The organism is Pseudogracilibacillus sp. SO10305 (assembly GCF_037072005.1).
GTDB lineage: Bacteria > Bacillota > Bacilli > Bacillales > Amphibacillaceae > Pseudogracilibacillus > Pseudogracilibacillus intestinigallinarum.
Genome location: NZ_JAXHDE010000007.1, coordinates 1 through 57,671, shown reverse-complemented (window position 1 = coordinate 57,671; position 57,671 = coordinate 1). Strand labels below are relative to the sequence as shown.

The following is a 57,671-nucleotide window of genomic DNA, read 5'->3' as shown; positions in this document are numbered from 1 at the left end:
AATTCCGCATCTATATAGTTACAGATTGCTCATTACTCGTGCCATAATGATATAATCCGGCTTATGTATAAGAAAGAGAAGTGTTACAATGAAATGGGACCGTTAGGATTATTCAGTATTGTATTACTATCTATTGTTAGTTGTGAATGATTGTAGCGGAATTTTGCTTACACATAGATTACAATATTCGTTCGGAGGGGAAACAAATGGAGGCAAAGGAATTTTAGAAATGGATTGCTGAATATTATCAATCTAGAGGTTGGACAGACTTAGATATTTTTGTGCGTGTTGGCTTTTTATCAGAGGAGACAGGAGAAGTTGCTAGAGCAATAAGGGCGCTTGAAATTGGTAGAGGTCGTCCAGATGAACAAGCTGGTGCATTTATTGAAAATAAACGTGACTTAATAGATGAACTCGGGGATGTTCTTTGTAATATCGCTGTCATTGTCAATAAATAGGATATCGAATTGGAAGAAGTATTTTTAGAACATAAATATAATTTATCGAATAGATATTGTTAAAACGAGAAAAAAGTAAGGGTGAGGATAAAAATGACTGTTGAAAGTCTTGCTGTATTTTGTGGTTCAAGTACAGGGTTAAAACGTGTTTATATGGAACAAGCAGAGAATTTCGGAAAAGAATTAGCGAATAAAAATAAAACGCTCATTTATGGTGGGGCACAAGTTGGGTGTATGGGTGCATTAGCTGATGCTTCTTTAAACAGTGGAGGCAATGTAGTAGGGATGATCCCTCAAAAACTTAAAGCAGTAGAAATTGCTCATGATCAGTTAACAGCATTACATGTAGTCGATACAATGCATGAGCGTAAATCAAAAATGGCGGAATTAGCGGATGGATTTGTCGCTTTACCTGGAGGGTCAGGAACATTAGAAGAATGGTTTGAAGTATTTACTTGGTCCCAACTTGGTTATCATGAAAAACCATGTGGATTACTAAATGTTAATAATTTTTTTGATCCGCTCATGCGTATGTTAAATCATACGATTGAACAGGGTTTTATGAATAAAAGTTATCGGGACATGATTATTGTATCTTCAGATCCGAAAGAACTAATAGAAAAAATGGATTGTTATACACCGAATTTTGCTTTGAAATGGACTTAAATGATTGACATAGTCTAGTGATATTTGGAAATTTTTCTAACTGACAACTATTTGTACGTGATGCCAAATGATCCAAATAAACCTTGTCGTCATTTTGTATGCGAATTTAAAAAAGTTAATAAGAACGATGTGGATGAAGCATTGATATAATTAAAGTTTACTAAACATCATACAATTGGGGACAATAAACTCTTTCTCACTTTAGTAGGGAGGTTTTTTTCCTCATTGAGGTTAAATAATAATGTGCAGATGCTTTGGAAACATGCATAAATAAATCGAGGAATATACTAAAATACTGTATATTCCTTGATCTTTTATTCCAACAAACTAAATATAGATTAATAGAACTTTTTAGACGAATTGCGGTGTACTAAAAAATATGCATTAATAAAAGATGCAATAGGAATAATAATTGCAATCCCAATTCCAGCAATAAAAATAGTGATGATTTGTGCTGTAAATATTTTAGAATTAATAATTTCTAAAAAAGTATAGGATAAATCTTTAAACCATATAAGAAGTGCCAAATATCCGCCAATAAATGCAAAGAATAATGTGTTTGCATTTGATCCAAGAATATCTTTTCCGATTGTTACGCCAGATTTGAATAAATCTTTTCTATTAATATTAGGATTGTGAATAAATATTTCCTCCATCGGGGATGTAATCGAAATAGCTACATCAATAATTGCTCCGAGTGTACTCATGAGCATCACTGATGTGGCAATCTTCACAAAATCTACACCTATATAAAGGGAAAATATAGGAATAATCTCATCAATTTCCTCTTCACCAAAGCCTTGGATCATTGTTACTTTTGTGACTATATAAATAAGAGCAAAAAGTAATCCAATTGTGATGAGAGTGGATATAAATGCTGTCCATGTTTTGATATTTACTTCATTAATAAAAAAGAGATTTACACATGTAATAATAATACTACTGATAGCTGCAATAATAATTGGATCGATTTGTGGACTCATCATAAAAAAGATAGAAAAAAAGATTACAATAAAATTAATAAATAGAGAAAGGAAAGATTTAACCCCTTTTTGTCCCCCTATGAGAACCATGCATACAAACAAAATTGTTGATAAGAGGAAAAGAGTGCTCATTTTTTTGCCTCCTTTTTCTTTATATAAAAGATAGCAACATATAAACCGATTGGAATCGTTATGACAATGCCAATTCCTCCTGATAATGCTCTTACCATTTCTAAAGAAAGATTAATAGATAGGGCAAATCCAAGTGGAGAATGATTCATTAAGTAAATGATTAAAATTGGAATCGATCCACTGACATACGCAAATAATAAAATGTTAGTCATTGTGCCCATAATATCTTTTCCGATATTAAATCCGGATTGTTTTAACTGTTTGATGGATATATGTTTATTTGTTTCATATAGTTCAAACATTGATGTTGAAATTGATATCGCAACATCCATCACTGCACCTAAAGAGCCGATAAATAAACCAGCTAAAAATACTAACTTATAAGGTCTTGTGAGAAATTGCATTTCTTCATAATATAGTCCTCGTTCAGATGTTAGCCACATGGCAAGAATTGTAATGCTAACTGATAATAACGTACCAAGCAAGGTTGCGATAATTGCTGTGAACGTTTTTTCATTCCAACCGTTAACGAGTAAAAGCGAACTAACTGTAAATAATACTGTCAAAATAATGCTTATCCATATTAAGTTAAGGCCGTGTTGGATGTAAAAATCCAGCGCGTACGATAGCAAAATAATATTGAAAGCCAAGCTAATACTCGTATAAATTCCTTGTTTTCGGCCAATGAAAAATAATACAAGAATGAACAACCAAGCAACAATGACGATATATATATCACGCTTTACCCCAGTAATTACCCCGGTTAATTCATTTTTTAAATGTTGCTTTTTATCGAATGAGACAAAAACGTTGGCACCGATATGATACGGCTCATCATATGCACCTGAATCAGAATATTCATTAGTGAGTTGAATACTTTGTTTTTTATGTAAGCCATTTTGGATGATGGCGTCAATTTTTTGTGTATAAAGCGTATCTTTATGACCATATGAATCGACGACTTTTTCTGTTTTTACAAGTGTAGTATTCGTAATTTTTGCAATTGGTCTATCATATAGAAATGCATTATGATAAACAAAAATAATCGAAGTAATCATAATGAGACAAAAGACAATCCATGTATAAATTTTTTTATGAGCCATTATATGTATCTCCTAGTCGTTTGAGATAATTTGTTCCTATTAGAGTAACATATGCATCCTAACAATAAAATTTTTTTAATCCTTTCTTTACTCCTATTATGATACTATATGAAAGATGAGTTGAACGTCATGGAGAAAAAATAAACAAAATTTAGTTTTCGATTCTTTGTTGAAATCAAAATTGAAAAGGAGTTTTATACAAACTCTATCGTTATTAGAATAAAGACATTTCGATAGATTACTTTTTCAAAAAGTGGGTATATAGTTTTTATTAACATGGAAATGGAGTGTGGGTGAAGACTTTGAAGAGACGAATGATCATTATATATTGACTTTTAGCTTAGATATTGAGCAACTAGCTAAAAATTATCATGAATTAGATCACGGATAAATGAACTTTTCTAGTGAAGGAAATCGTCGTACCTGATGAAGTCTTAGAAAATGCCGAAGAATTATAAATTGTTTGTATCATGTGTCATACTGTTTTAAAATTTTATGAAGGAGACAACACTAATGAAACCTACTATTTTCATAGCTATTATTACAGCCGTCATAATTACGATCATCCGTACAGTGATTCAGTCAGTTAGAAGTAAAGTATATAAACCTACTATTGAGAACAATGTGCAAAAACCTGGTAAATTGGAAAGGTTTATTGCTAATGTTCTATTATTCATTAGTATATTTTCATTGTTTTTTGCAATTATAGGTTTTATTATGGCCGAAATGGAAATGTGGACTGTATTTACTGTAATGTCGGTCATCTTTATTTCCGTTACGATTTTGATAAAAAGAGCACACAATATGTCTTATCAGGAAACAGATACATATTTTATTTTACAAAAGGGAAAACAGTCCCAAAAAGTATATTATGAAAATATTGTTGATTGGGAAGCAGGATATAATGAAATAGAAGTGCTTGATCAAATGAATGTAGATGGAAAGTATGTCAGAGTTAATATTAAAATATTTGCGCCAGAGATTTTATTACGAAAGCTTGCTGATATGACTTTCGAGGGCAAATTTTATCAAGAGGAACAAGTTTATATGAATGATCCAAATAGAAAAGTAGAATTCATTCGTTATCTTACTCAAAATAAGTACGGTTATTTAGTAGAAGATTATATGAAGCAAATAGAAAATAATTATATTTGATAGATGATACAAATGTTTAGCTATTTAAAGATAGCAACAATCATATAACACCTTTCTCAAGTTGTTGGGAAAGGTTTTTATTTTACTAAGATAGAAGTGTAAATTCATATGATATACTAAAAGTAATTCGTGCAAGGGTGTTTTGGCACAGTAGGAGGAATACAGTTGAGAAAAGGTTTATTACTTACATTATTCATGGCAATGTTTTTAATTATGTTAGTTGCTTGTAGCAACACAAATAATAAGGTAGAAGAGGAGGAACAAGAAGAAGTGGAAAAATTAGATCCCGAATCATTTGCAGAGGCGTTTCGAAAAGGAGATTATGAGCAAGTATATGGGCAATTGAGTGAATCATTTCAGAAAGAAGTTTCCGTAAAAGAATTAAAATCTTTGGGAGATGACTTCCATAAAGATATTTCTACATATGTTTTACAATCGAAAATGCCGTATGGAGATGATGCAGTTCAATATGTTTGGACAGATGATTCAGGCACAAAAGGCTTAATCTCTGTATTTGATGAAGAAAAAATTGTACAAGGGTTACAAATTATGCCACTTGAAATCTATCCCGACACAGATGAAGTGTACACGAAAACTAAATTTAATATGCCTTTTGAACATAATTGGTTTGTGTTTTGGGGTGGGATAAATCCATTAGTGAACTACCATTATGAATATGAAAATCAGCGGTATGCTTATGACTTTGTAAAAATGGAGGAACAGAGTACATACGAAGGTGACCCGATGATGAATGAAAATTATTATGCGTTTGGCGAAAAGTATATAGCACCAGCTGACGGTACAGTTGTAAAAGTGGAAAATGATATAAAAGATAATGAACCAGTTGGAAAAATGAATGATAAAGAACCTTTAGGAAATTATGTTATTATCGATCACGGCAATGATGAGTTCAGTTATTTAGCACATTTTAAATATGACTCTATTGAAGTAAAAGAAGGAGACGAAGTGAAGCAAGGTGATTTACTTGGCCTCGTTGGTAATTCTGGAAACTCGAGTGAACCTCATATTCATTTTCATGTAGCTGACTCAAGTGATCCGAATACATCGAAAAGTATTCGAATTTCATTTGAACAGGATGAGGAGATAAATCAAGGAGATTTTGTGGAAAAGTAATCATACGAAATGGGAGGAGAAAGTGAAATGTGGAATGAAAATAGAGTAACAGATTTACTACATATTACATATCCAATCATTCAAGCTGGGATGGCAGGTGGTGTCACGTCACCAACATTAGTTGCAGCCGTATCCAATTATGGAGCGCTTGGAAATATTGGAGCGGGTTATATGACTTCTACACAACTTCGTGAACATATTCGGGAAATAAAAAAGCGAACGGATAATCCTTTTGGCATCAATGTATTCGTGCCAGAAACACCGGAAGTACATACTGCTGAGATAGAAAAAGTGGATACATATTTAGCACCTTTTCGTGAAGTTTTAAATGTACAGAAAGTAGCAGTGAACACTCCATCAACAATTACGTATGAAGAACAGATAAATGTCATTATGGAAGAAAAGGTACCAGTATGTAGTTTTACATTTGGAATTCCCTCTAAAGAAGTTGTCCAAAGGTTAAAGCAAGAAAACATTGTATTAATCGGAACGGCAACGACGGTACAGGAAGCGATGGCGAATGAAGCAATTGGTATGGATATCGTTGTTGCTCAAGGCAGTGAGGCTGGTGGACATCGGGGGACGTTTCTTCATTCATCAAAGGAAGCAATGATTGGAACGACTGCTTTAGTACCACAGGTTGTAGATCGTGTTCAAATTCCAGTTATTGCAGCTGGAGGGATTATGGATGGTCGAGGGATCCTTTCGGCGCTCATTTTGGGGGCGGAAGGAGTACAAATGGGAACGGCGTTTGTTACAAGCGAAGAAAGCGGAGCAAATGAGTTACATAAAGAGGCAATTTTACAAAGTACGGAAGATGCATCCGTCGTAACGAAAGTATTTAGCGGAAAGGAAGCAAGAGGCATCCGTAATGATTTTGTCGATAAGATGGAAGTGTATGAAGATGAGTTGCCAAAATATCCAATTCAAAATATGTTAACCCAACCACTTCGAAAAGAGGCGGCAAAACAACAACGACCAGAATGGATGTCTTTATGGTCTGGACAAGGTTCACGATTAAGTAAACGACAATCTGTACGTGACATGATGGACCATATAGTCGAAGAAATCGATCATCTTATTCAACATAAACTGTATAAATGGTAAATAGAGTTGCAATTTTTAAACGAAACAATGAAGGAAGTGGCAAATTGCGACAGAAATGTATACAATTTCATACATTCGGTCCTCCTGAAAAGGTGTTACAAGTTGAACAACGAGGAATATCAGATTTACATAAACATGACATATTAGTTCGGATGATTGCTTCTCCAATTAACCCATCAGATTTAATTCCGGTAAGGGGGTCCTATGCCCATCGGATTCCTTTACCGAATATTCCCGGATATGAAGGAGTAGGTATTGTCGAACAAGTTGGGTCTGGAGTGCGGAAGGATTATATTGGAAAACGCGTTTTACCATTACGGGGCGAGGGAACATGGCAACAATATGTGAAAACCTCTGTACATCATGCCGTAGAAGTACCATCTTTTATAGATGATTATACTGCAGCACAATTATATATTAATCCGGTAACTGCGTTCGTTATATGTACGGAAACATTAAGGTTACGAAAAGGAGATGTAATAGCTGTCAATGCAGCTGGTTCTGCTATTGGACATATTTTTTCCCAGTTAGCGAATATATTAGGATTTACCTATATTGCTGTTGTGCGAAATAGTCGATATACGAAGAAGTTGCTTGAACTCGGGGCATCCCATGTGATCGACACTTCGGTAGAGCCGTTATATGAAACGGTAATGGAAATTACAAATGGCAAAGGGGTAGATGCTGCAATTGATTCGATTGGGGGTCAATCTGGTACAGAGTTAGCTTTTTCGGTCCGAGAGAATGGGGAGTTTTTAACATTGGGTTTACTGTCAGGGGTACAGGTGGATTGGAAAGATATTTATACAAACACAAAAGTCAAACCTACTTTGTTTCATTTACGTTATTGGAATGATACTGTTTCTGATGAAAAATGGCAATATACATTTCAACTGTTGATACATTATATAAATACGAAACAATTAGTATGGATGAAACCAAATAGTTTTTATCATATAAATGATATTGAGGAAGCGGTTCGTTATGTAGCAGCTAATTCAGCAAATAAAGGGAAAGTAATGTTATTATTTGATTAATATTGTTTAGATAGGGCTCGTAAAAGGAATAACTTAAAGAAGTAAGACACATCCTAATATAAAAAGGAAGGTCGATCGTATATGGCTAAAGTTGGAATATTAATTGGTAGTTTACGTAAAGAATCTTTTTCGAGAAAAATTGCTTTATTTACTGCAACGCTTTTTCCAGACGATGTTGAAACAGAGTTGATTGAGATTGGGCATTTGCCTTTTTACAATCAAGATTTTGATGAGGAAGATAATGTGCCGAGTGATGTGCAATCTTTTCGAGAAAAAGTAAAAACGTTTGATGGATTTTTAATAGTGACACCGGAATATAATCGTTCTGTCCCGGCTGTATTGAAAAATGCTTTCGATATCGGTTCTCGTCCAAAGGTTGACAATGTTTGGAATAATAAGCCAGCAGGAATTATTAGTCAATCACCAGGAGGATTAGGAGCTTTCGGTGCAAACCATCATCTCCGACAAACATTAACTTCTTTAAACATGCCTGTTGTGCAGCAACCTGAAATGTATTTAGCAAATGTTGGAACCTTTTTAGATGATGCTGGAAATGTAACGAATGAGAGTACCGTCCAATATTTACAAGGATTTGTCGATACATTTATTACGTTCATGCGAAAATTTTAAAATAAAAGATGAAAAAATCGTCGATACTCGTTAAAATATAGCGAATATCGACGACTTTTTTCGTTATGTGGGCATTTTAAAAGGTAGAACATAAAATTTTGTCATAATAAATACGACGATTGCAGTGATGAAGATTAGAATAAACATGGCAATATGGAATTTTCGTTGCATGTATAATACACCGATAAATTCACGGATGAGGGCATTTAGCCAAAAGTAAAATTTTGTTTTAGAGCCTGCGCCATCACATCGTACACCTACTTTTTTTGCCCATAATAAAGAACGGAACACATGGAAGTTATTCGTGACGGTAACAATGGTTGGTTTACTAGATTTGTTTTCTTTTTCTAAATCTTGATCAATTAGTTGTTTTGAAAATAATAAGTTTTCGTACGTGTTAACTGCCTTATCTTCAATTATAATATGTGCTTCATCTATCCCCCTCTTTTGTGCATATTTAGCCATTGCTACCCCTTCAGGTAGTAATTCATCTCCACCTTGTCCACCTGTAAAGATTAGTTTTACTGGGTGTTCTTGTGTGTGAAATGTATGAAATAATGCGATCCCTTTATCAATACGACTTGCTAGTAATGGTGGAACACGGTCCCCGATTAGACCACTGCCGAGCACGATAATATAATCGTATGTTTTCCATGGATTTCTAAATTGATTTAGTAAAGCCGCTACAGCAAAACTAATCATTACGATGATCATATACGAAATAATAGTCGAAATGAGAAATGAAACACTATATAAAAATGGTAACTCTTCCCGTATAGAAATAAAATTGATTGCAATGACCCATACGATAATAAAGAGTCCGAATGCTAGGCTTAAAAAGTTATGTAATTTTCGTCCTTCTCGTTTTATTAATCGAATGCCAGACGTAATTAAGGCAATAATAAAGGAAAGTACATATAACGGAATTAATAAAATAATAAGAGATAATAGAATAATAACAATCGTTAATGCGACTTTTTGGTGAAAAAACTCTAAATAAACAAGCGTGAGCGTCGATAAATAACCAGTTAACATAAGAAAAAAGAATCCAATCCATACGGTGCGTCGTTCAACGATAAAAAGTATCAAAAATAAAAGGATTGGTACAGTATAAAAAAGGAATGGCATACCTTCCCTCCTCTACATAATTTTGCATAGTTTTATCATAGCTTAAAAGATATTATTTGTATAATTTGTACGTAAAAGGAAGTAAGTTAATGTCGAAAAAGAAACTTTTATCGTGGAATTTGAAATGGTGATGTTTTGAAAAAATAAGCAGAGGAAAATATCTCCTCTGCTTATATTGTTGTGAAAGGTATCTAACAGTACTATTCAGGACACTTGTTTTAATATTAAAACTAAGGGTTGCGTGGATGTGAGGGACGATTTCAAATTTTATTTACTCATTTGATTGTACTTCGATTATTGGCGGTGCCGTATGAATATGTTTGTTTCGTTTGTCGTTGAAGCGGATAAGTCGTAATGCGTTGAGTACGACAGCTAATACGCTAAGTTCATGAATGAGCATGCCAGATGCTAAAAATACTTTTCCGAGTAACACACCAATTAACAGTAAGATGACCGTTCCGACGGCAAAAAACATATTTTGTTGCATATTTTTTACCGTTGCTTTCGCTAGAGAAATAGCAGACGGAATCGCTTGTAATTGATCATTCATTAAGACGACATCCGCTGTTTCCATTGCGACATCTGTTCCTGCAATACCCATCGCAAGTCCAACGTCTGCTAAAGCAAGTGCTGGCGCGTCATTAATACCATCACCGACCATTGCAACACGATACCCTTTTTCTTTTAATTGCTTCACAAACAACACTTTGTCTTCAGGTAACATTTCAGCGTGCACTGTATCGATGTGTAGTTGTGTAGAAACTTGCTCTGCTGTATGTTGGTTGTCTCCTGTAAGCATGATTGTTTGTTTTATACCGTAATGTTTGAGTCGTTCTATCGCCGCTTTTGCTTCTAATTTCACATTATCTTTAATGGAAATAATTCCTTTAACGGTCTTGTCGATTGCAACAAATATGACAGTATTTCCTGCCTTTTCTAGTTGTACGGCGTCATTTTCCATTGGAGTGTTTATGTTTATTTGTTGATCCCTTAATAATTGCCGATTTCCGATAACAACATGTTGGCCATCTAATAATGCATGTAATCCATGGCCTTTTACGATGTCAAAATGACTTGGTTCTTTTTCTAATGGAATATGACGAATTTTTGCTTCTTGAACAATTGTACGTCCTAAATGATGTTCTGAAATAATTTCTGCTTCTGCGGCAATTTTTAATAAGGTGTTTTCTTCGATGCCATATGTTTGAATATTTGTAATGGAAGGTTTTCCTTCTGTTAAAGTTCCCGTTTTATCAAAAACGACTACATCTACTTTCGCGAGGTTTTCCATTACTTCTCCACCTTTAATTAACGTCCCTTTACGTGCACCGTTTCCAATACCAGCGACGAGTGAAACAGGGGCAGAAATGACTAATGCACCTGGACATGCAATGACGAGAAAAGTTAAGGTTAATTCTATGTTTTTTGTGAAAATTAAGACAAATAAAGACAGTAATATAATGCTAGGTGTGTATATGTTGGCAAACTTTTCTAGGAATTTTTGTGTTTTTGCTTTCGTTTCTTGTGCTTCTTCTACAAGTTCGATAATTTTGGCAAATGTTGTATCGTCTCCAACTTTTTCAGCAATTATTTCAATATATCCTTGGTCAATAATAGTACCACTAAAAACATAGTCTTCCGTCGTTTTATTTTTTGGAACAGATTCACCTGTAATCGTCGCTTCGTTCATGCTCGCTTGACCGGAAATGATTTTTCCATCGACAGCCACTTTTTCACCAGATTGAATGGCGAGGATATCTCCTTCATGAACTTCCTCGATAGGAAGTATTGTTTTTTCGCCATCTTTTATTACGGTAGCTTCTAAAGGACTCATATCTAATAAAGTTTGTAAGGAGGCACGTGTTTTTTCTAATGATCTCGCTTCTAAATAAGAACCGAATAAAAATAGGAATGTCACGGCAGCAGCTTCCACATATTCACCGATAAAAAGTGCTCCAATAACTGCAATTGTTACTAATAATTCGATACTGAACGCTTTCATTCTTACTGCTTGAAAAGCTGTTTTTGCAGTCATAGCTCCCGCAATAAAAGTTGCAAAAAGAAGTGCGCTATTTTTCAAGAGGGTAAAATCGAACATATGACAAATGAGGGCAAGGAGCAATAACAGACCAGATATCCATACGAGTTGAATTTTTTTCATTTATTTCCCTTCTCTCTTTGATTAATCAAAGTTGGGACAGATTAATTATAGCCCCAACCTAGCTTTCTTCATCATGCTATCTTTTTATGTGTGATTGGAAATCCTAATTTTTCAACGATGGTTGCAACTTCCGCTGCTGATATAACAGATTCATCGAATTGTGTTTTCACTTTATTGGCATGAAAGAGTACACGTGGATTTTTGATACCTGCTGTTTTGTTTAATGTTCCTTCAATACGTTTTACACAAGATGGACAGCTTAATGTTTCTAATGTTAGTTCTAGTTTTTTCATATTTATCTTCTCCTTTATTTATGTGCTACTTATAGTATAGGCGGGAACTATTTTCCTTACATTGACGTAGGTCAATATTTCTATCTAAGTTGTTTGGTATAATAGGAATTAGAACAGGGGGAAGTAAAATGGGTTGTAATCATCCTAATGTGTCGCAATTATGTGTAGCGAAAGTACCTTTTTTTAATCATTTAGAAATCGATGAAATGGTGAAAATTGCTGAAATTAGTAAACATCATACGTATGTAAAAGGGGATATTATTTACCAAGCTTGGGATCCTTTGGAATATTTATATATCGTCCATATTGGTCGTGTGAAAATTTATCAGTTATTTGAATCTGGAAAAGAACAAGTATTACGTATATTAGAACCAGGGGAGTTTTTTGGTGAATTAGCATTATTTACTGAAAAGACATTGGAAACTTATGCGGAAGCATTGGAAAAGACGAATGTTTGTATGATTCATCGTGATAAAATGCAACAGTTAATGAAGGAATACCCAACGATTGCATTGAAAATATTAGAACAATTTAGTCAAAGATTAGATGCAGCAGATAAATTAATTGGGGAATTAAGTGTGAAAGATGTAGAGGCACGGATTGCTAGTTATTTATTGGAGTTAATGGACAAACAACAGAGCACCAACATTATTTTACCAGTAACGAAGCGAGATTTAGCCTCTTATTTAGGGACGACACAAGAGACAATAAGTAGAAGAATGACGAAATTTCAGAAGCAAGGCATTATAAAACAAGAAGGTCATAGGAAAGTGAGCATTTATGATGTCGACATATTACAGGAAATAGCTTTAGAGGAAATGTAATTATTGTATAATTGCTTACATCGCTATGAACATAAATGAATGGCCTATCATCGAAACTTGATATTCATATAACCTTGCAGCGTACAGGAGAAAAACGTGCATGAACGGAAAGAATGATATACACCACCATAAGTTAGGATGACATGTAACTTATGGTGTATTTTTTGTTTGCTTCATTTGTTATACTCATAGAAAAGATAGCTCGAAAGTAGCGTTATTTCGTCGTGTTAAAATTTATGCTAGAAGAGGGGGAGTATGAATGAAAAAAAGCTTTAAAATAACATTATGCATCCTTTTGCTTTGTCTAATTATTTTAGTCGGAGACGATGAAACACGTGCTTATGTGAAAGAGAAATTAAAAAAATAATTTTTATTATAAATATTAAAATGATTTATATATATAAATTTATTATCTTAACTTCGAGTTCTCATATTCTACCATGCTGTTCTGTACAATTATTTTGTTTTACCCATCATTATCGTTTCCCAAGCAGGATTTACTCCTTGCTTGCTATAAGTATATATTCATAAGCTTAGAATTAAAAAGTTAAAGGGGTGGAATCAGTTGTACATATTTTTAATGATATTAATTATAGTCTCGATGTTTTTATACCATTTGATCGCATTGCATTTTGACTCGAAACGAACGAAGTATATTTTGAAACCTGGCACGATGGTTTTAATTATTGTATTAGCGATTTATGGGTCAAGTTTGGAGACGACATTTGCCAAGTGGGTCGTTGTTGCTCTATGCTTTTCCCTTGTTGGAGATGTGTTTTTAATGCTTGAAGAACGCTGGTTTATCCATGGGTTGATAAGTTTTTTTATTGCACATGTATTTTACATCATTGCGTTTTGGAATAGTTTTATCTTACATATAATGTCGAAAACGTCGTTGCTTGTCGCTCTATCGTTGATACTTTTTTCCATATGGTTCTTCTTATTTTTGTTGCGATATGTGAAAGAAGCAGGTGGTGTCCAACTTGCGATCGCAGTTGCTTCCTATATCCTCGTTATTTCTATCATGATGTGGAGTGCTAGTTTAGCCGGAAGTAGCATACTGATTGTGGCGTCACTCTTATTTGTTATCTCGGATGCTATACTTGCTTATGATAAGTTTAGAAACCCATTTTCGGCAGCAGAACATATGGTTATGATCACCTATTTTACCGCACAACTATTGTTTGCGATCAGTGTTGGGTATATGTAAAAATGGTCAGATGCATGTCTCTTCCTATGAAATGAGTGTTAATAGCGGATTACGCGAAGCGTTTGTTTCATTTTTTCATCCACTACGTATAATTTATCCTTTTTCTACTTACAATTTAAAACTATCGATTATCCTACAATAATTAATAGAATAGGCTACAATGGGGATGAGAGATATTGAAAAATGATAGGTGATATAGATGGAAAAGGTAAAAAAGTTCAAGAAATTTTATTTGGAAATTACGAGCGTATGTAATTTAGCGTGTAGTTTTTGTCCACCGACGATTCGGGCGAGGCAATTCGTTTCACCGGAAGATTTTGCGATGAGATTGGATCAAATTAAGCCACATACCGATTATATTAATTTACACGTAAAAGGGGAGCCACTTTTACATCCGAAAATTGGGGAATTGCTTGATATTAGTGCCGAAAAGGGATTCAAAGTAAATATTACGACAAATGGTACATTAATTGAAAAACGACGGGAGCAATTGCTGAATAAGCCTGCGATTCGCCAAATGAATTTTTCCTTACATAGTTTTGATGATAATAATTTGCCTGATCGAGAAGGGTATATGCAGAAAATCATTGATTTTGTAAAAGAGCAAACGAAAGCGACGGATATGATTGTATCATTTAGGCTATGGAATCTTTCGCAAGATAACCGGACGAATGCGGAAATTAAACGAAATCGTGCATTGCTCGCGATGATTGAAAAAGCATTTGATCTAGACTATCAAATTGAGGAGCGAGTAGAGCCAGGTGGTGGGATACAAATTGCAGAACGTGTGTATATAAATCAAGATTATGAATTTAAATGGCCATCACTCGATGAGGAAGAGGATGATGGCAAAGGATTTTGTTATGGATTACGAAATCAAGCGGCCATTTTATCGAATGGGACGGTCGTTCCTTGTTGTTTAGACGGGGAAGGTGTTATTGATCTCGGGAATATTTATAAAGATTCTTTTTCAGATATTATAAAAATGGAACGAGCACAAAATTTAGTTGATGGCTTTTCGAGACGGGAAGCGGTAGAGGAGTTATGCCGAAAATGTGGGTTTCGCCAAAGATTTGGCAAATAAATGAGAAACGATGATGTAATCATTGCATCATCGTTTTTACATACTCGTCACAATTAAATAAATACCGGTAAAAATGAGAATCGTATATGTAATGAGCAAAAAAATCGCCTGGCTAATCCATTGAAATAATAATTTACCTAGAAACACACCGAGAAATAGTGCTGGAAGTGAAATAAGCGCATACATCCAAATATCAATATTTGTTCCACCAAATGCTATTTGCATGATAAGGCTTGCGGCATAAACGAACAAATAATAAGCGAGTGTCGTACTTCGTAAGGTCGTTTTGTCCATGTTGACACCTGAAAAATAAAGGAGTAACGGGGGACCTGGTACACCAATGCTCGTCGTCAACATTCCAGATACTCCACCAGCTAATAGATCTCGTTTGCGTGAGCGGGCCACAGTATATTGAAAAATTAACAACATCGTTAAAAGGAGTACGATAATACCGACACCGATTTTTAAATATTGAATTTGGACATACATATAAATAAAAATCCCGATAATTAATCCACCGAAAGATCCCCTAATCAATTGCTTTAATAAATCTCTATCAATTTCATTTCGAATATTTCTAATCATAAAAATTGATAAAAAGATCGACAAAATAATATTAATTTGAATTGCTGTATGTGCAGGATATAGCATAAATAAAAAGGGTGTCCCGATGATCGAAAAGCCGTATCCTGTACTCGTTTGTAAAATGGATGCGATACAAACGATAAAGATGAGTAAAACAATGTCCGTTATCATAGTAAAAAAATTCCTCTCTATATGTAAAGGGGGTATTTAAACCGACCTTTTCTTTTAAACGAAATAAACATTCCAATGCAATAAATAACACGATGATTAAAATAATATAGTATCCAGTTTTATTTCTTGTAATGAGTAGGTAGTTTTTAGTTTATTTTCTGTCCTCATACCGATGATACGACTCATATGCCTATTCCTTTGCTCATAGTCGTTTTAAATGAATGTTTCGTATAATTCGAATGATAGGGCGGATGAGTAATTGGATACTTCCAATTAGAAATAGCCATGTGCCAATAGTGACGGTAGATTCAGAAAAAAATAAAATACTTCCGATAATGAACCATAATGCAATGAATATATCATTTAAAGTGTAAAAAACTCATACCGTTGGCCAATAATTATTTCATGCTTCCCCCAATAAATATCTAATTCAGGAGAGGGATTTTTATGGTTGGATGAATCCATCTGTATTCCTCCTAACGTTTATTCTACAACATTTATACCCGCTCATTTTGTTCATAAACGGAGAAAAAGGATTCGCCCTATTATATTGGTGGTATAATAAATGTAAACCTTTAATTATCTGAAAAAAATGAAGCAACGAGTTAGATTGTGAAAATGCAATCTCAAGGACGCTAGGCCGCTCTATCGTCCTCGAAAACGCGAAAAGTTTAATCTCAAGGACGGTGGGCCGCTCTATCGTCCTCGAAATCGCGAAAAACCGAAACTCAAGGACGGTGGGCCGCTCTATCGTCCTCGAAAACGCAAAAAACCAAATCTCAAGGACGCTAGGCCGCTCTATCGTCCTCGAAGACGCAAAAAATCGAAACTCAAGGACGCTAGGTCGCTCTATCGTCCTTGAAAACGCAAAAAATCGAAACTCAAGGACGGTGGGCCGCTCTATCGTCCTCGAAAACGCAAAAACCAAATCTCAAGGACGCTAGGCCGCTCTATCGTCCTCGAAGACGCAAAAAATCGAAACTCAAGGACGCTAGGTCGCTCTATCGTCCTCGAAAACGCAAAAAACCAAATCTCAAGGATGCTAGGTCGCTCTACCGTCCTTGAAATCGCAAAAAAACCGAAACTCAAGGACGCTAGGTCGCTCTACCGTCCCCGACATCGCAAAAAATCGAAACTCAAGGACGGGAGGAAACGCAATGCTCGTAATTTCCATTATTGTTTCAATTATACTGATTGCTTTGGCTATTTTCATCGTTTTAGCTAGCAAAAGTCGAATAAACTCGAAAGAAGGGGGGCCGGATAACATGAAACAAATTTATGTGTATTTCGTTTTATTTGCAACCTTAATGATGACGATAGGTGGTAGTGTCAGTGTATTTATGGCTTTAGCTGATATAGTTTCTCCAGCACCATACCATCAATCATTTGAGGACTATCGCCAATGGAGTGCAGATTATGATGCGTCAAAAGAGGAAAAAAAGTCAGAAGGGGATTTACGTAAAAGTTATGATGAAATGGTAAAAAGTGATGCCGAACAAGCGAAAGCGCGCGCTATAAATACGCTGATAAAAAGTTTCGGATGGATTGTTATTCCGTTTCCGATTTTTTTATATTTTCAAAGGCGTATTCCTAAAAAGGAATAATGGAAGGAAGAAACGAAGCCATATAAGGTATGAAACAGCCTTTATATGGCTTCATTTTTTAATTTAATCCATTCCTCTCTTATATTCTTTCATTTCTTCCCGCCAAGTTTGCAATGTTTCTTCCTCGATAAAGTGAAATAAATAGTCATGAAGCTCGTTAAATGCTTCATTGCTTGGATTCCAACCAGCTACTAATTTGGAGTTTTTTTCAAAATGTACTTCTATTCCATATTTTGCACCGTCTTCAGATGGTGCAGTGACATCTTCAGGTAATTTTTTAAAACGGCTTTCATAAATATGTGATTGAATTTCGTTTATTTCATCTTCGGTTAATGTAAGTTGTACGATCAGTTTATCTTTCCCTTTATCATGATTACCGTCAGATAAAATGAACGTACCATTTTGGTAAATTGTAATATGTTCCGTTATTAAATCTTCCGGTATTCCGGGACCAACTGGCGCCATGTATGCAGTGATAAATGGACCGTCTTCCTTGTATGTATAAGTGTTCGAACAACTTGTTAGTAAAAATAGGAAAGAGAATATGGATAGACATATTGTTAGTTTTTTCATATATACACCTCTTTAGATGGAAAGATGATATTTTTTAATAGCGTAGAGGCAACAAAAGGATGTTTTTTAGACGAAATATGTAATCATGATTGCTTCACTAATGGGATTATTCCTTCTATCTTTTCATAAAAGGGTGGAGAAGTAAAGAGTATCTAAAATAGGAGAAAAGATGGCTGTAATTCGTGAAAACAGTCCATTTTTCATGTTGTTCTGAAAATGTAGATACGTTATAGTTATATCATTACATAGAAAAGTACTGAAAAAGGAGCGGGATGATGCGTAAATTAGTTATAAGTGTGATGATGGCAGTATTATTTTTAGTAGGTTGTAGTTCAAATAATGAGGAAACACTACATAATGATCAAAACGATGATATAAATACATCGGAAAATTTGAATGATAATGAAGAGTTAGATGACAATGACGGGGAAAATAACGAAGAGGAAAATGAACCATATCCGATGGCAGAAGTTGTTTTTTCTGAAGTCGATGAGGAACCGACATTAGTAGATGAATTAGATGATACACGGATGATAAAAATAGACGATGAAGAAATAGCTGGTCAAGCTATCGTATATGGAGACGGAGAGGTCGTGTCGATTAAGTTAAACCGTACTTATCGGTATGACGTGGATACAAAAAAGGTGATTTGGGAAGCTAGAAATTGGGACTCATTTTCACAAATGTTTTCTCTAAAAGATGGAGTACTTCATTATCGCGGCTTTAGTAATCTAAAAGGCGATGTGAAAACAGGAGATATTGTAGAAAAAATTGAATTCGATGATGAAGTTGGATATGAGAATTATGTGCAATATAATGAACCATATCGGATTGGTCTTACAAACATAGGTGTGCAAGTGACAAATGAAGAGACAGATAATACCGAGCAATTAATAGATGGAGGCGACTATATCGCTACCGCATTAATGGAAAATGTTGCTGCAACGGAATTAGATAATATATTAACGACATTTGATAGTGAAACAGGAGAACAATTGGCGGAGAAGGAATTTGAAGGAACAACGGAAATTTTTAGTAGAGATGGTACAGATGAATTATATGCGATTGTTGACCCGGTCGAAAATCAATATGGCTACAATTTTATACTGTTGGATGGCACGACATTGGAAGAGAAAGCATCTTATTTTGTGAATAATGCAAACGGAGGACTATATGTCGCCAATGATGTCGTATTTTATTATGATCCAATGGAAGAAACAATCGTCGCATTAGATGGAGAGTTAACAGAAGAGCTTTATCGTATCGAAGCTAGTGTATCAGGCGATCCTATTTACTATACGTATGGGGATTCTGTTTATTTCATTGATCATGCACCACAGGAACCTAGCAAGCAAAATTTACTGCAAATTAATGCACAAACTGGGGAGATGGAGCAATTTATTCAATTTCCAGACATGTTTATTCGTGAATTTTATATATTAGATGATAAAATGTATGTCCAAATTGATGGAGACGGAACGGAATTTGAATATTATGTCATCGACGAAAAAGATGTACATCGTTCCATGGATAAATAAGTAGAAAACGTACCTAGAAGGAGAATGGTCTATCACTCATCTTTCTAGGTTTTTTAAAATACTTTTCAATAGTAGAAATAAACGGTAATATACAAAGTGTATGTAGTGGTAATAACGGAGGTAGTAAGAGAATGGGGGTATACTCTTTTCCGATTTTAATTGCAGTACTTATATTATTTTTAATCGCTGTCCATACTGCAATTCCATGGTTAATATATACGTATCGAAAATATGGATATTTTAGCTTTTGGTCGACGTTTATTATTTTAACGTTTATATTTTACGCGCTTTCGGCATATTTTTTAGTCATTTTACCACTACCTGATGTACGTGATACGTGTGCAATGCAAAGTGCAGATACGAAGTATTTTCAATTGATACCGTTTTATTTTGTGTATGAAATTTTTTTATCTGGAAATATTAATTGGTTACAACCAGCTTTATATATAAATATTGTCCGCCATAGTGCATTTTTGCCGTCCTTATTTAATGTATTTATTTTACTGCCATTAGGGGTATACGTGAAATACTTTTTTTCGAAGACGATGACTTTGAAACGGATGGTCCTAATAGGATTTTCCGTCTCTTTGTTTTTTGAAATAACACAAATTACAGGATTATATGGCATTTATAATTGCCCATACCGCTTATTTGATGTAGATGATCTAATTTTAAACACATTAGGTGCTGTAATTGGGTTTAAAATCGCGCCACTTATTTTAGCGCTTTTTCCATCGAAGGATCAACCTTTGGAAAAGGCGGAAAAGGTATTTCGAGCAGGTACGGTTTCAGCGATGCCCAAATTATTAGCTATTGTAATCGATTATTATGTTGTCGCATTTGTTTGGCTTATTTTCTCGTTAATCTTTCAAATCGATCATGGGCCAATCGAGTTTTTTAGTAAGTTACTTGGATTATTTATATTGCAATTTGTGATGCCATTGTTAACAGGTGGAAAAACGATTGGAACAATTGTTTTACGGTTTACTTTAGTGCAAGAAGAAGCAGGGTATTCTTTTAGACGAGCACTTCTTAAACGTTGGATAGGATTAATCACACCATGGATTTTAGGAAATACATTTTTAGTTGTTACACGATATGCTCAATTAGATATGGAATCAGACTTTTATGTATTTAAAGTATGGATGCAAGTTATCGTGCTAGGTTTATGGATTCTCATAGTGGCAGTATTATGTATTCATATTATTTATGTGTTATTACGCCCACGTACGAGGCAATTTTATTTTGATAAAGCAACAGGGATTGGCGCACGTTTTAATAAAGACACAAAATATCCTTAAAGAAATTGACTAACTCATGTTATAATGAAGGTAATAAAAAGAAAAAGTAATGAAGTATGCATATGAAATATATATAGAAAGGGGAGATTACATATGGTTGTGACGTCGATTGTCGTTGGTTTAGTGTTAACTGTGTTAACATTAGTATTAACATTAGTGACGATTTCAAAAGGATATTCGTACAAACATACAATTGATCCTCTGAATAAGGAAGACGAAGTACGTGAGTTTTCAGGCAATGGAAAACGATTATAAGAGAATAATGTTTAAAGGCTTAGATAAGATAAGTGTCATGATGACGCTACTTGTCTAAGCCTTTTGTTATGCCAAGTTCTTCATCTTCATCTATTCTTTATATTTTGGTAATAATTTATTCATATTTGCTTGTTATATTGAACATAGTAAAGATAAAAGAAAATGAAGGGTGAAGCAAGATGGATGAACATTTTAAATATGATGATCAAGATAAAAAAGATCAACAACAAATACAACCGCAAAAAAAGGAACGAAAAAATTGGGGACAGACTGTATTATCAGGAGTGATCGGTTCTGTTTTAACGATCGGAGCTATTTTTTATACTCCTCTTGGGGAACAGTTAGTATCGCCACAAATAGAGAAAGGTGAAGGAGAACAAACAGAACAAACAGAAGAAGTGCCTAATGTGAAATCAGCGGCAAAAGAAGTATCAACTGATTCCTTAGCTGATATGGTGGAGGAGACTTCTAAAGCGATTGTCGGAATTAGTAATTACAAAGAAGGAGAACAAAACCCATTTGTCCCTTCAAATGGTGGGGATGTGCAAGGTGGATCGGGTTCTGGCGTCATTATTAAACAAGAGGATGATGATGCATATGTAGTGACAAATAATCATGTTGTGGAAGGTGCAGATCGATTAGAAGTATCCTTGGCGAACGGAGAAACAGTGGAAGCGACATTAATTGGATCGGATGCATTAAGTGATTTAGCTGTTCTTCGTATTAGCAATGAACATGTCGAAAGCGTCTTAGAGTTTGGTGATTCAGACGAATTACGAGCAGGAGACCAAGTCGTCGCTATCGGAAATCCTTTAGGAGTAGAATTCTCTCGTTCTGTCACACAAGGTATTATAAGTGCTGTAGACCGAACAATAGAAACAAAGACTTCAGCAGGACAGTGGGATTTACAAGTCATTCAAACAGATGCTGCGATTAATCCTGGAAACAGTGGTGGACCACTCATAAATATGAATGGGGAAGTAATTGGCATTAACAGTTTAAAAATTGCTGCAGGTGGTGTGGAAGGTTTAGGGTTTGCGATTCCAAGTAATGATGTCCTACCACTTGTAGAGGAAATGATGAAAAATGGTTCGGTTGCAAGACCTTATCTTGGTATTTCAATGACAGATGTGGATAAAATACCGCGTTCATATTTAGGAGAATTACCGAAAGATGTAACTGAAGGGGTTGCAGTTGCAGACGTTGATGCAAATTCTCCAGCAGGAAAAGCAGGCATGAAACCGGGCGATATTATTGTGAAAATGGATGGAGAGCAAGTGCAAACTACAGAAGATCTTCGTAGTGCACTATATAAACAATTAAAAGTTGGCGATAAAGTAACATTAGAAATATATCGAGGCAAAGAAAAAATGAACGTCGATGTAACCCTATCCAGTAACACATTAGAATAAAATGGTTCATTTATTTTAGGGAAATATATAAGTATTACATTTAATCAAGAGTTTGAGATATTAAAAGTAGTTAGGTTGAAGGATGGATGGAAATTACATGGAGCGAAAAAGTTTTTAACAAATTTCACTCTAATGCAAAAGGGCCGTCTATGACGCAAAGGCACTATTAAACGACCATTCGGACAATCATTTCTTCCCAACTTATATCTCAAACTCTTTTGTTATTTATGAAATAAAATTTTTTCGATATAATAGAGGAAATGCAAGGAATAGATAGGGTGTGAACAGATGAAAATACTCGTCATTGAAGATAATGAAAGTGTCCTTTCTATGATCGAAATGTTTTTTATGAAAGAAGGTTTTACAGGAAAGTATGTAACAGACGGTCAAGAAGGATATGAACTCGCATTACACGAAGCTTGGGACTGTATCATATTAGATTGGATGTTACCGAACATGGATGGCATTACTATATGCAAAAATTTACGTAGTCATAACATCACAACCCCAATCATTATGCTTACTGCAAAAGATGCGGAATCAGATCAAGTTCTTGGATTAGAACTTGGTGCAGATGATTATGTGACAAAACCATTTAGTCCTTTAACATTAATGGCTAGGATTAAAGCTGTCATACGTCGTAGTCATCATGCAAGTGGAGAGAGTACTTCTACAGACGCACAGATGATTAGGATAAATAAGGAAACGAGGGAAGTGTTTGCTAACGGAAAAAATATTTTAGACTTTACGCCGAAAGAGTTTGAATTACTTTCGTTTTTAATGGAACATGAGAAACAAGTATTCACGCGTGAACAATTATTAGAACATGTGTGGGGATACGATTTCTTTGGAGATGACCGGACAGTGGATGTACATATGAAAAGATTACGTACAAAATTAGGTGAAACAGCTAGTGAATGTTTACAAACGGTGTGGGGTGTCGGGTATAAATTTGTTCCACTTCCTTTAAAGGAACAAAACAAATGAAGTTTAAATATTTTTATCAACAGTTATTAAGTCATGTTAGTGTCATTATTGTCGCATTCCTTATCGTTGCTTTGCTGTTTACACAGTTTGTCGAGCAATATATGTATGAAAATAAAACAGAAGAATTAATGACATATGGGGAAACAATTTTGACGAATTTAACGGCATCGGAAAAACCTGCACAACAATTATTACAGGAATATGGAAATGTGTTAAAAAATCGCCCGATTCATTTTAGTTTATTTAATGAGCAATCTGAAATTATATATGCATCGGACGGAAAAATACCGGACATTCATTTGGATGATGCCGATTGGAATGAAGTGACAAAAGGGAATAAAGTTGTTGTGAAAAAGGACTATGAACAGTTCAAAGAAGGGGCAACCTATGTCATATTGCCTTATTTTCAAGGAGAAAGATTTGTCGGAGGTATTTTACTTGCTGCTCCAATAAGTGGGTTAAGTAATGCGATAGATGCAATGAATGCATCATTATGGAAAAGTGTCTATATTGCCGTTGCAACAGCTTTATTATTAAGTGCATTTTTAGCTAGATTCCATGTAAGACGTATTAATGTGTTGAAACGAGCGACATCTGCTGTTGCAAAAGAGGATTATTCAATTACGTTACCGACCTCTACAGTCGATGAAATTGGTGAATTAGCGGTAGATTTCCAGCATATGGTGGATCAATTGGAACAATCCGCAAATGAAATTGAACGGTTAGAAAATCGGAGACGGCAATTTATGGCAGATGTATCTCATGAGTTAAAAACACCATTAACAACAATTCGTGGGATGATTGAAGGATTGGAAAACAATATGATTCCAGCTTCTGAACAAGGACGCGCATTACATCTCGCTGAGCAAGAGGCGAAACGTCTTATACGATTAGTGAATGAAAATTTAGATTACGAAAAAATTCGCTCTAATCAAATCCAACTTCAAATAGAAAAAGTACGAGTAGAGGAATTGTATAGTATTGTAAAAGAACAATTGTATGACCTTGCAAAGAAAAAAGGAAATGACATCATGATAGATGTTCCAAGTGACATGTATGTCGAAGCGGATATGGATCGTTTATTACAAATTGTGATGAATATCGTTAAAAACAGTATGCAGTTTACAGAAAATGGCGTCATTACATTACAAGCATATGAGGAAGCAGCAAGTGCGGTACTCGTTTTAAAAGATACTGGTATTGGCATGGATACGAAAGAAGTGGAACATATTTGGGAACGTTTCTATAAAGCAGATATTTCTAGAACAACAAATCCATATGGTGAGTTTGGATTAGGATTATCTATTGTTAAACAACTTGTTACATTACATGATGGAACAATTGATGTGCAAAGTATTAAAGGAAAAGGAACGGTGTTTACGATCACTTTACCGAAAAGTAAGGACTAGTTCAAACGCTTTTATGTAGGGGATGTTACCTATTCATAGCATTAGTTCAGGCTCTAAATAGGTAACATCTATCTTTATAGGCAAAACAAAGCGATTTCTTATGGTAAAATAAATCTATACAAAGTATACGAAAGGGGATAGTAACATGGATGTGACATTTCCGATAGGGCAACTTGAAGTACCAAACAATGCAACAATGGATGATGTAGCAAATTGGTTAAGTGAAATTGCAACGTATACAGACCGACTGCGTGAAACGGTAGACGGGTTGAGTGAGGAGCAGTTAGGAAAAAAATATCGTATTGATAGTTGGAATGTAAGAGAGTTAGTACATCATATTGCAGATTCGCAATTAAATATGTACCAACGTTTAAAAATGGCATTAACAGCTAATAATCCTATTATCCCTCCATTTGATCAAGATAAATGGATAGAACATGCAGATAATCAGTTACCTGTTGAATGTTCCATAAAAATGCTTGAAGGGATCAATGAGCGAATTGTCGCTTTAGGAAAAACGTTAACGGATGAAGACCTTTTACGAACATTTACTCTTCAGGGTAGTGGAGAGGTAACTGTTGCAACGAAGTTAAAAAAGCTAAATTGGCATGAGGAACACCATTTAGCACATATTCGTATCGCGCTTGATTCATAAACGTAAAGCGTTTACTTGAGAAGTTTAGCCGATATGATACAATACAAGTAAATTGCATATAAAAAAATCACTAGGGGAGCTTTATGCTGAGAAGAGTGTACTCTGACCCTTTGAACTTGAAGCAGTTAATACTGTCGTAAGGAAGTGGAAATGTTTTTTACAATATAAGTATGTAAAGACCACTTTCTACGTAAAGTGGTCTTTTTATATGGAATAAAATATTAGGAGGGATCACCATGGAATTAAAAGAACAAGTTGTGTTAGTTACAGGTGGAAGTCGTGGATTAGGGGAGGCAATCGTTCGTCAATTTGTAGAAGAAGGTGCAAAAGTCGTCATTAATTATTTTTCAAGTAAGGAAAGAGCGGAAAGTATTGCAGAAAGTTTAGGAGCAAATCGTGCGATCGCTATTCAAGCAGATGTACGGGATGCGAAAAGTGTTGAAACGATGTTTGCACGGGCGAAGGAATATTTTAACAAACCAATTACGACGATAGTCAACAATGCTTTAATCGATTTTTCATTCAATGGCGATGACCGTAAAAAGTTAGATACTATCGGCTGGGAAGATTACCATACACAATTGCAAGGTAGTGTACAGGCAGTTTTACATACGATGCAAGCTGGTAGAGAGGATATGGTAGCACAAAACTTCGGTCGAATTATTAGTATCGGAACGAACTTAGTACAAAACCCTGTTGTTCCATATCATGATTATAATACGGCAAAATCTGCATTAATTGGAATGACGCGTTCTTTGGCGAAGGAGTTAGGTACAAATGGCATTTCAGTGAATATGGTATCAGGTGGTTTACTGCGAACAACAGATGCAAGTAAAGCGACACCGGACGTTGTTTTTGATGTAATTGAAGAAAGTACGCCACTCCAAAAAGTAACAACACCAGAAGACGTAGCGAAAACAGTACTGTTTTTTGCATCACCATGGGCAGATGCGGTGACAGGACAAAACTTAATAGTCGATGGTGGTTTAGTTATGCAATAAGAGAAGACTAGATTAGTATGAGACACGAAAAAACAATTGAAAAGCTAGGGGATTTTTGTAAGATCGAGGTAACTTGAACAATTTTTTCGGCGGAGAACTATTTTTAACAAAATAGAAGCCCTTCCTACTTTATGATATGATGAAAAAAATGGTAAAAATTGTCACTGTCGTCATTTTATGAAGGCTGGAGGGGTTTTTTTGAAAAAACAAATGTATACTACTATAATTTTGTGCTTTCTCGTTATCCTTTTAACAGCATGTAATCAAGCATATAAAGAAGCAATGGAAAATGGAAAAGAAGCACTAAGTACGTTAGATTATGAAACAGCTCACACTTATTTTGAAGAAGCTTTGCTTGAAAAAAATGCGGATGAAGAAGCCGAAATGTATATGAATCAAATAGAGGAAATGTTAGATGGAATTTCAGCCATGGACGAAGGGGAAATGATAAAGGCTGAAGAAGCTTTTGATGAAGTAATAGCTACTTCTCATGCTTCAGATGAGTTGATAAAGGAAGCAGAAGCGAAGTTAGAGGAGATAGAAAACATAACATCGACATACGAAGAGGTAACAGAGAAGATTGAGGAAGTTGAAACATTACATAACGATGGAATGTATAAGGAAAGTTTAGATACTATTGAAAAGATGTTAGAAAAAGATTTCACCCATCCGTACGTAAAAGAATTGCATACCACATTAACAATCTTAGAAAAACAAATTAAGAAAAATGAAAAAAAGCGTAAGGAGATCGATAAAATAATCGATGAAGTTGCTGCGCATGAGCAAGATAAAGCATATGATGCAGGGTTAAAAGCAGTGGAAGAAGGGTTAGAAGAAGATTTAACACATGATAGTTTAAAGGAAAGAGAAGCGATTTTAAAAGAGTTACAAACAAAATTAAAAAATTTGCAAGAAGAAGAGAAAATAAAGCAGGAACAAGAAACATATATGAAGAATGTGGAAGGAATTTGGGTTGATGACACAGTGAAAGAAGATTATTTATCTGGTGTAGATATATGTAAAATAAATGTAGAAGCAGTGTCGTGTGTGACGATGGAGTCAGATAATATCTTTCATTTAGAAATTTATGAACGAAAAGCAAATATGGAACAACATCAAGTATTGATGAATGATGGAGAGTTTGTAATTACGGTAACTGACGAAAATAATATTAGAATGTTTGATCATCATTATACACGTGTGACAAACGAGATAGAACAACGATTCTTAGATGATTTTGGATATGACTCTGTTGACGAGTTTTATGCATTTATATTTAATCCCGAATTTTTAGAAGCGGCTAGTATGATGGGCGATATGTAAAGAAACGAAATGTATCTATTTCATACAAAAAGCTAGACAATATGATGGAAAACGTCATAAAGTGAAGAAAATACATGGAATGTTAACATAAAAATCGGTCATGTTTATCATGAAGAGATAAAATGACCGATTTTCATTTCATCCCATTTTGTCCGAAATGCATAATCGTGCTATTTATTTATCTAGAGTAGATGATATTTCTATAATCATTCATTTTCTTGTTGTTTCTCTGCATATATTTGCATTGCCTCATACATAAATTGTGCTAAACCTTCCCCGAACTGATCGATATTTTTTGTGAAACGATCGTCGGCTACATACATTTGACCCAGTTCTTGAAAAGCCTCTAATGTATAGTGGTGTCCCGTATATTTATTTAAAAAATGGTACCACGAAGCAATGGCTAATTGTGCTTCATTTGATTGAGGGGATAAATGCCGAACAGTAGCAAGCTCTTTATAAATGGTGTTCATTTTTTCATTTAATACATTTGGGTCATGTTGTCGGATCGTTTCGTTTGCTCTGTTAACAGTATCGTTTCCCCACCGTTCTCTCGCTTCTTGTTCATACTTATTTTCACTAAATTGAAATCCTGAAAACTTTTGTTCGTTCGTCATATTAATTTCTCCTTTTTCATATAAAATTGTTTGTTCAATCGTATGGATCATTTGGTTAATATGGGTGCTCTTTTCAAGCAACATTTTCTTTTGTAATTGTAGTGCCTCCACTTTGTCAAAGGTAGGATCATAAATAATATTTTTAATTTCCTTTAAGGAAAAGTGAAGTGTCTTGAAAAAGATAATTTGTTGTAATGTAGCAATATCGTCCTCTGTGTACAGTCGATAACCTGCATCTGAATATGACGCAGGTTTTAACAAACCAATTGCATCATAATGATGTAATGTTCGTACACTGACCCCGGCCATTTTTGCTACTTCTTGTACTTTATATTCGATGGAACTCACCTCCTAATTATGATCGTAATGTATGACGTAACGTAAAGGTCAACTAGAAAAGTATTCAAACAAGATAACGGAAAATTTCGTGCATATATTGTATAATATATATATGGCGTTTTAAAACTTATTTAATAATGTAAGCGCCATCATATTTGTTCGTACCTTTAAAATCGATTATAGGAGGTTGTGTGCAATGAAAAATAACAAGGAGCTGATTTATGGCATTATGCAAGATACACTAGGTGTATCAAAAGAAATGGTCCAATATATAGAAAGAACACCAGGCGGAGAGACGAACGATAGTTATTTTGTAACCATTGAAGAGGAGCGATTTGTCGTACGTATTCCTGGTAAAGGAACAGAGGAACTTTTGGACCGTTGTGCAGAAAAACAAAATTTATTATTTGGGACGGAGTTAGGCATTAATCCACCACTCGTATATTACGATGATGAAACAGGTGTAAAGATAACACGCGCAATTGATGGGGCAGAAGCTTTAACACCAAAAATGGCACGTGAAAAAGGATTGATGCAAGATGTCATTCATTTATTCCAATGTCTTCACCATGCAGAGGCGCCAACAATGAATCGATTTGATCTTTTTAAGAGGATCGACCATTATGAAAGCCTCGTAAAGAATGAAAACGAAATGAAACTAGATCAAATCGCTTCACTTCGACAAGATATACACGAGTTAAAAAATGTATATCAATCCTTCCAAGTGAAAGAAGTACCGTGTCATATGGATGCAGTTTTTGTCAATATATTAAAGGATAAAGAGGACCATCTATTCCTAATTGATTGGGAATATAGTGGATTATGTGATCCATTATGGGACATTGCTACTTTATCTTTATCATTATTATTGGATGAAGAAGAAGAGATGTTTTTCCTATCCTATTATTTCGGACGTTCTCCGAATGAAGAAGAGTTACAACGACTTCATTTATTGAAAATATTCCTCGATTATTATTGGAGCCTTTGGTACTTCTATAAAGAAGCAAAAGGGGAGCAATTTGGAGATAGTGGAATGAGACGTGTGAACCGTGCCGAGTCCCATATTACACAATATAAGGATATATATGAATCTAATATTGTCGTATAATAAAAAGTCCTTTCTCACGATCATGTGAGAGAGGATTTTCTTTTGTTGTTTGTATGTATTTACTATAATGGATGTTAAGTATGTTTAGATAGGAGTAGATGATATGTCATTACAAAATAAAGTAGCGATTATTACTGGTGCCGGAAAAGGGATTGGCCGTGCTACTGCGTTAGCACTTGCTGAAGAAGGAGTATCTTTAGGCTTAATTGCTCGTACGGAAACGGATTTACAAAAGGTAGCAGAAGAGGTTGCCAAATACGATGTGCGCGTTGCGATTGCAACAGCGGATGTTTCCGATTATACACAAGTTGAAAAAGCTGTAGAAAAATTATATGGGGAATTAGGGACGTTTGATATTTTAATTAATAATGCTGGAATGGCTAAATTCGGAAGCTTTTTAGAATTACCAGTAGAAGAATGGGAACAAATTGTGAAAGTGAATCTTTTCGGTATGTATTATGTGACGCGTGCAGTGTTACCGAAAATGATCGAACAAAAGTCAGGAGATATTATCAACATTTCATCCACTGCTGGTGAAAAAGGTGGCCCTGTAACGAGTGCTTATAGTGCATCGAAGTTTGGTGTCATGGGATTAACAGAATCACTTGCAATGGAAGCGAGAAAGCATGATATTCGAGTGACGGCATTAACACCGAGCACAGTCGTAACAGATTTAGCGATCAATCAAGGATTAGTAAAAGGTGATGAGCAAGATGTATTACAACCTGAAGATTTAGCAGAATTGATTGTTGCTTCGCTAAAATTAAAGAGCCGTGTATTCTTAAAAACAGCAGGATTATGGACGACAAACCCGTAAGACTAAGGAGAAAGACTTTACTATAAATGGTAATAGTGGAAAGCCCCCCCTTAAAGTAGACAGATGGAAGATAAAATCTTTTTTACTTTAAGGGGGGTTTTTAATATAGATGATCCTATGTACAGAATGTTTAGAAGATTTATGGAATTCTATTAAATTAGGTGAAAATAACGCAAAACAACGTAAATATGACAAAATTCTGTATAAAACTCTATGTTTTCTTTAATTTACTCTATATTTCTTTCGTTTTGCTTGATTTACTTTCATGTACCTTTGTATAATCATCATGTTATGTTTTTTTAGCATGGGGAAGTGTAAGGAGGAATATTATGGAAGATTTTACGATTTGGGCTTTGTTAACAGATATCGCAATCATCTCAGCACTCTTACTAGTTGGAACGGCCATTCGTGCTAAGGTGAAGTGGGTACAATCTTTGTTTTTACCTGCTAGTATGATTGCCGGATTTATCGGTTTGGCATTAGGACCTAGTGGTGTTAATATATTGCCATTTTCAAGTCAGTTTGCTGCATATCCAGGCTTATTAATTGCATTTATTTTTGGTGCAGTACCTATCGGTGCCGCAAAAGTAAGGTTTGGAGAAGTATTCCAACGTGTACGTGAAATGTTATCTTATTCTATTTTGATAACAGTAATTATGTGGGGTGGAGGAGCGGTAGTCGGGCTATTATTAGTTGGATTATTCTTCACGGATATAAATGTTGGATTCGGTTTAGTGCTAGGTGCCGGATTCGTTGGTGGACACGGTACAGCTGCTGCGGTCGGAGAAGCATATGCAAAATACGGCTGGGACGATGCAATGTCGCTTGCAATGACATCGGCAACTATCGGTATTTTAGTAGCAGTTATTGGTGGAATTATTATTATTAAACGAAATACAGAAAAAGGAAATACGCAATTTATTTCTAGTTTTAAGGAATTACCGAATGAATTAAGAACGGGATTAATTAAAGAAGGGGATGGCCGTCGTCCGATTGGAGTAGAAACCGTTTCATCGAACTCGATTGATCCGTTAGTGTATCATGTTGCAATTATTTCTATGGTTGTTGGTGGAGCATATTGGTTAACAGACACATTAGAGTCTATTTTCCCAATGGTTGCCATTCCATTATTTAGTGTTGCTTTTATCGTTGGATTGATTTTCCAGAATATCATGCGTTTATTTAAAGCAGATAAATATATTGACCAACCAACAATGGACAAAATTGGTGGAAGTGCGACTGATTTTCTTGTTGCAATCGGAATTGCTTCGATTAACTTAACTGTCGTCATGGATTACGCAGTACCGTTAATTATTTTATTTATATTCGGAATTTTATGGGCGTATGTTATTTTTAAATTTATTGGTCCAAATATGTTCGAACATTTTTGGTTTGAAAAAGCTATCTTCGGTTGGGGTTGGAGTACAGGGACTGTAGCGATGGGGTTAGCATTGCTTCGTATCGTGGATCCGAACTTAAAGAGTAGAACGATGGAAGATTATGCGATGGCTTATGTCGGTTTAGTACCATTAGAGCTAGTAATCATAACATTTGCTCCGATGGTCTTTGCACTAGGATTTGCGTGGACAGTACCAACTGTGTTACTTGCCATTGCAGCAATAGTCATTGGTCTCCATGTTCATTTTAAATTATGGGGCTTCGACCGTTCATAATAAATATAGAAAACCTTAGTATCTATTTTAGTTGATATAGATGCTAAGGTTTTTTGTTTTGCATATAGATATATATACCGCCGTAAAATGTTATACAATCAGCATTAAAGTCGGTTAGAAAAATAAAAGATAGGTAAAATGACTTACTGTGTCCGATTTAATACCTATTGTCGACTCTTGTAAAGTTTTGTAAAATAAATGAAATCCTTTTGTAAAGAAATTGCGTATGGGAGGCTCAATAAAGATCGAAGAAATGTATTTATGGTGAATGGAAATTCTATTATGTGAGCGGAATAGTTAATAAAAGGATTGGTTCAACAAGGGAGAAATAATACATATATAATACGAGGAGGTACTTAAATGGTTAAAAGTATACAACGATTGGGTTTAATAGTTGTTAGTGTAATCATGTTAGCTGCTTGTGGTGGGCTGTCTAATGAAGAGTTGGCTGAAAAGAATAAAGAGGCAATGGATGATGCCAAAAGCATGACGCTTGAATTCAACGAAAAGGAAACAAACGGAGTAAGTAAGGGAACAACCTATTTAATGGATAAAGGGGAACAATTCCGAATTGAATATGAGAATAGGGATAGTGTTTTATATGGTGATAAGGATGTCCTACTTATACAAGAAGGTAGTTATGTAGAAGACATTTCAGCTAATAGAGACAATGTCAATGTGGAAACAATCATTGGGTTGTTTGTGAATCCGTTAGAAGTATTCGAGGAGATGGATGAGGAATTCCTAGAACATATTGAAGTCGAAGAGAAAGATGATGAAATAACGATCGAATATGTTGGGGACGAGGATGACGAAGATTCCCTAATTGATATGGGGGAAGAGTATTTAAAAATTACATTGTCTGATCAACAAAATAGAGATTTTGACGAAATTGATGTGAGCAAGTTTGCTTTAACGATGGATATAGATGCAGAAACGTATTTAGCAAATAAGGTTCATTTAAAAGTGACGTATGAAGAACAAGGCATTGAAAATAAAATGAACCAGAAATATACGTATAAAGAATATGATAAACTTGATGAGATTGAAAAACCGGAACTAGGCTCATCGGACGATATATTTGGCTCGAATAATCCTTCTGATGATCCTTCCGAGGTTAATAGCCCAGGGGAAGGAGAATTAGACCAGGATGTTATTAAAGGTGCTGGTGAGTATGTAGAGGCATTAATTTATGCGACTGTATATCAAGATGAAAAAGCATTCGTTTCTTCCGCACCAGAGTCGATGCCTGAAAAAGAAGCAAAAGAACATGCTAAGTTACAAAAAGAATCATTTAGGGAAATTTATAAGAGCAATACAAAAAATAATATGGCTGGTTTAAACGTAACAGAAGAACAGTTTGATCAGCTAACAGATGCTTTTTTAGACGCGATTAGTAAGGCGGAATTTAAAGTGTTAACGTCGACGGCAACAGATCCAGAAAATGTTGTGGTAACTGTTTCTATAAACGGAATAAATAATACGAAAGTATACGAAGATACAGAAAAGAAATTAGAGGAAGCAGTAGCCGCTGACGAAGGCATGTCTCAAGACGATATAGTATCTAAAAATTTAGAAATACTAACAGCAGAATATAAAAATGTAGAAAAAATAAAAGAACCTGTAGAAGTGCCGGTAAATGTAATGATACAAAATGGACAATATATGGTTTTATTACAAGATGAATATTTAATGGGTTTCGTACAATAAAAAATTATAAAAAATATTATTCGGGAACAACTAATAAAATGTAGAGATTTTTAGATGAAAAATGTACCTGTTGAGGGAAGTGTTCCCATTAAGTTAAGAATTTTTAATCTAGGAATATAAAGCACTCAAGTGTAGTGTTGTGTATGTATTGCACGATTCCATACAAGAAGAATAGCAATGAAAAAGGACATAGACAGATTTTTATTGTATACAAGTTTTTAAAAATATGAAAAGGGTATTTTTAAAAGGGCTATACGTTGATCTGTTTATGTCCGTTTTTTCTTAATGTGTAGTGGTCTTTTCTATGATAGAAATTTGACCAGCATGGATACCAGTATGATAGATGAGGCGCGCAACTGCTTCTGCAGGAGTTGTTTCTCCCATTCGAGAAGCGATGACTTCATGCCATTTCTCCTCATCTAATTGTTCCATCGCATAAGTAAAATGTTTGTTTGCATCGTGTAAAAATTGTACAAGTGCCGTTTTATTCGCTTGGATGTTTGCTGGTATATTCTCAGGAGCTTCTATATCGAAAAACCATGTAGCAAACATATACTCTACTTCCCCAGTATGATATGCTAACTCCCCGATTGTCATACCGTCTAACTTTTTTGTTAAAAGATGTTCGTCCAGGTTTTCAATTTTTTCCGTAAATTTATTCCGAGTAATATTCCACATTGGTAATATAGTAGAAAATGTCATTATTTTGCTCCCGCCTTATTATTTTTATCGACAACCACATGTTCAAAAATGGACCCGTCTAAATTTGTATTAAATGCAAGGCCAAATCCAACGACGTAACGACCCATATCAGGTGTTAATTCAAATAGGGAGAAATCTAATCCTCGTAACATCGTCATCATTTTTTCTCCGAAAGCTTCATTAAAAGCAGTAAAAATGTTTTCATGTCCTTCGTTTCCGATGTTTTTTGGAGTACATACCCAACGCGCTCTTTCAGTAGCGAAACGATTATTGGAATCTGCTTCGTCGGCAATGATGAGTACATCGACTTTGCGATTCGTTTCCATTAAATGATAATGTTCAGCTACTTGACTAATATAAACATATAATTTTCCATCATGTTCAATGAAAGGTGCCACACTACTGAAAGGTACACCATGTTCATCGATAAAACTTAATACGACTGTTTCCTTTTTATCGACAAACGTCCGATACATTTCTTTATATTTTGCTACATCGATACTCTTTTTCACAATAAGTCCCCCGTTCATTTTCCTTTAAATGTTTACATGAACAAATTAGGTGAATCCGTGGATTTTCCTCTTGTACATGTTGTACTTCTGCATCCATATGATATACGTCCCGAATCATGTTTTCGGTCATCACTTCTTTCGATGTTCCATACATTTGTTTTTCGCCATGTTGAATGACGAGAATTTTGTCACTGTAACGTGACGCTTGATTTAAATCGTGTAAAACCATGATAACGGTCATATTCATTTCTTCATTCAGTTCTTTCACTAACTCTAACACTTCATGTTGGTGTGATATGTCCAAATAGGTTGTCGGTTCATCTAAGAGTAATAGTTTTGGCCTTTGAGCTAATGCCATGGCAATCCATACTCTTTGGGATTCACCACCAGATAAAGAAGAAACGGTTCTGTCACGATAATCTGTCAAATGAGTTTTTTCAATCGCCCAACTAATAATGTCCGTATCTTCTTTATTTATTTTTTCATACCACTTTTTATGTGGATATCTACCATAGGTCACAAGTTCCTCGACTGTCATGTCATTAGGGACATCATTTTTTTGGCTTAATATACACATTTGTCTTGCAAGTTGTTTTTTATGGATTGATTTTAACGGTTTTCCTTCTAATAAAATAGTTCCATCGCGGTATGGAATAAATCCAGATATCGCTTTTAAGAGAGTTGATTTACCGGAACCGTTTGGTCCAATAATCGATAATATTTCCCCTTCGTTCAATGAGAAGGAGCAATCTTTTACAATATCTTGTTTGTCATAACGAATATAAACAGAGTCTACTTGTAACATATTAAAACGCCTTCTTTCTCATTAAATATAGAAAATATGGACCACCAATTAATGCCATAAAAATCCCGGCAGGTATATCTAAAGGAGCAAAAGCGGTGCGCCCTAATGTGTCCGCAACGAGTAAAACGAGTGCGCCTAATACCATGCTCATCGGTAATAATGCTTTGTAATTAGAACCGACAATAAGCCTTGCCATATGTGGCACAATAAGACCGACAAACCCTATCATACCAATAGCTGCAACAGATATTGCTGCTAGGAAAACCGCTAAAATAGATAAACTAATCCGAATGCGGTGTACATTTTCTCCTAGATTCGTTGCAACTTGATCTCCCATACGAATCATATTTGCTTTTCGGATGGCAAATAATGATAAGATCCAACCGATAACTGCATATGGTAACACCATCCAAAGTGCGGATGCTCCTTTTGCAGCAAGGCTTCCGTTTAACCATTGCACGGCAGAAGGAAGTCGATCACTATAAATAATCGTTAAAAATCCAATGGCTCCTCCACATAATGCGTTTACAGCGACACCAGATAAAATAATTGTAATCGGCGAAATACCATTTCGTTTCCATGCTAGTGCATAAACAATTCCAGCTGCAATAAATCCACCAACAAATGCCGCTATGGGAATGAGTTGTGTATATTCTGGAAATGCGAGCATGATCAATAAAACAAAAGCAGCTGCCCCGCTTGTTACTCCTGTTAATCCAGGGTCTGCAAGCGGATTTCCCATGACAGCTTGTAATAATGCACCAGATATAGCAATATTTGCTCCGATGACGAGAGCTAGGACGACTCTTGGTAAACGAATATCAAATATAATCGTTTCGTGTTTGTCCATGGTCGCTTGATGAAATAATGTTTTAAAAATATCTGGCACGGATATCGGGACACTTCCAAGTCCAATCGCGATAATAGCTAGTAGTAATGTAATGATACATGTTCCGATGATGATGGAAGTGTTTTTAGTCATACGATTCACGAATAATCCCTCTTATTCCACATTAAAATATTGTGCAATTTCTGATAAAGCTTTATTGACGTTTAAAATAGATGTTACGCCATATGTGCTATAGTCCACCGTATGTATTTGATCGTTTTTGTAAGCAGATAAGTTTTTCCACGCTTCACTACTTTCGATTTCTTTTTCATACATATCTTCAGAAGCACCATGATCTAAAGAAGAAAGTACGAAAACGATGTCAGGATCTGCTGCAATAATGCTTTCCATATTGATAGGAGAATAACGATCTTCTACTTTTAATTCCGTCGTAGCGATGTTTTCAGCCCCAAATGTGTTAATTAAGCTTCCTAAATATGATTCTTCACTCATTACCATAAACGAATCTGCTGTACCGATAATAAGAAGGACAGAGGGTAAGTCCTTTCCTGCTAATTCTTCCTTTAAAGAAGCTTCATTTTCTTCAATTTCTTGTAACAATGTATTTGCTTCATCCTCTTTTTCAAAATAAATGCCTAAAGCTTCTAAGCTTAATTTTAAATCTTCATATGAATCTGTTGGAAGATAAGCACGCTCTAAATCCATTCCTTCTAAACTTTCTTCCAATGAATCTTCTAATGCATTCGAGCTTAAAATTAAGTCAGCTTCTAAATCGGTCATTTTTTCTAAATCTGGTGCCATCGGTGAACCTATTTCATCTATATTTGCAAATGATTCTGGTAATGGGTTAGTAGAAGTCGGTACGCCTACAGGTGTGATAGATAACGTATGTAAAATTTCAGCGATTGGAACAGAGGTCGTAATCACTTTGTCTACTTTTTCTTTTGGAAATTGTGCCAATGTTTCATCTAAATCCCGTTCAGCACTTGCGTGTGCTCCGGAACTCTTTTTATCGTTGTCATTCTCATTTACACCTTCATTATTTTGTTCATTTACTTCTGTTACGGTATTAGATGTATTTTTCGTTTCTCCTGTATTGCCACAACCTACAAGTAGCACTGTAGCAATGATAAATATGAAAATAAAAGACTTTCTCATTCGTAAAATCCTCCTAATTTAAGATGGTTTACCAATTATGCGCGCTTAATTGATAATCATTTTCATTTATATTGATAATGATAACCGTTATCAATTGGAAAAGCAATTGTTTTTATAAAATAGTTTTTTACGCATAAAAATGTAAGGAGGACATTAGTAGTAATTTTGTATGAAAAACGACTTGTTATAAGGGGGAGTAGGTTTTTGGAATCTAAGTGGAGTGGGGGAGTAAATGAAAAAAGTTTGGAACAAAGGGAGGAAAAGTTTTCGAAATACGAACGGTTCATGCAACATCCTCATTTTAGAAATTTTGCATGTGTAGTCGTGTTTCGTGTTAACTTTTTATTTGTTCCAAACTTATAATGATTTGATGTTATTTCATTATTCTTCTATAAGTACTTTAATGCCAAGTACGATATTGTAAATTAATAATACAAACGATAAGATTGCAAAAACGATAAATAATAATGCAAGAGAAATTGGCGCATGTGTCCAACCATTTATACCGAATAATCCAATAGTGATTCCACCACCGATTAATAATACACTAGGAATAATATGTGACGCAAATGCGTTTCTTGCATGTCGTCTCGTTTCACCACTTGTCAGGAAGTAAACGATAATTGGAAATAAAACTGGCGCGAAAAATAAGCTGAAATAAGACAATGATGATAGTACTTTATTTTCTGTCATAATACATCGCTCCTCTCAATTTCTATATCTATTATAACATGTCTAGCTTACATCTATGCATGATTTTTCTTACATAAGCCTTACAAAATGTATCTTTCTCTTGTTTGAAAATTTATGAGGTGGGTATATATTTTTACAAGGAGGCGTTCATCATGATTGCGAAAAAATCATATTTTATTTCGCTTGATAAAGAATCTATCACAAAGGTAAGTGTAGATGATACGACAGAGTATGAAGTGATTGCAACAGAGCAGGAAATTAAAGAATTAGAGGTTTTATTGCGAGATAATGAACATCAAAATTTTTGGTTTGCGATGCGTAACTTAGCTACAAAGCCCTTTGATGAAGATGAGGTAGAAGACATACGCCAAACAGAACACGATAATTTAATGGAAGCATACAAATTTATTTATCGTTTTGGTACGGATGAAACGAGACGGAAGTTAGAAGAGATTGGATTTGGAAAATAGATGATACATGAGATTGAGGCTATATGGTTGTTAGGATAAAACATGAAAAAAGGCACCAAACATAAGTGTGGATGCCTACTGTTTTCTAACGATGTCTCAATCTCTTTGTATGTAGAGAGACAAAAAATTTTTAAATATATATTTAAGATCATGCCGCTACTAATGATTTTCGATGTAAATGTAATGCTACAAATGCAAGCGTATAGCCTAAAAGAAGTGTAGCATATAGTGGGTTGTTAATGGATACAATAATAATAGGAATGCTATAAACGATATAAAAGCTGTACCATTTTATTTTGTCGTTTTTAATGATTTGATAAAATGCAATCCACTTAATTATTTCTAATGCGAAAATGATAAGAAGGATAAAAATGTTTTCTATATGAAAGCCTTGATGCATCATACTAATAACAATTAACATGAACATTCCTGTAGGGATTGTAGCAGAAAGTAAATTCGATATACCTAGCAAAATAATCCCGATTTTTAACATATACCTCACCCCATATTTCAAAATAAACCCTTTGTATCATCATATATGAAAGCGTTTTAATTTACAAACGAAAGTTTCAAAAGAAGGGGGAATGGAAAGATTTGCATACTGAGTTGCGCTTCTTAGGTGGTGAATGGTTTTGATAAGAAATTAGCAATGATTTTATAAACAGTGATAATTTTTTCTACTATGGAAAAATTTTGACATGTAAGTGTTTTCTTTGTTATTATGAAGCAGTTGTTTGAATAAAGGAAAGTAGGTGGAAAGAAATTGAAACTATTGAGAATGAATTTATTAACCCAAATTTTAATCGCTTTCATCGTTGCAATTATACTTGGAATTGTAGTAGGTGAATCTATTAGCGTGATAGCACCATTAGGAGATTTGTTTCTCCGCCTAATTAAGTTTATTATTGCACCGCTCGTACTATCGACACTTATTATTGGGGTAGCAAGTATTGGAGATCCCCAGTCATTAGGACGTGTTGGTGGAAAGACAATCATTTATTATATGATTACAACAGCTATTGCTATTGCGATCGGATTAAGTTTTGCATACATCGTATCGCCTGGGAAAGGTTTATCCATTGATGTAGGAGAAGTAGAGGAAGTTGAAGTAAATGAATCAGAAGGAATTATTGATACATTTTTAAATATCGTACCGACAAACCCATTTGAAGCATTAGCGAATGCAGATATTTTACAAATTATTTTCTTCGCGGTATTCGTCGGTTTAGCCATTACATTAATTGGTGATAAAGCAAAGCCAGTCCAAACCTTTTTTGAGTCCTTTTCAGAAATTATGTTTAAAATAACAGATATTGTAATGCGCTTTGCACCGATTGGGGTATTAGGTTTAGTGGCACCAATCGTTGGGGAGTACGGACCATCTGTTTTATTACCTTTATTAAAAGTAATTTTAGCAGTTGCAATTGCCTGTATTGTACACGCGATTGTCGTCTATTCTTTATCAGCTAAAATTTTTGCAAACATGAACCCAATAGTGTTTTTCAAAGGGATTGCACCGGCAGCGCTTGTTGCATTTAGTACAGCAAGTAGTGCAGGAACGTTGCCAGTAACGATGAAAAATACGCAAGAAAACCTTGGTGTTTCGAATAAAATTAGTAGTTTCGTGTTGCCGTTAGGTGCAACGATTAATATGGATGGGACTGCCATTTATCAAGGGGTTGCAGTTGTATTTATTGCACAATTTTATGGTTTAGATTTAACGTTTATGCAATTATTAACAGTTGTTATTACGACGGTATTAGCATCAGTCGGTACTGCAGGTGTTCCTGGAGCAGGTATGATTATGCTTGCTATGGTATTAGGTGCAGTAGGTTTACCGTTAGAAGGGATTGCATTAATTGCTGGAATCGATCGTGTTTTAGATATGTTTAGAACAACAGCGAACATTGTTGGAGATGCGTCTGCAGCAGTTGTTGTTGCAGGTACAGAAGGGGAAATCGATCGCTCAGCGTTTGAAAAGAAATAATAAAAAGTTGAATTAAGTGTGTGTGGTTGATCTGATTTATTTGAGAATGGTGGAAGTGTGAGTTTATGTGTGCTAGGGGAGTTTCTACCGTCCTCGAAATCGCAAAAAATCGAAACTCAAGGACGCTGGGCCATTCTACCGTCCTCGAAATCGCAAAAAATCGAAACTCAAGGACGCTGGGCCATTCTATCGTCCTCGAAATCGCGAAAAACCAAATCTCAGGGACGCTGGACCATTCTACCGTCCCTGAAATTGCAAAAACTCAAATCTCAAGGACGCTGGGCCATTCTACCGTCCTCGAAATCGCGAAAAACCAAATCTCAAGGACGCTGGACCGTTCTACCGTCCCTGAAATTGCAAAAACTCAAATCTCAAGGACGCTGGACCGTTCTACCGTCCCTGAAATTGAGAAAATCCAAAACTCAAGGACGCTGGGCCATTCTATCGTCCTCGAAATCGCGAAAAACCAAATCTCAGGGACGCTGGGTCTCTCTATCGTCCTCGAAATCGCAAAAAATCGAAACTCAAGGACGCTGGACCGTTCTACCGTCCTCGAAATCGCAAAAAATCGAAACTCAAGGACGCTGGGCCATTCTATCGTCCTCGAAATCGCGAAAAACCAAATCTCAGGGACGCTGGACCATTCTACCGTCCCTGAAATTGCAAAAACTCAAATCTCAAGGACGCTGGGTCTCTCTACCGTCCTCGAAATCGCGAAAAACCAAAACTCAAGGACGCTGGACCATTCTACCGTCCTCGAAATCGCAAAAAATCGAAACTCAAGGACGCAAGGGCCAACTCTGCGTTCTCAAAAGCAAAAATATCCCGATTTAAAGTGCATAAACTAAGCGCGCTCTCTACTAAACAAAGAGGCTATACAATTCTATAATACAAAAAAACAATAGCGTCCTTAAAATTCGGAATGAGCAATTTCCAAATTTTAAGGACGCTCTTATATTGTTAAAAGCAATTAAATTTTATGCCTTTTCCTCATCCCCCTATTTTAAATGACATGTCTCTCAGTTTTGCAATAATCATCATATTAACTTGCGACTACCAACGACGCCAATACGAACAACGTCATTACAAGCGGCGCCACTGCCAACAATATCAATACAAACTACTTTTGGAACAGTCCAAACTAATCCACTCAAAACCATGAACAAAGAATTGTCACTACCAATAGTTACCGCAGAATCAAAAGAGCAGAATCAATTAATCGACGTTCGACAACGGGGACTTATAATACAAGAAAAATAAAGCGAGAAAAAGCTTGGTACAACATAATAAGTTAACTTGAATAGCGCCGGATATATATCGCAAGCAAACACGTATCAAACATGATTAAAGTGATTATTTATCATGAATGATTCGTGTTTTCTAGATTGTAGTTAACAAAAATTAAATTCCTTAGCTTTTCTCTATTTTCTTGTAACAGTAAACTTATGTTTATGTGCATGCTGATAGGTTGATAAAACAACACCGGAAACGATAAGAAGTGCTCCGAATAATTCTGTTCCCGTAATTGGTTTTGCTAGAATGATAAAACCAACAACCATTGCAACAAATGGTTCTAAATTTGTTAGTATCGAAGCTTTTGAAGCATCTACATTTCGAATATGATTGTTCCACATAAGATTTGCTAACCCGTGAACGATGATTGCCGTCACAATTAAAAATAGCCAAATATTGAACGTGGACTTTAACAATTGAGGTCCACTATTCGTGGAAATAAAAATAAACGGGATGGAAATAAACAACGCAATAATATTAGAATAAAGGGTGACCGTAAACGGATCGATACGCCTACTAAGTAACCTTGTTATAATAATCATAATGGAAAAAGTCAGCATCGTAAGAATGATCCATAATAACCCTTTATCTAATTGGATTTGAGTTAAATTACCATTTGTAACGACATAATAAATTCCCACCAATGCTACAACTGAGCCTAAAAGCATGCGAATTGTTATTTTCTCTTTTAGAAAAATTGCCGCCAAAAAGCCGGTTACAATGGGTGTCATTGCAAGAATTAATGCGGCAGTTGTTGGATCGGCAGTTGTTAAACCGTTGAAAAATGACCATTGGTTAACGAATATGCCGACACTTCCTAAAACGATGAGCAAAATAAAATCTTTTTTATAGCGTACTTTTTGTTTATAACGATAAAAAAGTGATAAACAAAGTAGAAAACTGACAATCATACATAATCGTAAACTCGTAACAAGAGCAGGTGAAAAATATTGAACTAATATCTTTCCGAAAACAAAATTACTTCCCCAAACAACTACACAAAAAGTGAGCCAAATATAAGATTTAAACATAAACATCCTCCTTACACATTAAGTTAACTCTAGGGACGTTACATACCTAGAAAATTCATGATGTACAGATGTTAGGAGATTCAATCTTAACAGTCGTTGCTTACAAAGAAAAAACTCCATGAAAAAAGGACCTTATTATCGCCCACATCATGCAGTACATACAAAATGATGTCGGAGTTCATAATGATCCAATTCCAGTTTAGCTTAAATAGCTTAAAAATTAAAGGTCTAAAAAATTGTTATAAATTAAAAGGATTTCAGTGCCAGTTAAAACCTCACCTAACACAGTCGACTGAAATCCGATATTTGCTTTATCCTCTATCTTTTACACATTAGAAAATAAACTTCCACACGCCAATTACATCTAAAAAGACGATAATAATTGCAACAGGTGCAATGAATTTCATTAAAAATAGCCACGATGCGAAGAGTCTTTTGCCAATAGTGGATCCAGCACTCATCTCATCCCAAAGCACATTCTTCGGAATTTTAAAAGCAGCAAAAATAGCGATCATTAATGCACCAATTGGCATTAAAATATTCGATACTAAAAAGTCTGCAGCATCAAAAATGATGTGGCCAAAAATTGTTATGTCTCCAAGCATTCCGAAAGATAAAGCCGACGGGATTCCGACGATAAAAATAAGGATTCCTGTAATCCATGTAACTTTTTTTCTTTTCGTCGTATCTCCCTTTGTAACTGCGGCGACGATAATTTCTAACATAGAAAATGCCGATGTTAAGGTAGCGAATAAAAATAATAATAAAAACACAATTAAGAAAATAACCCCAAACGGCATTTGATCAAAAACAGCTGGTAGGACGATGAATAATAATCCTGGTCCATCTGTCGGTTCAAAACCAAATGAAAAAACAGCAGGAAAAATAGCTAATCCAGCTAAAATAGAAATAAAGACGTTCATTAAAACAATCGTCGTTGCAGATTTTGGTAAATCTTCCTTTTTCGATAAGTATGAACTATAGGTAACCATAACGGACACCCCAACACTTATGGAGAAAAAGGACTGTCCTAAAGCGAATAAAATCGTATCAGAACTTAAATTTGAGAAGTCGGGATAAAAGAAAAATGATAACCCTTCTCCGATATTATCTAATGTTAGTGATCGAATAATTAAAATAATAAAAGCAACAAAAAGTGCGGGCATCATAATTTTGCTCGCCTTTTCAATCCCGTTTTGAATTCCACGGGCAACGACCCAAATGGTAATAATCATAAAGATGAACTGAGATAAAATAGCATAAGTAGGGTTGCTAATAAGTGTATTAAAAAGTTCCCCATAGCTATCTGAAGAAATGCCCGAAACGTTTCCAAGCAATGCCTCAACCATATAAAGTAAAATCCATCCACCGACAACACTATAGAATGATAATAAAATAAAACATGTAATCATACCTAATAAACCGACAAGATACCATTTACTATGCGGTTTGAAAAATCGATATGCAGATATTGCATCTTTACCAGACCCGCGTCCAATAACGAATTCAGCTAATAGTATTGGTAAACCGATAAAAACTGTAAAAATTAAAAAGATTAGTAAAAAGATTCCTCCACCTGATTTACCTGCAATATAAGGGAATTTCCATATTGCACCTAAACCGATTGCAGAACCTGCTGTAGCTAAAATGAAGCCAAGTTTTGACGCCCATTGTTCAGACTGTTTCATTATATATTTCCTTTCTAATACGTTGATAAAAATAGATTATATCATGAATAGATTAAAACGATGAATGATTTCCTGTGAATTGAAAATAAATAAAATATTGCTAAAATTATGAAAACATAAGTGTCCACTATATCTTTATGGTATATTGATAACAGTATAAAAGAGAGAAAGAAGGAACGCCATGAAACGGTATATGGGAGATGCGATGTTACTAATTACTGCATTTGTTTGGGGGAGTGGGTTTGTTGTAACAGCAATAGCTTTACAATATTTAACGGCTTATCAAGTAATGGCAGGAAGATTTATTTTAGCGACATTCATATTAATCATTATTTTTGGGTATAAATTTAAAAATTTTAATCTATCGATTGTATGGCGAGGAATCGTACTCGGGATTATTTTATATATATCATTTGCCCTGCAAACAGTTGGATTAGAGTATACGACTCCATCGAAAAACGCATTTATTACTGCAGTAAATGTCGTAGTCGTACCGATTATTGCTTTTTTTGCATTCCGAAGAGCGATCGACCGCCAAGAAGTAATTGCATCCATCCTTGCACTCATAGGGATTGGGTTTTTATCGTTACAAGGGTCGTTTACGATAAATTTAGGGGACTTTTTAACATTGCTCTGTGCAATAGGGTTTGCTTTTGACATCTTTTTTACAAATGTTTTTGTGCAAAAAGAAGATGCCCTTTCTTTGACGATTGTACAGTTTATGACAGCGTCGTGTATCGGAGCGATTGTATTACTTTTTCAAGGAGATTTCACAGTAACGATGGAAAAAGAAGGTTGGTATGCAATCATCTATTTAGCGATTTTTTCAACAACGATTGCTTATGTATGCCAAAATTGGGCGTTTCAATATACTACTGCAACTCGTGCAGCTATTATATTATCCACAGAGGCATTATTCGGCACGATAATGTCGGTTCTCATTTTACATGAAGTGTTATCTGGACGTATGATTTTCGGAGCGGTGTTAATTATGACAGCGATTTTAATTGCAGAATTAAAACCGTTTTTATATTTTAAAAGAAGAAAAGATGCAAAAAAGCGAATTGTTTCATAAGTCTTCTTGTGGGAAAATATAGGTATAAAGATGCGCTACATGTAATGAAAATGGTATAATAGTACATATAGGTAAAATGTGGAAAAGGGTGAATGCATTGAATGATTATGATGTGTTTGTTGGACGACAGCCAATTTTTGACCGAAATGAAAATATTTATGCATATGAACTATTGTATCGAGTAGATGATTCTAACTTTTTTCCGAAAGGTGTAAATCCTGAAGATGCAACATTGCAATTAATCATTCATACATTTTTAACGATTGGAAAAGACAAAGTTATAGGGCAAAAAAAGTCATTTATAAATTTCACAGAAACACTTTTATTTGATGAAGTAATGAACCAGTTAAATCCTAACTATGTCGTCATTGAAGTGTTAGAAGATGTGGAAATGACAACAGAAGTAATCGAACAAATAAAAAAGATACATTATAAAGGATTTACGATAGCATTGGATGATTTCGTCATGCACGACGAGACGGTTGCATATGATGCTTTGTTTAAATTGGTTCATATTGTGAAAATTGATTACTTATTTACCCCGCCTAATGAACGAAAAAGAATGGAACGAATATTAAAACAATATCCTCATTTATCTTTATTAGCTGAAAAAATTGAAACAGAAGCACAGTATGAACAAGCGAAAAAAGACGGATATCATTTATTTCAAGGGTATTTTTTTGCAGAACCAGAAATTGTAAAAGGTACAGATATTCCAATGAATCAAGTGTTGCACTTCCATGTATTCCAAATGTTAAATCGAGAAAATGTCGATGTACAAGAAATAACACAACTTATTCAACATGATTTATCTTTAACGTATAAATTATTACGTTACATCAATTCGGTCACTTTCGATATTCCAAATGAAATTAAATCGATCAAACAAGCGATTATGTTAATGGGATTAAAGGAAACGAAAAAGTGGTTCCGGGTATTATTATTTAGAGATCTTGGGCAAGAGGATGGGCGTACAAATGCTTTAATCCAGGCATCGTTAGTACGCGCGAAAACATGCGAATTATTAGCTGAGCATAAACAAAAGAGCAATCCCGACATGTATTTTTTAGTAGGTATGTTTTCTATGATTGATATTATAATGAATCAAAATTGGGACAGTATATTACCTCGGTTACATTTTACGGACATTATAAATGATACGTTAATTGGTAAAGAAACACCGATGACACCATATTTGAAGTTAAGCATAGCTGTAGAACGTTTGGACATGGAGGAAATCGAATATTATGCATCGTTACTACAAGTGGAGCAGAAGAAGTTAAGAAAAATGACAAGAGAAGCACATAAGTGGACAACAAAATTTATGTAAGTAGGGATGTCTATGGTTCTAACGACAATAATTAATTTATGTGTTCTATTTACGTTTAGCGTACTTTTATTTACATATTCTCGGAGAATAAATAAGTTTGCTAGCCATACGATTATACATAAAATATCGATTGGTATTTTCAGTGGTGGTATCGGACTTATTTTAATTGAAACGAGTATTCGAGTTACACCAGAAGTGTTGATTGATACAAGAACTGTGCCAATTATTTTATCAGGGATTTTAGGAGGGCCAATCGCCTTATTTACAAGTGGGCTTTTACTTGGAATCATTCGAGTTATCATTGGTGGGTTTTCATCAGTTGCGATTATTGGTGGGTTCAACACGATTGTTTCAACCATCTTTTTAATTGTGTTATCGAAAAAGCTACCACTTAATTATAAAAATGCAAAGTATTTTTTAAATTTGATGATTGTACAAACCGGTATTGTATTACTATATATAACGGGAGTTTCCGTGGAGACACTGTTATACAGCTTTTATTTTCTTTTCTTCACCAACCTTTCACTTTATGTCGTCATTCGATTGATGGTCCTATTAGAAGATCATTTCTACATGTTTGATGTTCATCGTAAAGAATCTGAAGTAGACATATTAACGGGATTATATAATCGCCGAAAATTTTTACAAATTATTGAAACATTCTTGAAACAGCGAACGGAAATGTTTTCTATCATATTATTAGATATTGATAATTTTAAACAAATAAATGATACGTATGGGCATCAAATTGGAGACGAAGTATTAAAGAGTTTTGCAATGCAATTACAAGAAGTTGGCAGGAAATATGAAGGGGATGCATATCGGTTCGGTGGAGAAGAGTTTATTGTATTTTTACCAGGGAAAAATGAAGGTGAAGTAAAATTGATTGGCGAATCTTTACAGCGAAAAGTCGCCGAAAAAATTCATTATATAGATAGTGAAAATAAAATTCAGTTTACCGTATCTTCCGGCGCAAGTACTTTTCCTATTGATGGTAGAACAGTCGAGGAGCTTTATCGAAAAGCGGATAAAGCAATGTATTATGCAAAAAATGATGGGAAAAATAAATTTTATCATTATCACGACAAAAAGAAGGTTGGCATATCAAATTAATATGCCAACCTTTTATTATGCATGTACTTTATTTACTAACATTTTATTCACAGCACTGAATAATCCTTTAATGGATGATTCAATAATGTCTGTATCAATACCACTGCCCCAGTATACTTCTCCATCTTCACTTCGGAAACCGACATAAGAAATTGCTTTAGAGCTAGATCCAATGGCAAGAGCATGTTCACGATATGTTAAATCAGAGAAATCGACGTGAAATTCATTTTTAATGGCATTACTTATCGCATCAAAACGTCCATTTCCTCGTCCAGTACAAACCATCTCTTCACCATTAAATAGAATCGTCACATTTACTTCATATTCACCATTTTGAGTGTAAGCAAATTTGACAAACTCTACTGGTTTTTCAATATTTACATATTGTTCCATGAAAATATCGTAAATTTCTTCCGGGGAAAGTTCTTTATGGTTTTTGTCTGATACGTCTTTCACTTCATATCCGAAGCTTTCGCGCATTTCCATCGGTAAATCAATGCCATAGGATTGTTCTAGTATATATGCTACGCCACCTTTACCAGATTGTGAGTTAATTCGAATGATATCTCCTTCATATTCACGACCGATATCTAATGGGTCAATCGGTAAGTATGGAACTGTCCAATGTGCACGATCTTCTGATTCGCGCCATTTCATTCCTTTTGCAATGGCATCTTGGTGTGAACCAGAAAATGCTGTAAAGACTAATTCACCAGCATACGGCTGTCTTTCCGGGACGTGCATACGAGTTAATCTTTCGTGTTTTTCAATGATTTCGCGAATATGATCAAATTTTAATTTTGGATCTACCCCATGTGAATACATATTTAATGCAAGTGTAACGATATCTACGTTTCCTGTTCTTTCTCCATTTCCAAACATCGTTCCTTCTACACGGTCTGCTCCGGCTAACATAGCAAGCTCTGTATCAGCTACACCAGTTCCACGGTCATTATGTGGGTGTACAGAAAGCACCACATGATCACGTCGTTTCAGGTTGTCACTCATGTACTCAATTTGACTTGCATATACGTGTGGCATTGACATCGAAACAGTTGCAGGTAGGTTAATAATAATCTTATTGTCGGCAGTCGGCTCCCAAATATCAATGACCCTGTTACAAACTTCTAACGCATAATCTATTTCTGTACCTGTGAAACTTTCAGGTGAATATTGGAATGTAAATTTACCTGGCGTTTGCTCTGCATATTTTTTTAGTAAATGTGCGCCTGTTTCAGCAATTTGAGCAATCTCTTCTTTTGTTTTACGGAAAACTTGTTCACGTTGTGCAACAGAAGTGGAGTTATACACATGGACAACTGCATCTTTTGCACCTTCAAGTGCTTCAAAGGTACGTTTAATAATATGTTCACGTGCTTGTGTTAATACTTGGATTGTTACATCATCTGGAATTAAATTATCTTCGATGAGGCGACGTAAAAAGGTGAATTCAGTTTCAGATGCTGCAGGAAAACCGACTTCAATTTCTTTAAAACCAATATCAACAAGCATTTGGAAGTATTCTAATTTTTCTTCTAAGTTCATTGGAATAATTAATGCTTGGTTTCCATCACGTAAGTCTACACTACACCAGATAGGTGCTTCCGTAATATACTCTTTTTGTGTCCACTTTAGGCTTTCGACTGGCGGCATAAAATATCCTCTTGTGTACTTGTTGCTATTCATCATGTTCATCTTCCTTCTTTCCTCATATTTTTATAGTTTTTTAACGAAAAAATAAAAAAGCCTCATCTCTACAATTGTAGAGACGAGACTTATACTCGCGGTACCACTCTAATTGATATGTTGTTCTAACAACATATCCTACTCGACATATATAACGGTTTCTATCCGACTTCCCTTACTATATTTGTTCAGGGTCGTTTGCTCCTGGACGAGTTCAAAGGTTACAATGTCCGATTTTCACCAACCATCGGCTCTCTAGCGCATTATGAACCTTTTACTACTTCCAATCAAAGCAACGTATTTTATTGTTAAATACAATCATATAAACTATAAGTTAAAATGTCAACAGAATAATATGTATTTTTAGAAAATTTAATATAATCTATTTTTAAATAATTTTATTCTTCTTGCCATCCTTTACACACATCGACCCATCCTTCAGCATTAGCGTATGTAAAAAGGTCCTCACAGTTTAACGCGATAGCAGAATTTGCGCTACCACAAGCAGGATAGACAGTATCAAATCTTTTCAAAGATTCATCCAAATAAACTGGTAAGTCATTTTTTAAACCGAAAGGGCAAACACCGCCAATTTTATGACCTGTTTGTTCATACACATCCTCAGGAGATAACATACGTGCTTTTATATGGAATTGCGAACGGAATTTTTTGTTATCAATTTTCGTATCACCGGCTGCAACGACTAAGATTGCTTCATCCGTATCTTTCGCGCGAAAGGATAAAGTTTTGGCAATTTGTGCTTCTTTTACTCCAATTGTTGCTGCGGCATCACTCACTGTTGCACTTGATGTGTCAAACTCCATTATTTTATGTGTTAATTGAAATTGTTCAAAATAGTGTCTTACACTTTCTAAAGACATGTTTTGGCCTCCTAATTAGTATAAATATTCAGTTTATTCAATATTCAACTATAGCGAGCAAAGTAGTTTTCGTCAAGAAAGTAAGAGAATATGGATTGTTTACATAAAAAGCCGAGACATCCTTTTAGCCTATGTGCAAAATTTTGTCTCGACCTTATTGTTTATATTCATTTACTAAAAGTTATACATCTTTTAAAGCAGTCTTTTTAATTTCCTCCCGACGTTCATAAAGGTTAGAAACTATCGCTTTTCCAACTGCATACCCTGGCACTGCTAGTAAAATTCCTAAAAATCCCGCAATATTTCCAGCTGCTAATAAAATAGTAATGATCGTTAATGGATGAATATTTAATGTTTTCCCCATAATATTTGGTGTAATAATTTGTGCATCGATTTGTTGTGCAACGAGTGTAATAATCGATACCGCAATAACGAGCATTGGATTTTGAAATAGAGCGATAAGTAGAGCTGGTATAAAGGCAATCCACGGTCCGATAAACGGAATTATGTTCATTGCAAATGCGAAAACAGCTAATAATAAAGCATAGTTCAAATCAATTAATGTATACCCGAGAAACAACATCGTTGCTAGAATGAAACTAATTAAAATTTGTCCACGTATGTATAAACTTAATACATCATCGATATCTTTAAATGTTTTGATGACCCATTCTTTCGTATCACCTTTAAAAAATTGTGAAACGAATGGCACTAATTTTTCATGATCTTTCAACATAAATAAGAAGAAAAATGGTGTCAAAATTAAAATAAGTGTTCCTTGAAAAACTGATTGGAACAATGTTACCGTCCATTTTCCAAATTGCATCGTGAAAGCTTGTAAATTGTCCTTTAAACTATTTACGGCATCTTCCATCCATGGGGGCATATCCCCGAGAAAATCTACTAGTTGTAAAATAAGTATATTAGATTGATAAATAAATGCAGGTGTACTTTCTGCTAATCTTGTTACTTGTTCTGTAATTGGTGGGCCAACGACTAGAACCGCTGTTGCAATTAATCCGGTAAAGATTAAAAAGATAATAATGATGCTCCCCCAACGAGGAATTTTGAATTTTTCTAAAAAACTTTGTAATGGTTGTGCGATATAAAATAAAACGCCCCCCATTAAAAGTGGGATAAATATTGTTTTTAATACAATTAAAATTGGGGAAAAAATCCAATTTACTTCCACAACATATTTAATAATGAACAAGGATAGTAATACTGCAATTGCAATTTGAAACCATAACTTTCTCGTCAATCAACATCAGCCTCTTTTCTCTCGAAGAAACTTCTTTTCTTTTTATTATTATAGCATAAAAGCAAAGAACATAATCATTTCATAAAAGGAATAATTATAAATTTCTTCTCGTATATTTATATAAATAGATGGAGGAGAAATGTGATAATGTTTCGAACGAAAAAATTAGGCGTTATATTAAGTGTCGTTATATTAGGAGTGTTGTTTTGGCGGACAACCTCTGTACAAGTGGATATGTTAACCGTGCAAATGCCTTTAGCAGGAAAAGTGATCGTATTAGACCCAGGCCATGGTGGATATGATAGTGGGGCGGTCGTTGAAGGGGTAGAAGAAAAGGAGATTGCTCTCATCATAGCATTAAAAACGCGCGAACTTTTAGAACAAGCCGGAGCAATTGTGTATGTCACGCGAGAAGAGGATAAAGATTTAGTTGGGAAGGAGCAAGTAGAACGGAAAAAAGCGACAGATATTAGAAGGCGTGTCGATTTCATTCATGAATCGAATGCAGATCTTTTTTTAACGATTCATTTAAATTCATTAACATCTAAAACATGGCGTGGAGCCCAAACCTTTTACCATAAAAAATATGTGAAAAACAAAAAAATTGCCTCCTATATTCAAGAATCATTCATTCAAAATTTGGAAAACACGACACGTACACCGTTAGAAATGAGCCATGTATATTTATTAAAACATTCAAAAGTTCCGGGTGCACTCGTCGAAGTAGGATTTTTATCCAATGACTCCGAAAGAGAACTGTTGCAAAGAACATCATACCAAGAAAAGGTTGCTATGAGTATATATAAAGGTGTTTTGCAATATATGGTGGAGGAACAGACCGAACAAATAAATTAGATTTCACGCCGATTAATGTTATACTATTCATAGTTATGAAGTAAATTTTTAATTAGTTAAGGATGGTGCAACATTCATGTTAACAAAGGAACAAGTAATAGAGTTATTAGCAGAAGTGAAAGATCCATTTTTACATACACCTTTAAAAGATACAGAAGGAATCGTAGAGGTTTCCATTAACGAAGAGAAGAAACATGTTAGTGTGAAATTAGCGATTGGAAAGCCAAATACAGCAGAACAAATGCAGTTACAACAAGAACTAGTCGGTGTGTTAAAGAAAAACGGAGCAAGTACAGTTGGCTTACGTTTTGAACAGTTACCAGATGACATTATTCAAAAATTCCAACCTGCTAGCGAGCAAGATAATTCCATTTTAGGTGCAGCGAAACAACCACATTATGTAGCGATCGCGAGTGGGAAAGGTGGCGTTGGAAAATCAACAGCTACTGTAAATATCGCCGTATCATTAGCACGTTTAGGAAAGAAAGTTGGTATTATTGATGCCGACATTTACGGCTTCAGTGTGCCAGATATGATGGGAGTAGAAGAACGCCCTGTCGTTCGTGGAGAAAAAATTATTCCAGTGGAACGATTTGGAGTGAAATTAATTTCTATGGGCTTCTTCGTTGAGGATAACTCACCGATCATTTGGCGTGGACCAATGTTAGGGAAAATGTTAAACAATTTCTTTAGAGAAGTAGAGTGGGGCGAACTAGACTACTTATTATTAGACTTACCTCCTGGAACTGGAGATATCGCAATGGATGTACACGAACTATTACCGACATGTAATGAAGTAATCGTTACAACACCACATCCAACAGCTGCATTCGTTGCGGCACGTGCGGGTCAAATGGCATTAAAAACGGACCATAAAATTTTAGGGGTAGTAGAAAATATGTCATACTTCGAAAGTGAAGTAACAGGAGAAAAAGAATATGTCTTCGGACGTGGTGGTGGAGATAAGTTAGCAGAAGTACTGCAAACAAAAGTACTTGGACGTTTATCTTTACAACAGCCATATGAAGAAGAGGATGTTTTTGCTCCATCAGTGTATCAAGAAGATCATCCAAATGGGGAAGAGTACCGCCGTATCGCTGCAAAAGTGATTGCACAGATTGAGGAAGCGGAAGAAAATAAGTAATTTCTCTATGAATGTAAGTTTGGAAATAAATTCCGAGAAAAAATTAAGACAATTTAAAGGGAACTTGCAACACGAATGCTACCTCTAACAAGCATTAAAAGTGAGGGTAGGTTCTCGTGAGAGTGTAAACGTAAACCAAGTTCAGACTTATTTTGTTAGGGTCTGGACTTGGTTTATTTATTAATTGGATACGTATAGTGCATTTAATTTTGACACAATCCATAAATCTCTTTGTTCTTGTTTTGTCCTCTTTTTACTAACCAAGTCCAAAGCTCTTTTTGATAAGAGAACTTTATCCAACGCAAACAGCTAGTAGGATGGTCTTTTTACATTTCTTCATCATCAGGGGCTTCTTCCTTTTGACTCTTTTCCTTCTTTTTATTTTCATCTTTATCCTTTTCTTCGACAATTTTTTTCATTATATCGTGTGTACGCTTTTTAAATGTCGGTGTTTCGTATGTTTCTTCGATAACCTTTTTTAAATGTTCTTTATACGTAGTACTTTTCATCAACTTTTCAAATTGATCCGTCATCTTTGGATCCTCTAATATTTCCATTACTTTTTCTTGAATCGCCGGATCAGCCAATAACTTCTCCATAAATTTCTTATGTTCATCTTCGACAGATTTATAAAAAACCTCGATAAATGTCGGATCTTCAAATAGTTTTTTCCACATGTCGACACTTTGCTCAGAGGATAATGTTTCTTCAATTGCTTGTTTCGTTTCATCTGCATCTATGACGAGGAGTTTTTTCATCTCTTCATCACGCATGACATCACGAATGGCTTTTTTTCCTTCTTCCGTTTGAACAATATCCATTACCATCTTTTTTGTTGCATCATAATCTTTTTCACGAGCCTCCTCTTCTATAGCACATCCAGTTAGAAATAAAATTATTCCAAGTAAAATATTGCGTGTTTTTATCAACTGTATAACCTCCCATATATGTAATATGCAAATTTGTCACAAATTATATTCACTTAAGAGAAGAAAAATATGATTGTTCATGATAAAATATGGAATGGTACAGAACGTGCTTATTTAGGAGGCATATTAGTGAATAGTCGTAAATTAGTTCATATGTTTTTTAAGACATTAATATATGGTGGACTTGCTGGTTTATTAACTAGTTTTATCGTTAAGTGGGGAGAATATGCAAACTTTTTACAACCATTTGATGCGATAGAATTATTAGGGGTGTTTTTATTTTTCCTTGGGTATGCTTTAGTCTTTACTGTTGTTGCCCAAACAGGATTTTTCGCTTATTTATTTGTCCATCGTTTCGGTCAAGGTTTCTTTAAATCATATTGGCCAATGGTACAAATTCTCGTTATTTTGTTTGCTTTATTCGATTTAATTTATTTATCGAGCAAAGAAATTCCTCTTATGTTTAAAATTGGAATGACGATTGTCGTACTAGTTTTTGGTATTATTATTGCGCGTATTAAAGTAAAAGAAACAAATCCATCAGCTTTTATACCTACATTGTTTGTGATGGTTGTTGTAACCGCATTAGAATTAACATTAGTGTTACGACCTGCAGATACAGCGTTTATCACATTAATGTTAGTGCCGGTTTTAGTTGCAACTGCATACCAAATTTTACAATTACATAAAGTAACAGCAGTAGATGAAGAACATCGTGCAAGAATTCATAATCGTCGAATGGAACGAATTGCAAAACAAAAAGAAAAATTAGAAGCAGAAGGAAAAGAAGAGCAATTAAAGAAAGTGGAAGAAAAAGAGCAACAAATCATTGCTGCTGAAAAAGAGGCGGTATTAGCAAGACAACGAGCAGCACGAGAAAAAAGGAAATTAGAACAACAACAAAGAGGCACGAAGAAAAAGCGCCCGAAAAAGAAACGAAAAAAGTAAGATAAAAGCTATTACCTAAAATGGGGCAATTGCATTTTAGGTAATAGCTTTTTTACGGAACTACTTTTTCCTCTATATCAATTTCATAAATAAGTTCCGAAATTTTTGTTAATGTAAGTTTTTTCTTTTTTAAAAACGGAATAATTTCATCAAGCACATCAGCTGTTTTTATCGCAGCATCTGATGCGTGTAATAAAACAATATCTCCTTCACTTACTTCTTTTTGTAATTTTTGTGTCATACTTTTGACGTCGCGATTTTTCCAGTCATCCACTTGCACACTCCAATGAACCATTTGGACATTTAATTGTTCCGCAATGGAGAAAATGTCCTTATTGACATGTCCATTCGGTGCTCGAAAATATGGAAGTGTATCGATATGTAGTTTTTTAAAAACCTCTAATGCTAAAGACATGTCCTGTTTTACTTCATATAAAGGCATATCAATATACGTTTCATATCGATATCCGAGCGCTCCAATATCATGTTCAGCTTCCGCGATTTTTTGCACGATATGAGGGTGGCGTTCTGCCCATTCTCCATTTAAGAAAAATGTAGCTTTTACTTTATGTTTGTCTAATATATCAAGTATGTCATTAACTTTTTCATCTCCCCAACTAACATTAAATGTGAGAGCGACTTTATTATTTTTCACATTACCTTTTGTTAAAGCTACTTCTTTATCCTCTTCAAAAAATAAATTGGAATTAGAATATAAGAAGAAAAATAATCCTACAAGTAGTAGAAGGGAAATACAACCTAAAAGTATGTACTTTTTTCTTTTACGAAAATCCCATATGTAAAATGCAAACATATTTTCACTCCTCTTAGCATGGTTGTCTTATATATATGAAGAAGGAGAGAAAATAATGAGTAAAGAAAATGCAGAAGCTGTTACATAACATTTCGCATGCTTTCAAATGAACCGTTTGAAATGGGATAAAGATTCTATAATATGTGTTTTATGAATAGATATAAACAAAATTAAAATAAAATATATAAAAATAATCATTTTTGTTGAAAAGGTTTTTGTCGTGTGATATAGTTATTTCTGTCGTCAATAAAAGACGAACGAAA

56 protein-coding genes, 1 pseudogene, 1 riboswitch and 1 other annotated feature are annotated in these 57,671 nt (G+C 34.9%); of the genes and pseudogenes, 33 read left to right on the top strand and 24 right to left on the bottom strand.

Features of this window, described 5'->3' with window-relative positions; all coding sequences use genetic code 11:
- Window positions 1-233: 233 nt before the first annotated feature.
- Together SPD45_RS07380 and SPD45_RS07375 are read left to right on the top strand one after the other, a co-directional pair.
- A pseudogene (locus SPD45_RS07380) lies at window positions 234-455 on the top strand (MazG-like family protein); the annotation flags it as partial.
- Window positions 456-551: 96 nt separating this feature from the next.
- On the top strand, window positions 552-1,124 hold the full coding sequence (locus tag SPD45_RS07375) for a TIGR00730 family Rossman fold protein (protein ID WP_336267101.1): 573 nt from the start codon (window positions 552-554) through the stop codon (window positions 1,122-1,124).
- 338 nt (window positions 1,125-1,462) lie between these two features.
- Here the strand turns inward: SPD45_RS07375 and SPD45_RS07370 are convergent, their stop codons facing one another.
- Both SPD45_RS07370 and SPD45_RS07365 read right to left on the bottom strand, forming a co-directional pair.
- Window positions 1,463-2,239, bottom strand: a complete 777-nt coding sequence (locus SPD45_RS07370; protein WP_336267100.1) for a YibE/F family protein — start codon at window positions 2,237-2,239, stop codon at window positions 1,463-1,465.
- Window positions 2,236-3,342, bottom strand: a complete 1,107-nt coding sequence (locus SPD45_RS07365; protein ID WP_336267099.1) for a YibE/F family protein — start codon at window positions 3,340-3,342, stop codon at window positions 2,236-2,238. The genes SPD45_RS07370 and SPD45_RS07365 overlap by 4 nt, the downstream gene beginning before the upstream one ends.
- Window positions 3,343-3,855: 513 nt before the next feature.
- Between SPD45_RS07365 and SPD45_RS07360 the strand changes: the two genes are divergently transcribed.
- From SPD45_RS07360 to SPD45_RS07340, 5 genes are all read left to right on the top strand, one after another.
- A complete protein-coding gene (locus SPD45_RS07360) occupies window positions 3,856-4,497 on the top strand; it encodes a hypothetical protein (protein WP_336267098.1) in 642 nt (213 codons plus the stop codon).
- A gap of 165 nt (window positions 4,498-4,662) precedes the next feature.
- Window positions 4,663-5,631, top strand: coding sequence for a M23 family metallopeptidase (locus tag SPD45_RS07355; RefSeq protein WP_336267097.1), 969 nt, complete (start codon window positions 4,663-4,665; stop codon window positions 5,629-5,631).
- A 27-nt stretch (window positions 5,632-5,658) separates the two neighbouring features.
- Window positions 5,659-6,738 (top strand): NAD(P)H-dependent flavin oxidoreductase, encoded by a 1,080-nt coding sequence (locus SPD45_RS07350; protein WP_336267096.1) that lies wholly within the window; start codon window positions 5,659-5,661, stop codon window positions 6,736-6,738.
- Window positions 6,739-6,782: 44 nt separating this feature from the next.
- Entirely contained in the window at window positions 6,783-7,775 is a 993-nt protein-coding gene (locus SPD45_RS07345; RefSeq protein WP_336267095.1) for a zinc-dependent alcohol dehydrogenase family protein, read from the top strand.
- An 81-nt stretch (window positions 7,776-7,856) separates the two neighbouring features.
- Window positions 7,857-8,405 (top strand): NADPH-dependent FMN reductase, encoded by a 549-nt coding sequence (locus tag SPD45_RS07340; RefSeq protein ID WP_336267094.1) that lies wholly within the window; start codon window positions 7,857-7,859, stop codon window positions 8,403-8,405.
- A gap of 63 nt (window positions 8,406-8,468) precedes the next feature.
- On the opposite strand, the gene SPD45_RS07335 is transcribed toward SPD45_RS07340, so the two are convergent.
- The 3 genes from SPD45_RS07335 to SPD45_RS07325 form a co-directional block, all read right to left on the bottom strand.
- A complete protein-coding gene (locus SPD45_RS07335) occupies window positions 8,469-9,533 on the bottom strand; it encodes a YdcF family protein (RefSeq protein ID WP_336267093.1) in 1,065 nt (354 codons plus the stop codon).
- 271 nt (window positions 9,534-9,804) lie between these two features.
- Window positions 9,805-11,694, bottom strand: a complete 1,890-nt coding sequence (locus tag SPD45_RS07330) for a heavy metal translocating P-type ATPase (protein ID WP_336267092.1) — start codon at window positions 11,692-11,694, stop codon at window positions 9,805-9,807.
- 71 nt (window positions 11,695-11,765) lie between these two features.
- Entirely contained in the window at window positions 11,766-11,987 is a 222-nt protein-coding gene (locus SPD45_RS07325; RefSeq protein WP_336267091.1) for a heavy-metal-associated domain-containing protein, read from the bottom strand.
- Between the two features lie 128 nt (window positions 11,988-12,115).
- Here SPD45_RS07325 and SPD45_RS07320 point away from each other — a divergent pair, with 128 nt between their 5' ends.
- The 3 genes from SPD45_RS07320 to SPD45_RS07310 all read left to right on the top strand — a co-directional run bounded on the left by SPD45_RS07320 (window position 12,116) and on the right by SPD45_RS07310 (window position 15,105).
- The gene (locus SPD45_RS07320) at window positions 12,116-12,811 is read left to right on the top strand and encodes a Crp/Fnr family transcriptional regulator (protein WP_336267090.1); all 696 of its coding nucleotides are present in this window, start codon (window positions 12,116-12,118) and stop codon (window positions 12,809-12,811) included.
- 565 nt (window positions 12,812-13,376) lie between these two features.
- On the top strand, window positions 13,377-14,021 hold the full coding sequence (locus tag SPD45_RS07315) for a lysoplasmalogenase (protein ID WP_336267089.1): 645 nt from the start codon (window positions 13,377-13,379) through the stop codon (window positions 14,019-14,021).
- A 199-nt stretch (window positions 14,022-14,220) separates the two neighbouring features.
- On the top strand, window positions 14,221-15,105 hold the full coding sequence (locus SPD45_RS07310) for a radical SAM/SPASM domain-containing protein (RefSeq protein WP_336267088.1): 885 nt from the start codon (window positions 14,221-14,223) through the stop codon (window positions 15,103-15,105).
- 36 nt (window positions 15,106-15,141) lie between these two features.
- Here the strand turns inward: SPD45_RS07310 and SPD45_RS07305 are convergent, their stop codons facing one another.
- Together SPD45_RS07305 and SPD45_RS07300 are read right to left on the bottom strand one after the other, a co-directional pair.
- On the bottom strand, window positions 15,142-15,861 hold the full coding sequence (locus SPD45_RS07305) for a sulfite exporter TauE/SafE family protein (protein ID WP_336267087.1): 720 nt from the start codon (window positions 15,859-15,861) through the stop codon (window positions 15,142-15,144).
- Window positions 15,862-16,063: 202 nt separating this feature from the next.
- On the bottom strand, window positions 16,064-16,186 hold the full coding sequence (locus SPD45_RS07300) for a YrhK family protein (RefSeq protein WP_336267185.1): 123 nt from the start codon (window positions 16,184-16,186) through the stop codon (window positions 16,064-16,066).
- 832 nt (window positions 16,187-17,018) lie between these two features.
- Here SPD45_RS07300 and SPD45_RS07295 point away from each other — a divergent pair.
- Window positions 17,019-17,465 (top strand): hypothetical protein, encoded by a 447-nt coding sequence (locus SPD45_RS07295; RefSeq protein WP_336267086.1) that lies wholly within the window; start codon window positions 17,019-17,021, stop codon window positions 17,463-17,465.
- Window positions 17,466-17,528: 63 nt separating this feature from the next.
- Here the strand turns inward: SPD45_RS07295 and SPD45_RS07290 are convergent, their stop codons facing one another.
- A complete protein-coding gene (locus SPD45_RS07290) occupies window positions 17,529-18,038 on the bottom strand; it encodes a hypothetical protein (RefSeq protein ID WP_336267085.1) in 510 nt (169 codons plus the stop codon).
- Between the two features lie 275 nt (window positions 18,039-18,313).
- Between SPD45_RS07290 and SPD45_RS07285 the strand changes: the two genes are divergently transcribed.
- The 9 genes from SPD45_RS07285 (at window position 18,314) to SPD45_RS07245 (ending at window position 27,919) form a co-directional block, all read left to right on the top strand.
- Window positions 18,314-19,576, top strand: coding sequence for a hypothetical protein (locus SPD45_RS07285; RefSeq protein ID WP_336267084.1), 1,263 nt, complete (start codon window positions 18,314-18,316; stop codon window positions 19,574-19,576).
- 131 nt (window positions 19,577-19,707) lie between these two features.
- Window positions 19,708-20,877: a VanZ family protein gene (locus SPD45_RS07280; RefSeq protein WP_336267083.1), complete on the top strand. Its 1,170-nt coding sequence runs from the start codon at window positions 19,708-19,710 to the stop codon at window positions 20,875-20,877.
- Between the two features lie 93 nt (window positions 20,878-20,970).
- Complete coding sequence (gene ytzI / locus SPD45_RS07275; RefSeq protein WP_336267082.1) at window positions 20,971-21,132, top strand: YtzI protein; 162 nt, start codon at window positions 20,971-20,973, stop codon at window positions 21,130-21,132.
- Window positions 21,133-21,311: 179 nt separating this feature from the next.
- Window positions 21,312-22,544: a S1C family serine protease gene (locus SPD45_RS07270; RefSeq protein ID WP_336267081.1), complete on the top strand. Its 1,233-nt coding sequence runs from the start codon at window positions 21,312-21,314 to the stop codon at window positions 22,542-22,544.
- A gap of 288 nt (window positions 22,545-22,832) precedes the next feature.
- The gene (locus tag SPD45_RS07265) at window positions 22,833-23,531 is read left to right on the top strand and encodes a response regulator transcription factor (protein WP_336267080.1); all 699 of its coding nucleotides are present in this window, start codon (window positions 22,833-22,835) and stop codon (window positions 23,529-23,531) included.
- Window positions 23,528-24,940: a HAMP domain-containing sensor histidine kinase gene (locus SPD45_RS07260; protein WP_336267079.1), complete on the top strand. Its 1,413-nt coding sequence runs from the start codon at window positions 23,528-23,530 to the stop codon at window positions 24,938-24,940. The genes SPD45_RS07265 and SPD45_RS07260 overlap by 4 nt, the downstream gene beginning before the upstream one ends.
- Before the next feature lie 145 nt (window positions 24,941-25,085).
- Entirely contained in the window at window positions 25,086-25,595 is a 510-nt protein-coding gene (locus tag SPD45_RS07255) for a YfiT family bacillithiol transferase (RefSeq protein WP_336267078.1), read from the top strand.
- 62 nt (window positions 25,596-25,657) lie between these two features.
- A riboswitch (TPP riboswitch) is annotated at window positions 25,658-25,755 on the top strand.
- 76 nt (window positions 25,756-25,831) lie between these two features.
- On the top strand, window positions 25,832-26,596 hold the full coding sequence (locus SPD45_RS07250; RefSeq protein ID WP_336267077.1) for a 3-oxoacyl-ACP reductase: 765 nt from the start codon (window positions 25,832-25,834) through the stop codon (window positions 26,594-26,596).
- Between the two features lie 198 nt (window positions 26,597-26,794).
- Complete coding sequence (locus tag SPD45_RS07245; RefSeq protein ID WP_336267076.1) at window positions 26,795-27,919, top strand: hypothetical protein; 1,125 nt, start codon at window positions 26,795-26,797, stop codon at window positions 27,917-27,919.
- A gap of 206 nt (window positions 27,920-28,125) precedes the next feature.
- Here the strand turns inward: SPD45_RS07245 and SPD45_RS07240 are convergent, their stop codons facing one another.
- Window positions 28,126-28,875: a MerR family transcriptional regulator gene (locus SPD45_RS07240; RefSeq protein WP_336267184.1), complete on the bottom strand. Its 750-nt coding sequence runs from the start codon at window positions 28,873-28,875 to the stop codon at window positions 28,126-28,128.
- Window positions 28,876-29,071: 196 nt separating this feature from the next.
- On the opposite strand from SPD45_RS07240, the gene SPD45_RS07235 reads away from it, so the two are divergent.
- From SPD45_RS07235 to SPD45_RS07220, 4 genes are all read left to right on the top strand, one after another.
- Entirely contained in the window at window positions 29,072-29,983 is a 912-nt protein-coding gene (locus SPD45_RS07235; protein WP_336267075.1) for a choline/ethanolamine kinase family protein, read from the top strand.
- A gap of 103 nt (window positions 29,984-30,086) precedes the next feature.
- Window positions 30,087-30,800: a 3-ketoacyl-ACP reductase gene (locus SPD45_RS07230; protein ID WP_336267074.1), complete on the top strand. Its 714-nt coding sequence runs from the start codon at window positions 30,087-30,089 to the stop codon at window positions 30,798-30,800.
- Window positions 30,801-31,129: 329 nt separating this feature from the next.
- Window positions 31,130-32,473, top strand: a complete 1,344-nt coding sequence (locus SPD45_RS07225; protein WP_336267073.1) for a sodium/glutamate symporter — start codon at window positions 31,130-31,132, stop codon at window positions 32,471-32,473.
- Between the two features lie 360 nt (window positions 32,474-32,833).
- Window positions 32,834-34,183, top strand: coding sequence for a DUF6612 family protein (locus SPD45_RS07220; protein WP_336267072.1), 1,350 nt, complete (start codon window positions 32,834-32,836; stop codon window positions 34,181-34,183).
- Window positions 34,184-34,465: 282 nt separating this feature from the next.
- On the opposite strand, the gene SPD45_RS07215 is transcribed toward SPD45_RS07220, so the two are convergent.
- The 6 genes from SPD45_RS07215 to SPD45_RS07190 all read right to left on the bottom strand — a co-directional run bounded on the left by SPD45_RS07215 (window position 34,466) and on the right by SPD45_RS07190 (window position 38,903).
- Entirely contained in the window at window positions 34,466-34,885 is a 420-nt protein-coding gene (locus SPD45_RS07215) for a DinB family protein (RefSeq protein ID WP_336267071.1), read from the bottom strand.
- A complete protein-coding gene (locus SPD45_RS07210; protein ID WP_336267070.1) occupies window positions 34,885-35,397 on the bottom strand; it encodes a HugZ family pyridoxamine 5'-phosphate oxidase in 513 nt (170 codons plus the stop codon). The genes SPD45_RS07215 and SPD45_RS07210 overlap by 1 nt, the downstream gene beginning before the upstream one ends.
- The gene (locus SPD45_RS07205; RefSeq protein ID WP_336267069.1) at window positions 35,366-36,202 is read right to left on the bottom strand and encodes an ABC transporter ATP-binding protein; all 837 of its coding nucleotides are present in this window, start codon (window positions 36,200-36,202) and stop codon (window positions 35,366-35,368) included. The genes SPD45_RS07210 and SPD45_RS07205 overlap by 32 nt, the downstream gene beginning before the upstream one ends.
- A 1-nt stretch (window position 36,203) precedes the next feature.
- The gene (locus SPD45_RS07200) at window positions 36,204-37,184 is read right to left on the bottom strand and encodes a FecCD family ABC transporter permease (RefSeq protein WP_336267183.1); all 981 of its coding nucleotides are present in this window, start codon (window positions 37,182-37,184) and stop codon (window positions 36,204-36,206) included.
- Between the two features lie 21 nt (window positions 37,185-37,205).
- Window positions 37,206-38,210: an ABC transporter substrate-binding protein gene (locus SPD45_RS07195; protein WP_336267068.1), complete on the bottom strand. Its 1,005-nt coding sequence runs from the start codon at window positions 38,208-38,210 to the stop codon at window positions 37,206-37,208.
- Window positions 38,211-38,591: 381 nt separating this feature from the next.
- On the bottom strand, window positions 38,592-38,903 hold the full coding sequence (locus SPD45_RS07190) for a DUF4870 domain-containing protein (protein WP_336267067.1): 312 nt from the start codon (window positions 38,901-38,903) through the stop codon (window positions 38,592-38,594).
- Window positions 38,904-39,055: 152 nt separating this feature from the next.
- Between SPD45_RS07190 and SPD45_RS07185 the strand changes: the two genes are divergently transcribed.
- On the top strand, window positions 39,056-39,373 hold the full coding sequence (locus SPD45_RS07185) for a hypothetical protein (RefSeq protein WP_336267066.1): 318 nt from the start codon (window positions 39,056-39,058) through the stop codon (window positions 39,371-39,373).
- Between the two features lie 148 nt (window positions 39,374-39,521).
- Here the strand turns inward: SPD45_RS07185 and SPD45_RS07180 are convergent, their stop codons facing one another.
- Window positions 39,522-39,866 (bottom strand): hypothetical protein, encoded by a 345-nt coding sequence (locus tag SPD45_RS07180; protein WP_336267065.1) that lies wholly within the window; start codon window positions 39,864-39,866, stop codon window positions 39,522-39,524.
- Between the two features lie 279 nt (window positions 39,867-40,145).
- Between SPD45_RS07180 and SPD45_RS07175 the strand changes: the two genes are divergently transcribed.
- Together SPD45_RS07175 and SPD45_RS07170 are read left to right on the top strand one after the other, a co-directional pair.
- On the top strand, window positions 40,146-41,360 hold the full coding sequence (locus tag SPD45_RS07175; protein WP_336267182.1) for a dicarboxylate/amino acid:cation symporter: 1,215 nt from the start codon (window positions 40,146-40,148) through the stop codon (window positions 41,358-41,360).
- A 65-nt stretch (window positions 41,361-41,425) separates the two neighbouring features.
- Window positions 41,426-42,208, top strand: a complete 783-nt coding sequence (locus SPD45_RS07170) for a hypothetical protein (RefSeq protein ID WP_336267064.1) — start codon at window positions 41,426-41,428, stop codon at window positions 42,206-42,208.
- Window positions 42,209-42,397: 189 nt separating this feature from the next.
- Here the strand turns inward: SPD45_RS07170 and SPD45_RS07165 are convergent, their stop codons facing one another.
- From SPD45_RS07165 to SPD45_RS07155, 3 genes are all read right to left on the bottom strand, one after another.
- Window positions 42,398-42,526 carry a hypothetical protein gene (locus SPD45_RS07165; RefSeq protein ID WP_336267063.1) on the bottom strand — a complete coding sequence of 43 codons (129 nt, stop codon included), beginning with the start codon at window positions 42,524-42,526 and terminating at the stop codon, window positions 42,398-42,400.
- 255 nt (window positions 42,527-42,781) lie between these two features.
- Window positions 42,782-43,684 (bottom strand): DMT family transporter, encoded by a 903-nt coding sequence (locus tag SPD45_RS07160; RefSeq protein ID WP_336267062.1) that lies wholly within the window; start codon window positions 43,682-43,684, stop codon window positions 42,782-42,784.
- Window positions 43,685-44,016: 332 nt separating this feature from the next.
- Entirely contained in the window at window positions 44,017-45,372 is a 1,356-nt protein-coding gene (locus SPD45_RS07155; RefSeq protein ID WP_336267061.1) for a sodium-dependent transporter, read from the bottom strand.
- A 181-nt stretch (window positions 45,373-45,553) separates the two neighbouring features.
- Here SPD45_RS07155 and SPD45_RS07150 point away from each other — a divergent pair, with 181 nt between their 5' ends.
- The 3 genes from SPD45_RS07150 to SPD45_RS07140 all read left to right on the top strand — a co-directional run bounded on the left by SPD45_RS07150 (window position 45,554) and on the right by SPD45_RS07140 (window position 48,890).
- Entirely contained in the window at window positions 45,554-46,447 is an 894-nt protein-coding gene (locus SPD45_RS07150) for a DMT family transporter (protein ID WP_336267060.1), read from the top strand.
- A 97-nt stretch (window positions 46,448-46,544) separates the two neighbouring features.
- Complete coding sequence (locus SPD45_RS07145) at window positions 46,545-47,777, top strand: EAL and HDOD domain-containing protein (protein ID WP_336267059.1); 1,233 nt, start codon at window positions 46,545-46,547, stop codon at window positions 47,775-47,777.
- A gap of 12 nt (window positions 47,778-47,789) precedes the next feature.
- A complete protein-coding gene (locus tag SPD45_RS07140) occupies window positions 47,790-48,890 on the top strand; it encodes a diguanylate cyclase (RefSeq protein WP_336267058.1) in 1,101 nt (366 codons plus the stop codon).
- A 15-nt stretch (window positions 48,891-48,905) separates the two neighbouring features.
- On the opposite strand, the gene SPD45_RS07135 is transcribed toward SPD45_RS07140, so the two are convergent.
- The 3 genes from SPD45_RS07135 to SPD45_RS07125 form a co-directional block, all read right to left on the bottom strand.
- Window positions 48,906-50,579, bottom strand: coding sequence for a 2-isopropylmalate synthase (locus SPD45_RS07135; protein WP_336267181.1), 1,674 nt, complete (start codon window positions 50,577-50,579; stop codon window positions 48,906-48,908).
- 72 nt (window positions 50,580-50,651) lie between these two features.
- Window positions 50,652-50,876 (bottom strand) — a binding site (T-box leader).
- A gap of 98 nt (window positions 50,877-50,974) precedes the next feature.
- On the bottom strand, window positions 50,975-51,457 hold the full coding sequence (locus tag SPD45_RS07130) for a YbaK/EbsC family protein (protein ID WP_336267057.1): 483 nt from the start codon (window positions 51,455-51,457) through the stop codon (window positions 50,975-50,977).
- A 181-nt stretch (window positions 51,458-51,638) separates the two neighbouring features.
- Window positions 51,639-52,718: an AI-2E family transporter gene (locus SPD45_RS07125; protein WP_336267056.1), complete on the bottom strand. Its 1,080-nt coding sequence runs from the start codon at window positions 52,716-52,718 to the stop codon at window positions 51,639-51,641.
- 147 nt (window positions 52,719-52,865) lie between these two features.
- On the opposite strand from SPD45_RS07125, the gene cwlD reads away from it, so the two are divergent.
- The gene (gene cwlD, locus SPD45_RS07120; protein ID WP_336267055.1) at window positions 52,866-53,573 is read left to right on the top strand and encodes an N-acetylmuramoyl-L-alanine amidase CwlD; all 708 of its coding nucleotides are present in this window, start codon (window positions 52,866-52,868) and stop codon (window positions 53,571-53,573) included.
- 76 nt (window positions 53,574-53,649) lie between these two features.
- A complete protein-coding gene (locus SPD45_RS07115; protein ID WP_336267054.1) occupies window positions 53,650-54,717 on the top strand; it encodes an Mrp/NBP35 family ATP-binding protein in 1,068 nt (355 codons plus the stop codon).
- 326 nt (window positions 54,718-55,043) lie between these two features.
- Here the strand turns inward: SPD45_RS07115 and gerD are convergent, their stop codons facing one another.
- Window positions 55,044-55,646 (bottom strand): spore germination lipoprotein GerD, encoded by a 603-nt coding sequence (gene gerD / locus SPD45_RS07110; protein ID WP_336267053.1) that lies wholly within the window; start codon window positions 55,644-55,646, stop codon window positions 55,044-55,046.
- Window positions 55,647-55,715: 69 nt separating this feature from the next.
- On the opposite strand from gerD, the gene SPD45_RS07105 reads away from it, so the two are divergent.
- Entirely contained in the window at window positions 55,716-56,594 is an 879-nt protein-coding gene (locus tag SPD45_RS07105; protein ID WP_336267052.1) for a KinB-signaling pathway activation protein, read from the top strand.
- A 52-nt stretch (window positions 56,595-56,646) separates the two neighbouring features.
- Here the strand turns inward: SPD45_RS07105 and SPD45_RS07100 are convergent, their stop codons facing one another.
- A complete protein-coding gene (locus SPD45_RS07100; RefSeq protein ID WP_336267051.1) occupies window positions 56,647-57,408 on the bottom strand; it encodes a polysaccharide deacetylase family protein in 762 nt (253 codons plus the stop codon).
- Between the last annotated feature and the right edge of the window lie 263 nt (window positions 57,409-57,671).

Bases quoted from the DNA above. Each gene is read 5' to 3' on its own strand.
- SPD45_RS07375 (WP_336267101.1), top strand. From the start codon at position 552: ATGACTGTTGAAAGTCTTGCTGTATTTTGTGGTTCAAGTACAGGGTTA.
- SPD45_RS07370 (WP_336267100.1), bottom strand. From the start codon at position 2,239: ATGAGCACTCTTTTCCTCTTATCAACAATTTTGTTTGTATGCATGGTT.
- SPD45_RS07365 (WP_336267099.1), bottom strand. From the start codon at position 3,342: ATGGCTCATAAAAAAATTTATACATGGATTGTCTTTTGTCTCATTATG.
- SPD45_RS07360 (WP_336267098.1), top strand. From the start codon at position 3,856: ATGAAACCTACTATTTTCATAGCTATTATTACAGCCGTCATAATTACG.
- SPD45_RS07350 (WP_336267096.1), top strand. From the start codon at position 5,659: ATGTGGAATGAAAATAGAGTAACAGATTTACTACATATTACATATCCA.
- SPD45_RS07340 (WP_336267094.1), top strand. From the start codon at position 7,857: ATGGCTAAAGTTGGAATATTAATTGGTAGTTTACGTAAAGAATCTTTT.
- SPD45_RS07335 (WP_336267093.1), bottom strand. From the start codon at position 9,533: ATGCCATTCCTTTTTTATACTGTACCAATCCTTTTATTTTTGATACTT.
- SPD45_RS07330 (WP_336267092.1), bottom strand. From the start codon at position 11,694: ATGAAAAAAATTCAACTCGTATGGATATCTGGTCTGTTATTGCTCCTT.
- SPD45_RS07325 (WP_336267091.1), bottom strand. From the start codon at position 11,987: ATGAAAAAACTAGAACTAACATTAGAAACATTAAGCTGTCCATCTTGT.
- SPD45_RS07320 (WP_336267090.1), top strand. From the start codon at position 12,116: ATGGGTTGTAATCATCCTAATGTGTCGCAATTATGTGTAGCGAAAGTA.
- SPD45_RS07310 (WP_336267088.1), top strand. From the start codon at position 14,221: ATGGAAAAGGTAAAAAAGTTCAAGAAATTTTATTTGGAAATTACGAGC.
- SPD45_RS07305 (WP_336267087.1), bottom strand. From the start codon at position 15,861: ATGATAACGGACATTGTTTTACTCATCTTTATCGTTTGTATCGCATCC.
- SPD45_RS07295 (WP_336267086.1), top strand. From the start codon at position 17,019: ATGCTCGTAATTTCCATTATTGTTTCAATTATACTGATTGCTTTGGCT.
- SPD45_RS07290 (WP_336267085.1), bottom strand. From the start codon at position 18,038: ATGAAAAAACTAACAATATGTCTATCCATATTCTCTTTCCTATTTTTA.
- SPD45_RS07285 (WP_336267084.1), top strand. From the start codon at position 18,314: ATGCGTAAATTAGTTATAAGTGTGATGATGGCAGTATTATTTTTAGTA.
- SPD45_RS07280 (WP_336267083.1), top strand. From the start codon at position 19,708: ATGGGGGTATACTCTTTTCCGATTTTAATTGCAGTACTTATATTATTT.
- ytzI (WP_336267082.1), top strand. From the start codon at position 20,971: ATGGTTGTGACGTCGATTGTCGTTGGTTTAGTGTTAACTGTGTTAACA.
- SPD45_RS07270 (WP_336267081.1), top strand. From the start codon at position 21,312: ATGGATGAACATTTTAAATATGATGATCAAGATAAAAAAGATCAACAA.
- SPD45_RS07265 (WP_336267080.1), top strand. From the start codon at position 22,833: ATGAAAATACTCGTCATTGAAGATAATGAAAGTGTCCTTTCTATGATC.
- SPD45_RS07260 (WP_336267079.1), top strand. From the start codon at position 23,528: ATGAAGTTTAAATATTTTTATCAACAGTTATTAAGTCATGTTAGTGTC.
- SPD45_RS07255 (WP_336267078.1), top strand. From the start codon at position 25,086: ATGGATGTGACATTTCCGATAGGGCAACTTGAAGTACCAAACAATGCA.
- SPD45_RS07250 (WP_336267077.1), top strand. From the start codon at position 25,832: ATGGAATTAAAAGAACAAGTTGTGTTAGTTACAGGTGGAAGTCGTGGA.
- SPD45_RS07235 (WP_336267075.1), top strand. From the start codon at position 29,072: ATGAAAAATAACAAGGAGCTGATTTATGGCATTATGCAAGATACACTA.
- SPD45_RS07230 (WP_336267074.1), top strand. From the start codon at position 30,087: ATGTCATTACAAAATAAAGTAGCGATTATTACTGGTGCCGGAAAAGGG.
- SPD45_RS07225 (WP_336267073.1), top strand. From the start codon at position 31,130: ATGGAAGATTTTACGATTTGGGCTTTGTTAACAGATATCGCAATCATC.
- SPD45_RS07220 (WP_336267072.1), top strand. From the start codon at position 32,834: ATGGTTAAAAGTATACAACGATTGGGTTTAATAGTTGTTAGTGTAATC.
- SPD45_RS07215 (WP_336267071.1), bottom strand. From the start codon at position 34,885: ATGACATTTTCTACTATATTACCAATGTGGAATATTACTCGGAATAAA.
- SPD45_RS07205 (WP_336267069.1), bottom strand. From the start codon at position 36,202: ATGTTACAAGTAGACTCTGTTTATATTCGTTATGACAAACAAGATATT.
- SPD45_RS07200 (WP_336267183.1), bottom strand. From the start codon at position 37,184: ATGACTAAAAACACTTCCATCATCATCGGAACATGTATCATTACATTA.
- SPD45_RS07195 (WP_336267068.1), bottom strand. From the start codon at position 38,210: ATGAGAAAGTCTTTTATTTTCATATTTATCATTGCTACAGTGCTACTT.
- SPD45_RS07190 (WP_336267067.1), bottom strand. From the start codon at position 38,903: ATGACAGAAAATAAAGTACTATCATCATTGTCTTATTTCAGCTTATTT.
- SPD45_RS07185 (WP_336267066.1), top strand. From the start codon at position 39,056: ATGATTGCGAAAAAATCATATTTTATTTCGCTTGATAAAGAATCTATC.
- SPD45_RS07180 (WP_336267065.1), bottom strand. From the start codon at position 39,866: ATGTTAAAAATCGGGATTATTTTGCTAGGTATATCGAATTTACTTTCT.
- SPD45_RS07170 (WP_336267064.1), top strand. From the start codon at position 41,426: ATGTGTGCTAGGGGAGTTTCTACCGTCCTCGAAATCGCAAAAAATCGA.
- SPD45_RS07160 (WP_336267062.1), bottom strand. From the start codon at position 43,684: ATGTTTAAATCTTATATTTGGCTCACTTTTTGTGTAGTTGTTTGGGGA.
- SPD45_RS07155 (WP_336267061.1), bottom strand. From the start codon at position 45,372: ATGAAACAGTCTGAACAATGGGCGTCAAAACTTGGCTTCATTTTAGCT.
- SPD45_RS07150 (WP_336267060.1), top strand. From the start codon at position 45,554: ATGAAACGGTATATGGGAGATGCGATGTTACTAATTACTGCATTTGTT.
- SPD45_RS07140 (WP_336267058.1), top strand. From the start codon at position 47,790: ATGGTTCTAACGACAATAATTAATTTATGTGTTCTATTTACGTTTAGC.
- SPD45_RS07135 (WP_336267181.1), bottom strand. From the start codon at position 50,579: ATGATGAATAGCAACAAGTACACAAGAGGATATTTTATGCCGCCAGTC.
- SPD45_RS07130 (WP_336267057.1), bottom strand. From the start codon at position 51,457: ATGTCTTTAGAAAGTGTAAGACACTATTTTGAACAATTTCAATTAACA.
- cwlD (WP_336267055.1), top strand. From the start codon at position 52,866: ATGTTTCGAACGAAAAAATTAGGCGTTATATTAAGTGTCGTTATATTA.
- SPD45_RS07115 (WP_336267054.1), top strand. From the start codon at position 53,650: ATGTTAACAAAGGAACAAGTAATAGAGTTATTAGCAGAAGTGAAAGAT.
- SPD45_RS07105 (WP_336267052.1), top strand. From the start codon at position 55,716: ATGATTGTTCATGATAAAATATGGAATGGTACAGAACGTGCTTATTTA.
- SPD45_RS07100 (WP_336267051.1), bottom strand. From the start codon at position 57,408: ATGTTTGCATTTTACATATGGGATTTTCGTAAAAGAAAAAAGTACATA.